This is a genomic window from Mucilaginibacter pocheonensis (genome assembly GCF_031456535.1).
Lineage (GTDB): Bacteria > Bacteroidota > Bacteroidia > Sphingobacteriales > Sphingobacteriaceae > Mucilaginibacter > Mucilaginibacter pocheonensis.
The window spans coordinates 403699-451618 of sequence record NZ_JAVDUU010000005.1 but is presented as its reverse complement, the minus strand read 5'-3'; the positions used below and the strand labels follow the sequence as shown (position 1 = coordinate 451618).

Below are 47920 nucleotides of genomic sequence, written 5' to 3'. Positions count from 1 at the left end.
GACATCAAAGCCGAGTAATACTAATTGCCCGAAGCTTTCTCATAGCAGGTAATATGGTGAGTGGTGAAAAGTGCGTGATGAGTAGCAATACTCGTGACCAACAGCTAACCACTCACTGAAACACTAATACTGTTGTTTTCTCGAAATCAATCACTTCTTTCAATAATATGTCAATTAGATGAGAGCTAACAGATAGGAGATATGAGACGAAGGCGTAAGCCTGTGTCCATACCCAAATCCAGACGTTCCATTCTAAAAAAATATTCAGGTGCCTATATCGGCGGTGTCTACCTCTTCCCATTCCGAACAGAGAAGTCAAGCCCGCCAGAGCCGATGGTACTGCGGTAAAACGTGGGAGAGTAGGTCGGTGCCAAACCTTATCATCCGAAAAGGATGTAAAAATGCAAAAGCCTTAGGTAACCCTAAGGCTTTTTTGCGTTCATGCCCTTCCAATATGTTCATGTTCACGCCCCGTGAACGCTCGTGAACACCCGTGAACTCCTGGTAATCAGTCGCTTAAAAACAATACCCTACTGACAAAACGCTGTCACCACTTCTTTCAGCTATACTCGTTATATTTGGATATAAGGTACAACCTTAAATCTTCGCTTTTACTTTCACCTTTATTCAAATGTCTCAAAATTATTCTGCCGAACGCCCTCAGCGTATCGAAAATATCCGTGCCGAAACCCGCGGATATACGTTGCGCCCTGCCGAAAGATTAAAAATACCGGCCACTCCTGACCCTGAAGCTTGCCGTTACCTGTTTACAGTTTTTACCGGTAACCGTTGGATGGAACTTGGTGAGCGCGAACCCGGGAAAAAAATGCTTTTTGGTGAGTTTTGGCACCAGGGAGAACTTTGTATCCTTTTCGCCGATACTAACGTTGGTAAATCTGTGTTGGCCGTGCAGATCGGGAACAGCATAGCTCATGGCAAACCAATTGCGAAGTTTGCCCTCGACGTTAAACCCTCCAAAGTACTATATATCGATTTTGAACTTAGTACCAAACAATTTTATCAGCGCTATACCCACCCGCAGGGCAATTACAACTTTACTGATCATTTTTTACGCGCTCAGTTTAATCCCGATAACGAAATTCCCGATCACTATAAAAACTATGATGAATACATTATTGCCGGCCTTGAATATAGGATAAAACAGATCAAGGCTACGGTACTTATTATTGATAACATTAGCTGTTTGCGCGGCGGTACCGAAAATGCTGCTGTAGCCCTTAGCCTCATGAAAAGCCTCAAAGCACTCCAAAACGATCATTTCCTGTCTATATTGGTACTGGCTCATACACCCAAACGCCGTAACCCCGGCTCAACACTCTCGGCCGATGACCTGCACGGCAGTAAGCTGCTGATCAACCTGGCCGACAGCGCCTTTGCCATTGGTACCAGCAGCGCCAACCAGCGCCTGTGTTACCTCAAGCAAATTAAACAACGCAGCACCGCGCAGGTATACGGCGAAGATAATATATGCCTTTGCCACATTACAAAGCCCCACAACTTTTTGCAGTTTGAGTTCGGCGGTAATAGCCACGAACGCCTGCACCTGCGCACCCGCAACATGCTGAACCAGGAATTATTATCCCAGAAAGTAGCCGAACTCTCTGCTCAAGGCCTTACCCAGCGCCAAATAAGCCGCGAACTTCATATCGCCTTAGGCTTGGTTAACAAGTTGATGCCCAAGTGATAAAATAGCTTCTACGAGATTTGGTGTGGGGCCAAAACTGGCAAATAACGAATAAAGTTGTCATTGCGAGGAGGAACGACGAAGCAATCCTCGATTGCAAGGTCGCCGTTATTATAAAGTTAGCGACACATTTGACGACAAAGACCAAATATTTATAGATTATGGTTTTTATTAAATAAATATCTGTATATTAGATATTTAAACCTAAATCGTGTCATGTACAAAGCGCAATTTACTGCATCTATCCATACTGAAAACTGGATTAAACTAACACTTTTTTCTAAAGAAGACGATCATAGTTTAACCCCACTATGCACTCCTATGAACTATGGAACTTTTGTGTTTGTAAAAATCCAGCTTAATAGTTTGATTTATGGAACTATGAAAGCGATAATGAAAATCATAATCTTTCTTTATTTTCTGAAAGCATAATTCTTAGGGAGTTTTCGACTGATGTTTTGATTCATCTGAATTCATATCATGAGAATGCAATTCCATATAATGCAAGACTGAGAAAGATTAAGTTAAAATATGAATTCTCAATAGGTAATTAATTAAAAAATATATTAACTAAAAAAATTAGTATTTTTGATTTGAAAAGCAATATTGTTAATCAATTTGGTGGCAACTGGACAGAAGCCAAAATGGAAATAGTAGTGAAGTATGCAAAGGCATATTTAACTATCATGAATAAACAGACTTGGGTAAAAACTTTGTACTTTGATGGCTTTGCAGGTTCAGGTCATATTGAGGCAGATGAGGAAAAGGATGCGATTAAGGGTACAGCTTTAAGAATCCTTGAAATTGATGACCCCAAACCCTTTGATATTTACTACTTTGTTGAAAAGAATAAAAAGAATAAAGAATCACTTGAAGCAGTAATTAAAGAAAATTATCCGAGCAAAAGAGCTCCAGTTATACAGGAAGATTGTAACATAAAGCTAATGCATATGGCTAAATTTCTAAAAGAAAATAAGCCTTTTAGAGCCCTCGCATTTATTGATCCTTATGGAATGTCTGTAAATTGGGAATCAATTGAGCATTTGAAAGGGTTGGGTATAGATTTATGGATATTAGTGCCTACCGGCGTAGGTGTAAATAGATTATTAAAAAATGATAAAAATATACCTGAAGCTTGGCTTAAAAAGTTGGAAATGTTTTTAGGACTTGAAAGAAATGAAATATTAAAGCATTTTTATTCAGATAAGACAATTAATACGTTGTTTGGAGATGAAACTTCTGTTAATAAAGATGTAGAAATTATTCAGAAAATAGGAAATTTATATAGCCAAAGATTAAAGACTATCTTTGAATTTGTTTCTGATTCATTTGTAATGAGGAATAGCACGAACTCTATTATGTATCATTTCATGATGGCCACTAATAATAAAACGGCCCTAGCCCTTGCTAATGATATCATTAAACCTAAATATAGAATATAATGGCACAGTCAAATATAGAATGGACAGAGCTAACCTGGAATCCAGTAACTGGCTGCAATAAGATAAGCCCTGGTTGTAAATTCTGTTATGCAGAAGTTATGTCTAGGCGATTAAAAGCTATGGGTATTGAAAAATATAAAGATGGCTTTAATATTCGGACTCATGCGGATGCATTGAATATTCCTTTTACATGGAAAAAATCAAAAATTGTATTTGTCAATTCAATGAGTGATCTTTTTCATCCTGAAGTACCAGTTGATTTTATAAAGGCCGTTTTTTCTGTAATGAATAATACACCACAACATATTTATCAGGTATTAACAAAACGTTCTGAAAGATTACTTGAACTTTCAGGCGAGTTGAATTGGACGGCTAATATTTGGATGGGAGTATCAGTTGAAAGTGAAGATTACACTTATAGAATAGACGAGCTTTCTAAAACTAAAGCCGTAACTAAGTTTTTGTCAATTGAACCATTAATAGCCCCAGTAAGCACTTTAAATCTCAAAAAGATTGATTGGGTAATTGTTGGTGGAGAATCCGGCCATAAAGCACGGCCTATTAAAAAGGAATGGATTGAGTTTGTAAAAACAGCCTGTGAAAAAAGAGGTGTAGCTTTCTTTTTTAAACAATGGGGTAAACCACAATTTAATAATAATCCGGATGACCCGACAATATTAACAGAACACCCACAACATGCAAAGGGCGGCTGTGAATTGAACGGGAAAATATATAGAGAAATGCCTAATAAAGCTGCATAATGGGCTCTTTTGATGCAACAACAAACCTCACTCCAAATTATCATAAGCCCATTACCTCTGCAAACGCCCAGCTTGTTATTTTTAAGCATTTATCTGCTCTGTAAAGTTCGTGGTTATTAATGTTGTGTTTATTTATCGATATTAATGAGATCCCTACGGTCGGTTGTCTTCGTTCCTCTCAACGACGCGTGGAGAATGATGCCGTTAGTAAAACTGTTACCCTCCTTTCTTTCTGTGTCAGCAGATCAGCTTCGGGTGAAAACAGGCAGAACATGGTGGCCTGGTGCGGCTGGAGGGGCATCAGCAATTTTGCCTGAAGCGCAGGGTAATGAGCGAACGCAGTAGGGGCAAAATTTAGCAGCCCGTGGTTCTGCCGGGTTTGCAGGGCAAAGGACATGTGCGGAAGAAGCATTTCTGCTGACTTGATGTTTGGTTACTTTGTATCAAGACAAAGTAACAGCCTTAGCGGCAATTGAGCGCTTGCGATAGACTTATTTGCACTGTATAGCATAGAGATTATTAATGTTGTATTTATCTTTCGCTATTAATGAGCTCCCTACGGTCGGTTGTCTTCGTACCTCGCAATGACGCGTTGGGAAGTTGCTGCTTTTGTGGCGACCAAAGTAAACAGAAAACCCACCGTTGCCGGCGGGTTTTCATGATATGATAGGGATAGGGTTTAGGCGTTGTTATTGTGTGGAAATAATGCGGTAAAGGATCCAGTTATCGGTTTCGTATACTCTTTTATAGTTTACGCCGCTGTTAACCGTCCTGATAACTGGTATATACTTGTTATTTAGCTGCGTATAACCTGTAAAAGGATTTTTGGCCGTGGCAATCAATATATAATCGTCATACCGGTAGGGTGTTTCTATCGCGCTTAAAAACAGGTCCTGGTAGGGCATGGTGAGCTTTTTGATGTCGTTTGTAAAGGCTGCAATAGGATATGATACCGCGTCGTCCATTAACACATGGGTATCTTTTGGCAGGTTATCAATAACCTGCGCAATCTCCATGCTTTCGCTTTGGTCAGCGTTAGGTTCGCGGGTAGTAAGTGTGGTTATAAATCTTTTTTCGTCAGTAATTAATGATTTGCTCAGAAAAGTATACCCGGTATATAGTTGGAACAAAACAGCCAGAACCAATGCCGGCTTAAGTACTTTTTGACTGACCGTTAGTGCCTTGAAAATGAGACACAACAATGATAAAATAAGGAAAATAAGGTAATACTCGTAGGTTAGAAACAGCTTGTCGTATTTGATGTGCAGGAACTCAACAAAGGCGAACGGAATTAAAATAGTTAAAGCCTGGTAAGTGCTTTCCCTGAACAGGTAAATGGCAATGAGTATAAGCGGACAAAAATAAATAACCCTTATTGATATCATTATTGATAGCTCAGGCAGCTGGTAGTTTGCACTGGTTGTATTTATATCATAGTTAAGTTTATCAACCAATACATTCCAGGTTGCGTAGGGGCTCTCCAGAAAATAGTTGAGATCATTGGAATGGGTGAGATTTAATAGTTTATAGGAAACAACAGATGCTACCGGTAAAATGAACAGGATAACATAAATAGCGAATGTTTTATTGATAAGCTTACGGCGGAGCGAAGGGCTGTTGAAACTTAAAAATAACCTGAAAATGGATTCCTTTTCGCCAAGGTTTAAGCTTTGCAGGGTAATAGCTAATACCAATGGTGCAAAGAACAGGCTGAGCCATATAAACTTATAATCGGAAAAAATGAGGATAACCAGGCATATACTGGCCAGCGAAACATGAAACGTAGTATTTGACCGGTAAAACTTAAGCAGGAAAAAAAAGAAAAGAAAGAAGAAGGTAAGCACCATATAAATTGCTTTTCCGGAGCAGGCAACATATAATATGCCCGGGTGAAGGAAAAACAATACCAATACGATGTACAGATAAAAATTGTCATTAATGCGCCTGATGAACAAGTTGGCAATAATGTAAAACAAAATGGCTGTGCCAATGGCAGATGCTATTACCGGCGCCAGGGTTGAACTTATAGCACTAAAAATAAAAGTGTTGTAAAATGGCAAAGGAGGCGAAGTGAGGCCCATTACCTTTATCCGGTTGCCTAACCCTTCAAAAACTATTTTGGCTTTTTCTATATAAAAGATACTTTCCTGATTGTAATAGCCCAAATGGTTTAAGTAAATGCCGGTAATAAGATAGTAAGCGCCAAGTATCAGCGTTAAGATAATGAGATATTGATTTTTTGAAATTTTCATCAGCATATCCTATTTAATAACGTTTACCGGGTTATTAACCTTACTTAATCCGTGAGTGGTTTTTTCCCAATAAAAGGGGTTCACTATAAGCTGATACAGGCCCATGTAAGCTGCTGCAGAATGCATAAGCCAGTAAACCGGGTTTGCGATAGCGAACAATATCAGTTCAAAAAAACGGCGTTTAAATACGGCCATCATATTGATATATATCATCAGAATATTGCCAACCATCAGGTTGAATATTGATATGAACAACACCCAATCAGGAAACAGGGTACGCATGGTTGAAAAATCAAATATGAGGTAGCTGATAAATATGCCCAGTAAAAGCGGGTAAACCAAAAATGTGGCTGATGTAGCACCGATAAAAAAGTTAAAGCCTAAAAACCCTCTCCATCCAATTTTTTTTAACAAGGCTATGGGGTTACGCATGTGTACCAGGTAAGTTTGCATATAACCCTTGATCCACCTGGAGCGCTGGCGTATCCAGTTAAGCGGTTCATTGTTGGCCTCCTCATAAGTGGTTGAATTAATGATGGCCACTTTATAACCCTTGGCATAAGCACGTACACCCAAATCGGCGTCTTCAGTTACATTAAAAGGATCCCAGGCGCCCAGTTCAATTAATGCATCCATTTTAAAATGGTTACTGGTTCCTCCTAACGGGATAGGGATATCAAGGGTATCAAGCCCGGGAAGCATATAGTCAAACCAGTAGGAGTACTCCAGCGTGAACATTCTGGTAAGGAAGTTCTCATTTCGGTTAAAATAATTGAGCGCGCTTTGTACACAAATATAATTTTCGGGCAGTTTTGAAAACAGCGACACTACTTTTTTAAGCTGATCAGTATCAGGGATATCTTCGGCATCGTAAATGGTCAAATATTTGCCCCTTGAAAAATGCAGACCGTAATTGCATGCCTTAGGTTTTGTTTTAGGCAGGTGATAAGGAACTATTATTACTTCAAAAACACCGGGGAAGTCAAGATTTTGAACCGCTTTTAATGTTTTGTCATCATCTTCTTCAATCAGCAGCTTAATGTCAAGCTGCTCGCGCGGATAGTCGATGCTTTGCAGGTTCCAAATCAGCTTTTTGATCAGCTTATCCTCTTTATAAACAGGTAATAATATAGTGTAGGCGGGCAGCGTATCGTCAATAATGTTTCTTACATCGGCTTTTGATACAGCCTGGTGCAGCTCAAAGCGCGAACCAACCAAAGCTAAGAACAGCTTAAAAATAATAGCTATCAGGAAAAATGTACTGATTATAACATTAATAATGATAGATGTATTTTTAAAGCTCAGAACCAACCCGATAGCAGTAATGCCAATGATAATAAAGATGCCGATAAGCTGGGCGCTTGTAAAGGTAGTAGAAGCCGAGCTTTTAGGATCGCGTTTTAAGAGCTCAAAAACAGACGACTTAACATACTTTTCGCCAAGTAGCTTATGGCTTAACCAGGTAATATCAAGGTCTTGTGCAATAATTATCTCAGGCTCTTTATGATAGGTGGACCTTATAAATTCAATAAATAATTGATTGCTTGGATCGCTCATTAAGGTCACTACCTTATTGTTTTCAATGCGCAGCGGTAAAGCTATATGATCATTAGCAAATTTTAGTTCAATCTTTTTTAGTACTTCGGTGTCAAAGGCCTGCTCCCTTACCGGCTCAAATATAAAACCGGCATTTGTTAATGAGCGTTCATAGTTTTTGCGTGATATATAACCGAAGTTAAGGGCTATTTTAAGGTATGACAGTCCTGATCTTTCCGAAAAATTTTTGATTTTTTCCTGATCGCCGGTTGATATAAATCCATCGTTAATCAAAAGCTCAGGGATAGAAATACTCATTATATTTAAATAAAGGTGTTTTTAGTATCAAGTAGTGAGTATCAGGTAATAATTGAAGCAAGCACAATCAAAAAATCCTGATACTTGATACTCACTACCTCATACTTACTTAAAACAGATTAATCATTAAATAACTCCTGTGATTTTTGAACTTTTGAACGAACGTACAGGAACGAAAGCAATATCAGTATCAAAATGCCTAATAGTATGTACAGGTTGTAATTGTCCCAGAAGCGGGTTAAATCACTTTTGGTATCGATATACTTTAAGTTGTCGCTTGATTGGTTAATGTTGAACAAATATTTGTTGGAGTTAACGTCAGATATACATACGTTGCTTGATAGCGTTGAAAGCTGTTCGGTAATTGATTTTGAAGCAGCTAAAAACGCTTCGGCCAGATGGCTGCCCGTAGCGGTAATTACAAGGGTTGCATTGTTGCTGCGCCCGTAAAATATTTGGGCCAAACCGTTTGACACCGTGTCAGACAGGGAGTAAACCGGTGTATTATTATCTGTATTGTACAAGCGGAAGTCCCGGTTAAATTTAATGGGGGCATCAGCAAACTCATTTAACAAGTTATCATTTTTAGAAAGCAGTGCAATGATGTTATATTTTTTGAGCTCATCGGGCTTAATGTCGTCCGAGTAAACAAACTCAGGGAAATTATTGGCATTGATGTTATTGTTCAGCTCATAAATGATTTCGCCCAATGCGCCGGCGGCATATTTTGCATATTTACGGTTTACTAATATGCGGGTAGTGCCTGTGTTAAAGGCTTCCGGATATTGATAAAAACTCAAGGTGCTTGTAATAAAAGGGTTTTTTGATTCCAGGTATGATTTATCAACGTCAACCTCGGCAAAAAAATTGGTGAAGCTGTCTTTGCAATGACCATTTGTAGGGAAAAACCTAAACTCGGCCTCCAGCGTATTATATTTATGGTGTTGGTAACGGTTAATAGTTATTGAGCTATTTAGTTTGCCGGATGCATCCAGTTTTTCACTGCTGATGAGCAGTCCGTTCAGGTAAATGTTAAAGAAACCGCGGTCGCCCGGACTTAAGCCACTATAATTGGCAATAAATCTTATTTCAACCTCTTTTGGTGTAAAGCTAAAATCGCTGTTTTTAAAAGTATAAGCGTTTTTTAATGATCCAATACCCGACAAGAAATCGCTTACGCCGCCTATTTGTTTCAGCGATAACTTTGAGCGGTTCTCATCTATATTTTTAAAGAAAGCATTTTGCGCTTTTTCAATAAGCACGTAATCGCCATAGGTGGAGTTAAGAATATTCATGTTACCCAGGGCAGTAACTGCTTTCTCGTAGCCGTTATCATCGCCGCCGGTGATAAATAATATCTCTTTTGACAGGTTTTCTTTAGTTATGGTTTTAACCGGTACTAAACTACCTTTTGGCCCTGCAACCAAATGGGTAATGGTATCATTAACTAAACTAACCGATTTGTGCAGGTAAAATAAACCCTGATCATTTTGAGGGGTAACTTTTACCAACGAGCGGGCTGCTGCCGGTAAGCTTGATATATTACCAACCCTGATGTAGTTGCGTACGCTATCAGGTAATTTGCTGTCCTCATATAACTGTATGTTTCTGGCCTGTGTCTTTTTTAACCTTGCATATGCCCAGGCCACCGCTTTAAGATCATGAAGGGTTGGGTTTGAAGGATAAACGATAGCTTTTTTTGAATCAAAGCAATTACTGATATTTACGTTATCCAGGAAACTTTTATTGCTTTTAATTAATGACAGGTATGAATAATTTTTAACTTTTAACCACAGGGCAGGATTATCCAGGTCCTTACATTCATCGTCGGTTATGGTGAGCAGTGTTTTGATCTGAATCTTCAAAAATTTATCAGCCGACAGATCTGCCCGGCTTAAGTTAAGCGCAAGCCTTTGTATAGAATCTTTTGTTAAGTGGCCGCTATATGCGGGCTTGTTGTTAATAAGAACGTTTATATACGAGCGTTCTTTTCTCAGGGCTTGTGAAGGCTCAAAGTATAATACCAGCTTACTACCATCCATTTCATTAAGCGGGGTAATTTTCACATAAAATGAGTTGGCGCCGCTCATCCCGTATATCACATCGTCCTCATGCCCAAGCGATTTAAAAGTTACAATACTTTGTGCCCGAGTTGCGGTACTAAATAAAAACACAAAGGCTAATAGGGATAAAAATTTATTCATCTGGATGTAAATATTAATTTATAACGTAAAATTCTACTCTGAAATAATTGCCATTATCGTCACTGCGATAGCTTAGGTCGCCACCCATTTCCTGGGTCATTAACTTGGCGATGGAAAGCCCCAGGCCAAGACGGCTTTCACTTGCACCTGCTGTATCATTAAGCGTTTTTAATTTGTTGAACATCATATCAAGCTCTTGCTGGCCAATAGCAATGCCCTCGTCAATTATCTCAAAAACAAATTTTTGGCGTTGCAGGCTGGTAACCACGCTGATGTTGTTATTGGTTTGTGAAAACTTTATAGCATTTGATAACAGGTTTTGAAATACCTGCCCGGCAAACACCCGGTCAAGCTTAACATTAAGCGGTAATTTCAATATGTTATTAATAAGATGAATATTTTTCATCTGCGCAGTTTCATAAAGGCCCCTGTAAACATTGGTTACCTCTACGTTGGCATCAAATATTTCAAGGTTGAACTGTATTTCTGATGATTCAATCTCTTTAACATCCATCAGCCTGTTCAGCAGGTATTGCATTTTATCTGCCGATTCAGATATATACCCCACAAACTCCTTTTGGTCGTCGCTTAGGCGGTGACTCTCCTCCTTGATCATGTTGTTACTCATCATTACAGATCCTATGAGGTTTTTAAGATCATGCCCGGCTATATTGATGAAGCTGTTTTTCTGTATGTCAAGTTTGCGTAACTGTTCGTATTGAGCATCAATAAGTTTGTTTTTAGCGTTGATATCTGTGTTCTGTTGCTTTAGCTGCTCGTTTGATTTTTCGATCAGTATCTGCGACCGTACATCTCTTTTCATCACCTTATAACGGGTGCCCGGAATAATACATGAAATAACAGCGGTTATAAAAAAGAACTCTCCGCCGTTACTGATCACAATATCCAGGTTATATTCACTTAATAAGTTAAAGAATATAGCCAGCAGCAATAAAGCGATAAGTACCTGTATGAGCGAGTTAAAGGGTTCCCAAAATACCTGGAGGTTAAAAAATAACACGATGGTTGCAAAAACTAGGTAATAAATATTAAGATCCTGGATCTTAATGATGTTGCACAAAATAGCCGATGTAAGGGAAAGGATAAAGAAACTAATATGCAGTAACAGGCGGTAATCGTATTTTTTGGCAACGAAAACGCCATGTAATGTAAATATTAAAATGCTGGTTATCAGTCGTATTATGAAAAGTTGAACCCAAATTTCGGAAGCATATATATAGTCAACAATGCTAAAAATGGGATAAAGTAAAATGATGGACCAGATAATATTATTTGTTTGGAACCACGCTTTTTTTGAGGTCTCTTTTATTAATTCGTCTTTTGCAATTTGAACAAACATTATCTGTTATCTTGAATTTATTTAGGATCAGCTCTTTTTGATTTATTATATAAGGTTTAAAATATTGAGCAGTAATTGCATTTCTTTTACGAAAATTGTGAACGCTTTGTTAATATTAATATTAATAAACCGCGGGCGCTATTGCAAAAAGCAGTCCAAAAGCGCACCATGCTATTTACAGGCTTTTAACGGGCGCAGAGTTTAAACAACGGATAAAATATTTCATGGCTTGAACATTGAGTGATCAAGCAGTTCTTAAGCGGCGAGGGCTTGAAGAAAACGGATCTGTAGTTGTTGAAAAAGCGCTGTATTAAAAGGCATCGGGTTGCCTGGGCTGTTGTCCCGTTTAAAATTAAACTTGTTGAAAATGAGCGGATATGGATAAGTATTAATGAGATTATAAAACAAAACGTGCCTGTGGCTTAAGCTGATGATAGATCGTCATTAATAGGAAATTAAGTTGCAAGAGATATTTAACCGGAACACCTAAATTATTGATCTGTATTAAAACTGACCAAAAGAAACAACCGCAGAAGCTCAACCGGAGTTTTTTTGGTTAAATATCATAAACCGCCCCATATAAACCCCAAAGTGTGGAAAGTTACTGCACATAACGTGGTAACCTATGTGCCAAATTGATGAGCAACCCATGCTGATAGTGGAAGTATCAAACCTCAATAGCATATGAGCCGGGCAGGTTGACCTACGACACAGGAGATTTCATTTATACTTTTCACTTAATAAAGCTTTCCTTTTTGCTTAGCGCCATGCATAACGAGTACCTATTTAAACACCGCATCTTGCCCGGAATGAGCTATAATGCTGTAAAATGAATAATATAAATATTCTTTAATTGATTACCTTTGCATGATAAAGAGTTATTATGGAATTTTTTGAAGAAAAGCGTCGGGAAGTAATGGTGCATATTGAAAAATTTATGCTCGAAAAGATGCATGAATATTTGAAGCCTATAGATACCATATGGCAGCCGTCTGATTTTTTACCGGATTCTTCACGCGACTCTTTCTTTAGCGAAATAAAAGAACTGCAGGAAAGTGCCCAGGGCTTAAGCTATGATCTTATCGCGGTTTTAATTGGCGATACCATTACCGAGGAGGCTTTGCCAACATACGAGTCATGGCTTACCATGGTAGCCGGTGTTTCAAAAGATGAAGAAGGTGGTTGGATGAAATGGACGCGCCACTGGACAGGCGAAGAGAACCGTCATGGTGATCTGCTTAACAAATACCTTTACCTATCTGGCCGGGTTAACATGCGTATGATGGAAATATCAACCCAGTATTTGATAGCCGATGGATTTGATATAGGCACCGGCAATGATCCGTACCGCAACTTTATATACACCTCGTTCCAGGAACTGGCTACCAATGTATCGCACAGGCGTGTGGCATCACAGGCCAAAAAAGACGGGGATACCCTGTTATCAAAAATGTGCGGGGTTATTGCAAGCGATGAGGCACGCCATGCCAAAGCCTACAAATATTTTATAGAGAAAATTTTTGAAGTTGATCCAAGCGAAGCCATGATAGCCTTTGAGGATATGATGCGTAAAAAAATTGTTATGCCAGCTCATTTTTTGCGTGAAGTAGGTTTGAAAATAGGCCAAACTTTTGGCCATTTTACCGATGCCGCCCAACGTTTGGGTATTTATACAGCTATTGATTATGTAGATATACTAAAAGAATTGATAGAAGACTGGCACATTGAAAGTACAACCGACCTGAACGAAGCCGGTGAAAAGGCACGTGATTACATCATGAACCTGCCTTCGCGTTTATTGCGTGTAGCCGAGCGGATGAAAAATCCGATGCTCGAATACAAGTTTAGCTGGATAAACGGATAGTTTATATCATCGATAAAATATTAATAAAAGACGCATCACCTGCGTCTTTTTTGTTTGATAAGGAATAATAATACTTGTCATCTCGAACGAAGAGAGATTCTATACTGCGCTGTCTGAAGTCTCTGACTTCAGACGATTATGTTCGTAGTCTTCAGACTACAGTGATGCGATAGACGGTTGTAACCCGCGCTGTCTGAAGTCTCTGACTTCAGACGATTATGCCTGTAGTCTTCAGACTACAGTGATGGATAGATGGTTGCAACCGTGCTTTCTGAAGTCAGAGATGCCTGGGCAGCAGCCGATTGCAAATGGCAAAAGATTTTAATGAACGCTATTGCTCCCCTTCAATCTTAAATCCAGGCTTTTTGTAATCTTCCGGCACATAATTTTCCGGTATCTGTATATGATTGCCATCCCTCAACGATGTATAATGCGGCGACATGATCTCCACCCCGGCCTCATTAAACTTGTCCTGTATGTTTTGGTGAAGCCTGGAATAAACCCCTGCCATTTGGTTTGATAAGGCGGTATAGGCATTTACCTGGTAGCTCACATTAAAATCATTAAGCGCTGTTTGCAGTACAAAAGGCTTAGGTTCTGCTGATACACCATCAGTAGCTTCGGCTGCGCTAATGAGCAGGTCATGTACCGTTTGCCAGGGAACATCATACCCAATGGTAACCGTTGTATTTAATATAAGGCCCATGGTTTTTGCAACGGTGGTATAATTAATGGTATGTCCGCTTAGTATAGTAGCATTGGGTATGGTAATATCTTCATTTTTAATGGTGCGCAAACGGGTTACCAGCAGGTTTTTTTCCACCACATCGCCCATGGCTTCACCAACCTTTATACGATCGCCAATTTTATAGGGCCGCATATAAGTAAGTACAATACCCGATACCATATTTGCAATGGCCGATGAAGACCCTAACGAAAACAAGATCCCCAGAAAAACCGTTACTCCCTGAAATATTTTTGAGTCTGAGCCAGGCAAATAGGGAAATATCACCACAAACATAAAGGCGTACAACAACACGCGGATGATATTATAAGTAGGCATTGCCCATTCCGGGTAAAAGCTGTTAATGGTGATGGCTCCCTGCGAAATCTCGTTGGCAATAAATTTTATCAGCTTTACTATATACCGGGTTACTATATAAATAACAACAATGGTAAGCAGGTTGGGTATATAATGCAGTAAAGCCAGTAGTATTTTTTTAAATGGGTTTACCACATAACTCAACAACTGCACCGCGATAGGTTTTGACGCCGGAAAAATGAAAAACAAAACCGGCAACGCCAGGTAGATCAGTATAATAATGAGTATAACCCTTATTGCTCGTAACAAACCGGTAATGAGCGGTAACAGGCGTTTGGCATACATAACCGGTGCCCCTTGTGCTGCCAGTTTATCCATCCGGCGTTCCCAGCTTTTTAATATTTTTAATTTTGCCCATCTTGTGCCCCTGTTCAGCGCCCATATTAAGGCAATAAGCAGCGCTATAACGGCAATAGCTTCGAGTATATTAATAATAACCTGTTTGCTGTTGTTACTGGTAAAATAATTACCCAGCCGTTTTTTCAGGATATCAAGGTAACTGGCAGCCAGTTGTGGCCGGTTAAGTTCAGAAAACGTTGCGTCCTTGTTATTTACCGCGAGTATGATCTGCGAGTTATAAGAAATTATAGAAACCGACGTGTCGTTTTTTAATGTTAAGGAATCCGGGTTAAAATCAATGCGGCTAACTATGCCCTCAATGCGTTTAGTTACCATGCCTGCCCGCTCCGCTGCGTCAAACAGTCCTTGTCCGGCATAAAATTTAAAAAGAGTATCCCGGTTAATAATTACAGGGTAGCCTTTGGCATCAATGGTTTTTTGGGCCTGTGCTGTAAAGGCAGCAAATACAAGCAGGATAAGCAGGCGACAATTTTTAGGCATAACAGGCAGATTTATGCTAAAGCTAAAAATTATATTTCAATTCTTTTACCCTTCCTGTACCAAATCGGTACCCTCGTTGCCTGATAGATCTTTAAACAGATCGTTAAGGATAGATTCAACGGTTAGGGAATTCACATCGTCTACATAATGCTCTGACCGGATTATTTGCAATTGAGTGCCACTTACCGTTATACTGAACAAAAATCCCTCATAAATTTCAGGCTGACTTATTTCAATAGTGTCATCATTGTGCTCAATGATAAAATTAATATCGCTTTGCCTGCGTTCATGAAAGAGCTGGTTGAGCTTTTGCTGTAACAGGTTGTATAACTCATTTATGGAGATAGCACTATGCAGGGTAATAATTTTCATGGTAATACATTTGCAATGTTTAATATTACAAAGCAATAGTTAATATTGTTTGTTAAATATCCGTGTCATTGCGGGGAAGTCCCTTTAAAAGATTTAAAGCCTCTTCTTAAAGAGAGTTGGGCGAGGCACTAAGGCGGCAACGACAGGTTAAAAATCGATCATCAAATACACTACTTATATGAATTATAAATTATTGGGCCGTTCTGGCCTTAAAGTTTCAGAGTTATGTTTGGGCACTATGGGTTTTGGTACCGAGGCTGGATGGGGCGCTGATAAAGATACCAGTTTTGCCATCATGGACGCTTATGCAAATGCCGGCGGTAATTTTTTAGATACTGCCAATGTTTATAAACTGGGCACCAGCGAAAAAATAATCGGCGAGTATATGGGCAATCATGACCGCGACTATTTTGTATTAGCCACCAAATACACCTTAAAGGATAACACAACCAACCCCAATGCATCGGGCAATAACCGTAAAAACATGATGCGCAGTGTTGAGGAAAGTCTTAAGCGTTTAAAAACTGATTTTATTGATGTGTTGTATCTGCACATTTGGGATAGCATTACCCCGGTTGATGAGGTACTGCGTGCCATGGATGATTTGATTAAACAAGGGAAGGTAAATTATGCCGCCATCAGTGATACGCCGGCTTGGGTAGTGGCAAAAGGTAATACTCTGGCCGAACTAATAGGCTGGAGCCAGTTCATTGCCCTACAGGTTGAGTACAGCTTGCTGGCCCGCACCGCTGAACGTGAATTGATACCTATGGCCAAACATTTTGGAATGACTGTAACGCCATGGGCGCCCCTGGCCGGCGGCGCGTTAACTGGTAAATACCTGCGTGGCGATCATGGACGCATTAAACCAGAAAGCAAACGCCTGAATGAACGCAGCAGAAATATCACCCAAACTGTAGTTGACATCGCTGCCGAACTGGGTGTATCAGAAGGCCATGTCGCGCTGAACTGGATGCGCCGGCAAGAGTTTTCCTGTATCCCGATAGTGGGCGCTACCAAAGTAGACCAGTTACTGGATAACCTGAAAACTGTTGACGTGACCCTAAGCCAGGATCAGTTAAAAAGACTAAACGATGTTAGCGCGATAGAGCTCGGTTTCCCCGGAGACTTTTTTAACGAAGAAGGTGTGAGAACCAATTCCTTCGGCGGGTTTTATGATAGGGTAGAGAAGAGGGTATAGAGATACGGAGACGTCGCCCTCTCCGCGCATCATTGCGGAATGAAGCAGGAAGCCTTTCAAAGCTCACCTAAAGAGGGGCTTAGAGAGGCTTCCTACAGCCAATATATATTTACTCAAACCGCTTCAGATAATCCTTACTTATCAGCTCTCCATACAAAATATCGGCATGTTTATCCAAACTGAACCATGGGTCGCCATTATACTGAAGCACCTGTATGTTTTGAGCGGGCATAAAGCTTTGTGCCAGCAGGAATTTTTTATGATGCTGCGCGTTTTCAACAACATTCATCACAATAAAGCAATGCCCCGGTGCTCCACCTTTAATAAACACGTCGCCGGTTTTTAATCCTGCCGGGTTATTTACTCTTTTTAATTCTTTTTGCAGCGATAATGTACCCGCATAGCTGAACACCAGGTTCATATAACGCATAAAGCTGGCATAGCTGTAATCCTTTTTTGCTTTTAAAATCCAGTTGCCATTGTTGTAACGGTAGCCACTAGCGTAATGCATAAAATCGCAACGGAAACCGCTGGTGAAATTGAAGGATATAGCTTTATAGTTTTTTTGCTGGTATAGGTATTCACCGCGCAGGCGCATTACAGCATCGGCACATTGCTGCAGGTCCTGATTGCCAACGCTCATATTAACAATAGCGGCTGTATACACTTCAGTGTGCGCAATGTCGCCTTTGTAGGTTCTGGCCGGGGTACCTGCCGGTCTAAGCGGTAAAGTCTGCAGCCATGAACCAAAACCGTCTGACGCCGATGAACTATGCTTATAACCCGCAGGAATTTTAAACCGGGTTAATACATTATCTGTTTTTACAGCATTGATCCAGAACAGCATTGCCATCAGCAGGAAAAAACTTTTCATAACGGTTTGGCTTTTTTTAATTGTGAATAAGGGTTATAAGGCACAGGCAGATCATCTACCAATTTGAACGCAGAGAAATGCAAATGTGTTGGCGATCGCTTTTTAAAAGCATTATATCCGCTACGGCCCACTTCAGCAATTTTTTGACCTGCTTTTACTTCATCGCCGGGATTAACAAATATAACCTGATTGTGAGCATAGTAAATAATGTTTCCATGATCGTCATATATCCAAATGTATTTCCCTCCGCGTAAATTACTATTGGTTTCCCAGGTATTACTACAAGCTATCACTATGCCATAATCAACAGCTAAAACATCAACAGCTTTATGGGTATAATCGTCAATGCAATCTTGATTTTTATCGTTGATAAAAATGTCATGGGCAGGATGTGCTGTATGCTTGTTCCCATCCAGGTAATTATACCCTTTGTCAGAATAACCACTGCCGCCGCCTCCAATAGCATGATAGTTATATCCACGGAGGGGAAATACCCATTCGTCCGATACTTTAAGTACATGTCTGCTCTGCTTTAACTGGTTGATTAGTGTCTTAAATTGTTTAGCAGCATCCGCCCGTTTGATCGATCCCTTAAGAACGGCGGTATTGAGGTCATTTATTTTATGGCAAAGTGTTTTATAATCCTGTGCAGATATGTTAAGCATAAAAAGCATTAAGCCAATAAGCAATACTAATTTTCGCATAAGGTTTATTGTGAAGAATAAATATAACTCAATAATAGCCACATTATTATTTACTCTATCCTGATATCATATTTGCTCAGCAAACCAGGTAAACCGTGTACCGAAAACTGCGCTTTTTTGATCTGGTTATCATCAGGGTCAATGGTGAAGTTATAAGAACTCCGCAGATCGGCGCCTTTTAATATGGTACGACTAAAAAATGCCCGGTTCAGGTTGCAGTTGATGAATTTAGCGTCGGTCAGGTCACTTTCGGCCAGGTCTGTTTCAATCATGGAGCAATCACTAAACGTTGCTTTTTTATTCTTCTTTTTATAAAAAACGGCATTGTCCAGGATGCAGTTCTCAAAATGAACCTCGAACAAAAAATCATGCGCCTTGCTAAAATTTACCCCGCTTAATTTGCAATGTTTAAACCTGATATTCTGGAAACCGGCGCTGCTTACATCAGCTAAGGACAGGTTGCATTCCTCAAACAAGCAATCAATAAAAATGATGCTGTAAAGGTTAGCATAAGAAAGGTCGCAACTGATGAACCTGCAGTTTTCATAGGTGAGGTTACGGCCGGTTAATTGATCGGCTGGTATTTTGGTAAAAGTCTGGTCTTCCTGGTGGCTGGGTTGCATCAGACAAATTTATATTTCTTACACAAAGTTTAGATGAAGGATCAATTTAATTTATCCGATCTTATCTTTCAACTAACACTAATTTCCCAATGCGTTGCACAATTACATGTTCCTTCGGTACTGTCCGCCAACTTCATACAGTGCATGGCTGATTTGTCCTAAAGAACAATATTTGCAAGCTTCCATCAGGCTTTCAAAAATATTGTCACCGGCAATAGCGCTGTGCTGCAGGGTTTTTAGCAGTTGTGGGACGCGCTCCTCATTACGTTGCTGAAAAGCGTGAAGCGCTTCAATCTGGTATTGCTTTTCGTCTTCCGTAGCGCGAATTACTTCGGATGGTATAATAGTAGGCGAGCCTTTTTTATTGAGGAAAGTATTAACACCAATGATGGGATATTCGCCGGTATGTTTCAGGGTTTCGTAGTATAATGATTCTTCCTGGATCTTACCGCGCTGATACATGGTTTCCATAGCTCCCAACACGCCTCCACGATCATTTATCGCCTTAAATTCGGTAAGTACGGCTTGCTCTACCAGGTCGGTCAGTTCTTCAATAATAAAAGCGCCCTGTATGGGGTTTTCGTTTTTAGCTAAACCAAGTTCCCGGTTAATGATAAGCTGTATGGCCATGGCCCGGCGAACCGATTCTTCGGTTGGGGTTGTAATAGCCTCGTCATAAGCATTGGTATGTAGTGAATTGCAATTGTCGTAAATGGCATAAAGGGCTTGCAGGGTGGTTCGTATATCGTTAAAATCAATTTCCTGCGCATGCAGCGAACGCCCGCTGGTTTGAATATGATATTTGAGTTTTTGCGAACGGTCGTTCCCTTTATACTTATTTTTGATAGCCTTGGCCCAGATACGCCTGGCCACCCGGCCGATCACGGAATACTCGGGATCAATACCATTGCTAAAAAAGAACGACAGGTTAGGCGCAAAATCATCAATGTGCATACCCCTGCTCAGGTAATATTCCACATAAGTAAAACCGTTGGATAGCGTAAAAGCCAGTTGAGTGATAGGGTTGGCGCCCGCCTCGGCAATGTGATAGCCGGATATGGACACCGAATAAAAATTACGTACCTTTTCGCGGATAAAATACTGCTGTATATCACCCATCATGCGCAAAGCAAACTCGGTTGAAAATATACAGGTGTTTTGGGCCTGGTCTTCTTTTAAAATATCTGCCTGCACAGTACCCCGAACGGTGGAAATTGCATAAGCCTTTATCTTTTCATAAACGTCGGCAGGTAGTACCTGGTCGCCGGTTAAGCCCAGGAGCATGAGGCCAAGACCATTATTGCCGTTGGGTAAAGAAGCCTCACCTAAATCCTCTCCTTTGGAGAGGATTTTCCTTTCTGGTTGATTAATTAATGCTTGCTGTATTGTTTTAATTACTTGTTGTGTATTTCTTATTACCTCGTCATTTGAAAAACGGATAACTTCAAAGCCTTCACCATTTAAAACTTTAGTTCTTATGTTATCTTGCTCCTGGGTTATTTCATGATAACCACCGTCAACTTCAATAACAAGGCCTTTCGGCAAACAAACAAAATCAACAATATAGCCATCTATGGCATGTTGCCTTCTTATTTTATGCCCTATTTGATTGTTTCTTAATTGCTGCCATAAAATATTTTCGGCTTCCGTCGGATTTTTTCTATTTGACTGTGAGTTAGCCTTCAGCTCTTCCCATAAAGAAAGATCAGCAGTTTCATAACCATGTTTCTTAACTCCCTCTCCTTTGGAGAGGGCCGGGGTGAGGCTTTTATACCGTGGCCGCTCCAACCCCTTATCATCATACAACTCTTTAAACTTAGCTTCCACCAGGTGCTGCAGTTTATGCTCGGTGATGTATTTTTCGCATTGCTGATCAATAGCGGTATTCATGAAAAATGCAAGCAGCATAGGGGCCGGGCCATTAATGGTCATTGATACCGAGGTTGATGCCGCACACAGATCAAAACCCGAGTACAGTTTTTTGGCATCGTCAAGCGTAGCGATGCTTACACCGGAGTTGCCTATTTTACCGTAAATATCCGGCCGGATGTGCGGGTCTTCGCCATACAGGGTAACCGAATCAAACGCGGTTGATAACCTATGAGCCGGCTGACCGAGCGATACATAGTGAAACCGTTTGTTGGTACGTTCGGGCCCACCCTCGCCGGCAAACATGCGGGTAGGATCCTCGCCCTCACGCTTTAACGGAAATACCCCTGCCGCGTACGGAAACTCTCCCGGTACGTTTTCTGTAAGCAGCCAGCGCAGCACATCACCCCAGGCCTCGTACCGGGGCAAGGCAATTTTGGGTATTTGCAATTGCGATAGCGAAGTGTAATATAACGGCTGTTTGATCTCCTTATCCCGAACCTTATAAATAAAATTTTCGGCCTTGTATTTTTTAACCGTTTCGGGCCATTCGTTAAGCAGGCGTCTGCATTCGGGGTGAAGCTGAGCCTCGAGGGCCTCACTTAAATCTTCTCCAAAAGAGAGAACTTTGCCTTGCAAGTTTTCTTCACCTGTTCCTTTGGCCGGGGCCGGGTTGAGGCTTATGAGTTCCATCGCTCCTTTTATCTGGAACATCTGCTGGGCAATTTTACATTGCTCGTTCACCCATTCATCATAGGCCTTACTGCTTTCGGTAATTTCGGCCAGGTAACGGTTACGGTCGGGCGGTATTATGTAGATCTTTTCAGATTCCTCACCCGGTTCTGTTCCTATAACCCCATCCTCACCCCCCGAACTACGTTCCAGTAAATCGACGTTAGTTTTGGTTTTAATGGTTTTCATGATGGCTGTAAACAGCGTATTCATACCCGGATCATTAAACTGTGAGGCCATAGTGCCATACACGGGCAGATCATCATCCTTTGCGTTAAAAAGCTGGTGGTTGCGTTTATATTGTTTGCGCACATCGCGAATAGCGTCAAGTGCGCCGCGTTTGTCATATTTGTTAAGGGCTACCAGGTCGGCAAAGTCAAGCATGTCGATCTTTTCAAGCTGGGTGGCTGCACCAAACTCGGGGGTCATTACATAGAGCGAAACATCGCAGTAATCGGTGATCATGGTGTCGGACTGGCCAATGCCCGAGGTTTCCACAATAATGAGGTCATAGCCGGCGGCCTTGCAAATATCAATGCTTTCCTGCACATGTTTAGAGAGCGCGAGGTTGGCCTGCCGCGTAGCCAGTGATCGCATGTACACCCGCGGATTGTTAATAGCGTTCATACGGATCCTGTCGCCCAGCAGGGCGCCGCCGGTTTTGCGTTTAGAAGGGTCTACCGAGATAATGGCCAGCGTTTTATCCGTAGCCCGCAGAAAGCGGCGCACGATCTCATCAACCAGCGACGACTTGCCCGAGCCCCCGGTACCGGTAACGCCCAAAACAACCGCAGCGCCTTTTTCTTTGATAGGGGCCGCGATGAGGTTATTCTCTGCCATGCTGATGAGCCGGGCAATAGCGCCAGGGTCCTTTTGTGGCAGATGAGTAAGCTCGCCGTTAAGCTGGGTAACCGTGGGATAGTCGCATTGCTGTAGCATATCGTTGATCATGCCCTGCAGGCCCAGTGTGCGGCCGTCGTCGGGTGAGTAGATGCGGCTGATACCGTAAGCGTGCAATTCCTCAATTTCTTTTGGCAGGAACACGCCGCCACCGCCGCCAAATATTTTGATGTGGCCAGCGCCCCGCTTGGCCAGCAGGTCATGCATGTATTTAAAGTATTCCAGATGGCCGCCCTGGTAGCTGGTGAGGGCAATACCCTGTACATCCTCCTGAATGGCGCAGTTCACCACCTCATCTACGGAGCGGTTGTGGCCCAGGTGTATCACTTCAGCACCGCTGCTTTGCAGTATGCGGCGCATAATGTTGATGGTAGCATCGTGCCCGTCAAACAGCGAAGCGGCTGTTACAAAACGGATCTTGTACCGGGACTGATATGGGGCAATGCTTTCCATGAAGGGCTATAAATTTGGTTCAGCACAAATTTAACAATTGTTTTGAAGAGGATGTTATGCATGCATAATAAAGGCGATAAACATCGCTTCGCCTGGTCTCCTCTGTGCGATGCAAAGAGGGGCAAATGGAGGTAGCAAAATATAGAAGGGCGTTATAAAAACTTATTCTCCCACATGTCAATTGCGAAGTATGAAGGCAACGACCGGAGGGAGCTCATTAACATATACAACTTTATTTAAAACACGCGTCATTGCGAAGAACGAAGACAACGACCGTAGGGAGCTCATTAATACCGAAAAACAAATACAACATTAATAATCTCTATGCTGTACAGAGCGAATAAGCCCGTCAGAAGCAATCAGTTCGTAACGAACCAAATACAAATAACAAATCGAGCGGGCCAGCGTACTAATAAAATCACAGCTAATTTCTCAGTATTAATTTTCTCACACTGGCATAACCATCGGTAAAGTATAGCGTACTTTCATCTTTTGACAGGGCTAATTTAAAGGCATAGACATCAGCATCAACTCCAATGCCGTCCTTCCCGTGCAGGTTTTTATGCGGTCCAACAAGGTATGTGACCTTACCGTTAAAAATGCTGCTGATAATTCCGCTTTGAGCAACATATAAGGTACGGCTGTCTTTTGTTGCAATTATGCTGCTGACATCGCTAAATGGCTTGTCAAAATTAAGCGGGGCAAACTTGCCATCGGCAGTATATTTATAATTGACCCTCCAGGCCATGACCACATATTTTACGGCATTGTATCCGCAAAAAAAGCTGGTAATAACTGGCAGCTGTCCCCCCGTAATTTGGGTAGGAGCGAAAATTATATCGGTGCCAATTGTACCTTGGCCGTCAATTAAAAATTTTTCTAACTCGCCAGTTGCATAACCAACATTATTTATATAAGTATACCTCACGCCGCCTATCCATAAAAAGTTGGTATACGGATCTTTTTCAAGGTCAAGATATTCATAGCTATATTTTTTGTCGGCATCGCTGTGTTTTGGAGGGGTAAGCACTTTACCATCGGGTTTAATTATCCAAACGGGGTGTTTCAAATTACGGTATGCCACACATAATATGTTCATGGTCCCATCTTTTGTGATCCTGATGATACTTGGGTCCACGAGTGACTGTCCGTCGTCACTTTTAGGAATATTTACCGTAGATACCGTATTATCGGGCATTATTTTCCTGATTTTTTTATTATAGGTATCGGCAATGTAAATTGTGCCGTCGTCCATGAGCTCAATCCCCCCAGGCCCCGTAAACCTGGCCTGCGCACCTGCGCCATCAACATAACCCTGTACTCCCACCTTACCGGCAATGGTAATTACCCTTAAAGCCCGCTGACCGCTGTCGGCTGCCAAGGCGTGTAGCGTGCTGGTTTCCGAAATTTTATTTACAGATGATTGCTCCTCTTTTTTGCAAGCATAAAATGAGAGCATTGCGCAAAAAAGCAATAGTTTGTACTGATTAACTTTCATGACAGTAAGGTTAAAGTATTAGCTTAATAATTGGATTGTATTGCTTATAACAATATAAACTTACAACTAAATGAATATGTGTTTATACACAATATTAACACAATAATATGCGCAATATTTAACATAAATGGGCATTGTTATATAGAACGCGAGCTATGCAGACCGAGAGGGTTGAGCGGAGTTAATTGGCCCCAACTCCAATGATGCATGGAAGAGGTGACCAATGGCCACCATCCTCGCTAATATTCCGTAATAAAAACAATATCAATCCCTCTCGAAAATAAAGTGAAAACCTCCTGACATAGGGCTGTCATCAGCCTGTTTTAACTTTGAGTATTCAATCAAATAAAAACAAATAAAATGACTGCAGAACATACATTTACCGGCCTTGTCACCAACAGCTTTTATGCTGATGACATGACTGCGGCAAAATGCTATGCTGAATTGCTGGGTATCGACGCTTATTTTACCGCGTCAACCACTGAAAATGCAGCATTTATAGAGTTTTGCATCGGCTATGATGAACAGGACTTTTTGCCTGTTGAAACATCGGTACAGATGTAAAAAAAGCCGCGCGCTTTAAACGTGCAGCTTTCTACTATGTAATATTCTACTTAAAATCTTATTCGGAAACAGCTACCTGATCGGGTTCCGGTTCGTGCTCAGGTACTTCAGCAGTTGTTTTTTCGGCCACTTTTTGTGTTTGCGCCTGTTTAACAAAGCTAAGGGCAAGCGCCACTAAAAGCAGGGGAACGGTCATCCATATTACCTGGTGAATGCCGTAGTGCGCAATAACAAAACCGCCCAGCAGGGTGCCCAGGGTAATGCCTGCGTTAAAAAAAGATGGCAGCAGGCTGTTCACAAAATCAAGCGCTGTACCGTGTATGCCGTTAATAACATGCAGGTTGGCTACCAAAAAACCGCCGGTGTGCACAAAGCCCCAAACCGAAAGTATACCTACCATTGGGATAAACAGTCCGCCAAATTTGTATGCCAGTACATGCATAACCACCAGTGCCAGTAAAAACAGGCGGCTGGTTACGGGTATGTTTTTGCTTAGTGCTATGCCGGTTGCCCAGTTGCCTATAATACCTGTACCGCCAAAAACCAGCAGCATAATACTGATCTGTACGCCGCTCATGTGCGAAACTTTTTCAAGGTATTCGGCCAGGTAACCGTAGGTGGCAAACATACCTGCCAGCATAATAGTTGATGTTAACAGTTTTACCCACAGGTGCAGGTTACCTAATATTTTTACCTGGCTTTTTGGGCTGGCGTCGGCTTCGTTTACCGGCATAGATGGTGCCAGCAGGGCCAGCGCGCCAAAGGCCAGCAGGTTTATAACGGCCGACAAGACAAACGACGCCCTCCAGCTAAACAGATCGGCCATATAAGTGGTTAGGGGCACACCCAGTACGGTAGCTACGCTAAGGCCGGCCATAACAATGGCAATGGCTTTTGGCGCATCTTTTGGTCCGGCTTGTTTTGATGCAGCCGTCATGGATACAGCCCAGAACACAGGGTGCAAAAACGCGGGCAGTATACGCGCTATCATCAGCACCGTAAAGTTAGGCGCCACAGCCGATAACAGGTTGGAGATCACAAATATGCCCAGCACCAGGCACATAACGGTTTTGCGGTTCATCCTGGCGGTAAGCATATTGGTAAAAGGCCCGGCCAGCGCTACTGTTAAGGCAAACCCGCTGAGCAGCCAGCCCGCGGTATCAACAGAAACGTTAAATTCCTTTACCAGCGCGGGCAGTATACCAATAACCCCAAACTCGGTGGTGATGATGCCGAAGGCCCCCAGGGCCATTATATAGATAGATTTTTTCATAGATTTTAGTATTTAAATATTTGAATATTTCTATAAATAAAAACAAAGCAAACCTTTGCTTTTTTAGCGGATGCTAATCTTTCAGTTCGTTCAGGCTGGCAATATAGTCGTCAAGAACTTGCTGGTTCAGTATGTATTTCAGGTTACGGCCCTCTTTTTGGGGCAGCAGCAAATCGGCATCAACCAGTTGTTTCAGGTGATGCGAAACCGAAGGCTGGGTAAGATCGAGCAGATCATTCACCTCGGCGCAATAAAGGCAGTCCTTCTTTTTTTTAAACTGCTGTAAAATAGCTATCCGGTTGGTATCGCTTAAGGCCCTGGATATTCTCTCTATTTTTTTGATGTCCATTGTTTCCGGTGATCATCTCTTTTAGCTGATGATCTTTGTACTGGACAAAAGTATAGATTTATTCATAGAAACATAGACATGTTTCTATGAATAAATTATTTTTAGACATTGTGCTGACTGTTAACCATTCTCTAAATAGTTAAAAGCGATGAAAAGGCAGGATCAATATCAACGCGAATGTGAAGTCACCCCGACATCGCCGGGCTCGTTACCCCTCTCTACGCTTCGTGTAAAGAGGGGGTAGGCAAAACGATAGCAAAGCTTATTTATCAGTTTTAACAAAAGGGATGAGGTTGCGGAGCTCTTTATTGGTAAGGTATGCTCCAAGCCAAACTAAAATACCAAAAACCACCGAAAAATAAAGTGGCTGCCCTACGCGTACCATAGTGGCTGTAGCGCCGCCAAGATAGGCAGTAAGTAAAATTGCCCCCAATATTTTTGTACGCGGAATGATGTAAAGCACGGTGGAGATAAGCAAAGTGAAACCTAAAGGCTGTACAGAGCTATCGGGCCAGCCTAACTGGGCGGTGCCGCTAACGGAGCGGCTTTCGCGGATTATTTTCATAATGGCGTCAAACAGCAGGAATAATATGCACAATACACTGATAACGGTGCCTGCGATAATTGATGATCTGCCTGTAGTGTTTTCTGTTGCTGAAGATTGTATTGTTTCCATGAGTTATGTTTTTTTAGTAAAGGTATGCAGCAATCAGGCTGACCGGTGATGCCTGCAAATGACATTTACAGGGGTAAATTGCGACAAATTAGGTCGCGGGAGGGTGTTTGCAATTATGTGTTGTTCGGAGACAAAGCCCAATTTATCATCAGTAATGAAGGTAAAACCGGTAGCAGAAGTCTTTTTAGATGTGCCGGTGGTTTTACATATTATGTATAAAATGTGTGCAAAATATGTGTAAAAGTGTGTAATTGTTATACAATTTATGTAGCATATTACAACTATGATTAAATTAAAATTAAATTGCATTAGCTTCTGATTGTAATTAATTTAATTATTAATTTATTAAGCCATGCCTGATTCACGAAAAGAAATCCTTGAAGAAAATAACCATTGGGACAAGTTATTTAAACTATGCGCCTACGTAATTGGCGCGGTTATTATTTACTGCTTTTTAATAACCTTTGTGCCTATCCCTGATAGTAATGTAGAAACGGCAAGACAGGTGCTGATATTTTTTATTGGTACATTGGTAGGCTATTGTTTTAATTTGCTGAGCCCTGGAATTACCTCAAAAAGATCCGTCCCAGCGCAGCTTAACGTTAAAGGCGATAATACCAGTATTGGAGGGACCAGCACCAGCACTACCGAGATCGATTTATCGGCAAAGGATGCCGATGAACCTAATAAATAGGCACATAGTGCTGGCATAAATTACAGTGAAGCGTCAAGCATAAGCCTGATGAACTCTCTGCGCCGCCGCAGCGCGTAAAAAAATCACTATCTTTGCGGCAAATGCAATTAACGGAATCAGTAACACCAACCTGGGAAAAGGGCTATAATAATTACGGCCCCTGGCTGCGCGACAAGTATAAAGGTAAGCGGGTATTCAAGGTTATTGTTGACGGGGGCTTTACCTGTCCCAACCGCGATGGCTCCAAAGGCTATGGCGGCTGTACCTATTGCAATGTTGATTCGTTCACCCCATCAGTAAGCCGCAACGCGCCTACTGTGCGCCAGCAGGTAATGGAAGGTATGGAACGTGCGCGCAAAGGCAACCGGGCCGATAAATTTATCATATATTTTCAGCCCAATACCAATACCTATGCCCCTGCACATTACCTTAAAATGATGTACGATGAGGCATTAAGCTATGGCACCGAAGATATTGTGGGCCTGAGCGTAGGCACACGCCCTGATTGTATTGATATGGAAAAGGTGGCGCTGTTGGAGAGCTATACCGACCGGTTTGATGTTGACCTGGAAATGGGCATGGAATCTATCTACAACGATACTCTGAACCAGATTAACCGGGGCTGCAGCCATGAAGAACTGGTGAAAGCCCTTAACCTGGTGCAAAACAGCAAGCTTGATATTTGCGTGCATACCATATTTGGTTTCCCCTGGGAAACACATGATATGATGCTGCGCTATGCCGATGAGATCAACCGTTTTCCGCAAATTAAATTTGTGAAGTTCCATCACCTGCACATTGTTGAAGGATCAGTAATGGGCGTAAAATACAAACGCGAACCCTTTAAGGTTTTTAGTATTGATGAGTACGCCGATTTCTTGTGTGAGCTGTTACCCCGCGTTCGCCCTGATATTGTGATACAGCGCCTCTTCGGGCTGAGCGACAGGGAACTACTGATTGCACCTAACTGGGGCCTTAAAAAGTCAGAGATACAATATTATATAGACCAAAGGATCCTGAGCCGCGGCGTAGTGCAGGGCTCAAATCTTACCTAAATCCTATCAAAAGCGATCGACCTTAATACACCTGTTTTTTTAAACTTATCGCGATAGTCTTCCCAACGAAGAAAGGTTAATATGCGTTTGGTATCAGTTTTGTAAACCTTTGGTTGAAAAATATTGGTCTGATAGTTAAATTTACAGCTACTTTGTCACAACGAGCTCAATCGAATTATATTCCCGCGTTAACCGGTGTACGTGCAATGGCTGCTTACCTGGTTTTCATATCGCATTTTGCCTATATTTTTGATGAAAGTTTTCCTCACATTGTGCAACGTTTCCTGGGCGAGTTCCACATTGGCGTAAGTATTTTCTTTGTGCTTTCGGGTTTTTTGATAGCTTTCAGGTATTACAATAATTTTCCTGGTTTAAACCGTGAGTGGTTTATGCAGTACCTCAAGAACCGGGTGGCCCGTATATACCCCATGTATTTTTTACTTACAGTGGCGGCCTTTGTTTATTACTTTATTACTAAAGACGAAACCATTACCAAGGGTTATGAACACCCCGTAGCGTTAATGCTGATGAACATTACGTTTATACGCGGTTTCTTTTACCAGTTTTGGGATACCGGCATAGCCCAGGGCTGGTCATTAACGGTTGAAGAATGTTTTTACTTTTCGGCACCCATTATATTTTTAATTGTGAGGCGCTATGGTAAATTTTATATACAGCCTGTTGTAATTACCTTAACCGGTATTTTGCTGTACTTTATATTTAGCCACGTAAGCTGGAATGGCTTTTTGGGCAATTTTACTTTTGTAATGCTGTTTACATTTTTTGGGCGTTGCTTTGAGTTTTTTGTGGGGATTCAACTCGCCCGGTATGTACTTAAAAAAGGCTTTACCCGTACCAATAAGGTAAACTACACCTATACAGGCTTCCTGCTGATATTTGTATGTGTATTTATCATGGCGCTGCAACCTGTGCCTAAAGGCTGGATAGCCGGTGTTGAAAGCCCCGTAGGTATCATTGTTAACAACTATTTTTTATGTATAGCGGTAGCCCTTTTCTTTTACGGCATACTCACCGAAACCACTTTATTTAAAAAATTCCTGGCGTTGCCTTTTATTGAGTTGCTGGGTAAAAGCTCTTATATATTTTACCTGGTACACCTGGGCTGGATATATAACCTGCTGCACAACGGCTTTAATTCCTTAAATGATCATGTTTTTGAGCTGTATGATAAATGGGGAGTTGACTGGCATTCGCCATTTGAGTATGATACCTTAAACCTGTTGTATGCTTTTATCGTACTAAATATCATATCTGTCACATTGTTTAAACTGGTTGAAGAGCCGCTTAATCATTATATCCGCAAATCGGGCTTTTTGGTGAAATATAAGCCAAGCAGCAAAAAATCAATTGTTTAAAAAATTAATATAGATAGAAGCTACCTACACCAACTAATGAAGAAAATTATACTGATTTGTTTTTGCTGTTTATTATTAATCCCGCATAAATCATTCGCCGGCTGGCCAATTGGTAAATATCGCGATCTTTTTGTACCCGCGTTTAATTACTTTAAAGCAACAGACTCATGGGATGCCAATGGAAAAAAGATCAAAGGAGCGCCCGGCACCGGTTTTGAATCATTTGCGCTTAATTTGTTTGAAGGATATGGTATATCCCGCCGGCTTGATTTTATCGCGTCGTTACCAATTGTGTATCAAACCAGTAAGTTTGATGGCGGTTCTACCAAGGGGTACGGACCTACTGATCTTACAACGGGGTTAAGTTATACGTTATTAAATTCAAATTACGAACGTTTTTTATCCGTGCAGGGATCTCTCATCACCCCCTTATATAATAAGAACAATCCTAATTCCGCTATCGGTTTTGGCTCTTTTGGGTCCGAGCTTAAACTTTCATACAGCGGTAATATTCCAAAACGCATACTCAAAGGCTGTTACTTCAACACCGAGGTTTACTACCGCCGGTATTTTGCAGGTGATGGCCCTAATCAATACGGTGCATTCGTTTTTCTGGGCTTTATATTATCAAAAAGCAACCAGATCACCATTGATGCTACCGCTATCAAATCGGTATCAACGAACCGGGCTTTCAATAACAATATTTCGTCGATAAAAGATTTTTCATTAATAAAGCCATCGGTAAATTTCGGCCATAGGTTTACCCGGCGTTTTTCAATGTTTGTTGGTGGTTATTATACAGTTACCGGTCGTAATACCGCTATAGGTTATGGTACTAACGTATCGGGCATTTTTCATTTATAATTAATAATAATACTGTGAAGGCATATCGTATTTTTTTAACTTTTATTATCATTTTTAAACTCGGCGCAGGCATCAATGTATATGCCCAGGACCATGAAGATCAGGATAAGAAAGAAGTGGAGGGTGATGTAGTTATTAAGGTTAAACCGGCTGTTAAAAATGCCATTTTTAAGGGTAGCCAGGATATTGGCTATAAGCTTGATGTTAATAATCTTTATGACGAAGAGCAGGAAGGTAAGTTTTCATACCTTATCAAAACTGATTTGGGCGAGAAGGTACTGGAAAAATCGGAAGATTTTAAAATAGGCAGAAAAACAAAGAAAAGTATTACCGTTAAAATACCACCGCAAAAAGCAGGCTTTTATAACCTGAGTTTTAGGTTTAACCTTACTCAATACGACGATACACTGCATAAGGTATTTGGTGTTGATGCCGAAACGCTAAAATCACCGCTGCATAAACCTGCCGATTTTGACGAGTTTTGGGACAAAACGCGCCGTGAACTTGCGCAAATACCGCCCCAGTATAAAATAACATTGCAGCATGAACTTTCTGACGCCGACCGCAAGGTTTACCTGGTTGAGATGAAATCATACAATTATCTGCTTATACGCGGCTGGCTGGTTGTTCCTAAGCAAAGCTATAAGCAGCCGGTACATTACCGTTTGCCGGGTTATGTTGTGGGGCTTAATCCTAATTATGATACTAATCATTTTATTACATTCAATTTAAATGTAAGGGGCAACGGAAACAGCCAGGATGTGGTTAACGTAGGTACAGAAGATTATTGTTATAACCGCATACAAAGCAAGGAAAGCTATATATATAGGGGCGTGTACATGGATTGTTTGCGCGGCCTTGATTTTTTATACAGCCACCCCGAGTTGGGTATCGATACATCAAAAATATATGTTGAGGGAAGCAGCCAGGGTGGTACGCTGGCTGTAATAACCGCGGCAATGGATAAGCGTGCCAAGTTGCTGGCTATACAGGTGCCGTTATATTCAGATTTCAGGCTGGCTAAGGAAGTGGGTTTAAAGTATGACAAACCTGAGTTTCCAATCAAGTTTTTTACCCGCTATATCAATAATAATACTGATACTTCCTGGGATAAGATATTTAGTGTAATGGATTATTACGATCCGCAGAATTTTGCGCCAATGGTAACCTGCCCGGTTATCATGGGAATAGGCCTGCTTGATAAATTTTGCCCGCCTCGGTGCAGTTTTTCATTGTTCAATCACTTTGCGAGTAAGAAAAAGGAATGGTTCTCCTCGCCCGATCTTACACATGAGGTGGCATTTGATTACTATATGCTACAGAATATTTGGCTGGGCGAAAATTTTAGATTGGTTTATTAATATTCAGTTAAATGAAAAGATATTTATTGGCTATAGCCGTATTGTGTATGGCGTTTATTGCATCTGATAAACCGGAGAAAAAGTATTTCAGATATAGTAAAACAGTAGAAAATTATTTTGTGGATGGCGACGGCAATTTAAATGGAAAATTTGAACGCACCTATGATGAACGGGTTGTGGAAACCGGTACTTATTTAAATGGTAAAAAAAACGGTACCTGGACCAGTACCAGCACACAAGGCAAGATAATTAAACAACTGGCATATAAAAATGACGTGCCCGATGGTAAGGTAAACCTGTTCTTTGCCGATGGTAAGCCGCGGGTTACCGGCGTCTATATTAATGGACTGAAAGAAGGCAGCTGGAACTACTACAACAGCAAGGATAAAGTGGTAAAAACAGGTGTTTACAGTAAGGGAGTGCCAAAAGGCGTATGGTTTTTTTATGATGAAGACGGGAAAAGCATTATTGAAAAATATGATTTTGACCAGCAGAAACAATTGGTTGATAACAGGAGCACTTTACATTTCAGCGATGATGAGATCAAATTTAAAAGTGACTACATGGTGAAAAATTACAGGTACCGCGAGGTTATTGACGTACCGGCTCCCGGGGCGCGGCCATTGGGCGGCTATCGTAAAACCAAAGAGCTATTTGCAAAAAACTTTGAGATACCTCAGGATATATGGTTTACTTATGTTTCGCAAACCTATTTTGTTACTTATAAAATCTCACCGACTGGGTCATTTGAAGATATAACCGTGTCCCGGATAAAAAGATCAAACCTGAGATACAAAACCGGGATGGATTTTTACTTCTTTACTGAATACGATAATCATTTGCAGCGTGTGAATATTGACGAGCGGACCTTATTTCACTTTGCCGATAAAATAAAGGAAGACTTTGACCTGTTTTACGGACCATGGATAGTGGATAGTCACGAAAACGTGAACGGCTTTATTCAAATGAATTTTGTGGTGAACCAGCAATAGGTTTGTTTCCCGGGTTTAAAGCCCGTTACCTGCCGCCTTATAGGTACCAAACAGCTTTTCAATGGCCTTTTCCCGGTAAGCGAATATTTGTTTAACCTTGTTGCCTACTAAAACGCGGTTGCTCAGCCGGCCTATAACGCCGTAAGGTATGGCATAGTGCAAAATATCTGTCATGAGCACACCGCCCTTAATCTCCCTAAAATGATGTTGGTGATGCCAAAGCGCATAGGGGCCAAAGCGTTGCTCATCTACAAAATATTGTTTTTCGGCAACATGGGTTATCTCGGTCATCCAGTTCATTTTTAGGCCTAAAAACGGCGATATTTTGTAGGTAATGATCATTCCGGCATACATACGGGTAGTTGGGGTATAGTCGGATGTTACCACAAACCTCATATCGGCTGGGGTTATTTTAGCCAGGTTTAACGGCGAGGAAAAAAAATCCCAGGCCGTATCCAGATCAATGGGTATGGCCTGTTCTGTTTTTAGTAGATATGATTTCATCAAGATGATGACAAACTATCCCCGGTATTGTTTAAAATAACTCTGAGCCTATCGTTTAGTAGTACCAACAGGCAAATCCCTGCGCGACCACTCGCTCCAGGAACCTACGTAAAGCTTTGGTCCGCTGATGCCGGCATATTCCATGCCCAACAGGGTGTGGCAGGCGGTAACGCCCGATCCGCAATGTACAATAACATTTTGGTGGGCCACATCGGCAATAGCATCATCGTAAATTTTACGCAAAGTTTCGGCAGGGCGATATTTGCCATCGACATCCAGGTTATAAATGTATGGCAAATTGAACGCGCCGGGAATATGACCGGCAACAAGGTCAATCGGTTCTGTTTGGCCCAGGTACCGCGGAGTTTCCCTAACATCAATCACTATACGGTTATTGTCATGCGCTGCCGCGCCGGTTTCTTCAATATCAACGGTGCCCTTAAAATCATTGGCTACAGGGTAGGGGCTTACTGCAACTGGTTTATACTCATCGGTACTTAGCTCAATACCGGCAGTTACCGCGGCATTTAAACCGCCATTTAGTACCTGAATATTATCATGACCTATGGCTTTGAGCATCCACCAAAAACGGGCGGCACCAAACGCACCAGCTTTGTCATCATAAACAATTACGTGGCTTTGCGGGGTAATGCCTAATTTACCCAGCAGGTTTGCAAAATCATGAATATCGGGCAGGGGATGCCTTCCGCCTATGGAAGCATCGGTAACTTTGGAGGCCAGATCTTTATCAAGATCAACAAAAGCCGCGTTTTTTAAATGACCTGCCAGATAACGCTGGTGAGCATCCTGCCCGGCACGGGCGTCGATAAGAATGGTGTTCGCGCCGGCCATAGCCGGATCGTTGATTTCAATTAGTGGCGACATAGGTACATTCGATTTGTAGAAAAATCAAATATAACTACACCGCAGGTTTTTTACGCCTTTTACTGCACTATTTTATTGGCACAGTATGAGCTTGCAAAAGCCTCGGGTTTGGCCTTAAATACAAAGCCCATGCTCAAAATATAACCCATGGCCTCATGCAGTGCCTGGTTTGATTTAAACATGGGGTTGGTGTTAATATCGGCATGCACTTCCAGGTCAACATCATACAGGTCAAGCAAATCACAAAGCTTGTAAGCAATGTCAATTGATTTTTGAACTTCGCTGAGCATACGTTCTTTAATGCTCATTTTTTGCGATGTCTTTTCCTGATGGATAAACATAAACCCGCCGCGCTGCTCGCGTAAAAAAACAATAACCGTAGCAAAATCGGTTACAGTGCCTTTCACTTGCGAATCGGTGCCGATACATACTTTAAGTTTGTTACCGAGGTTGGCTTCACGTTCAATCGCTCTTTCAACCTCTTCTAAAATTGACGATTGGATAACCTCGCCGCTGAATTTTCTCCAGGTCATAAAATTTGTTTTAGGTAAATTTTTGCCGACCTTTTTTATGGGTCTATAAAAATAAGCGATAAGGTTTCATATTAACGTAAACAAGGTATGATTTATTTGTTAACATTTAACTGATTATTAACAAGTTGGGGCGTTTTTGTGATGTAAGCATTCTCATTTACCCTCGCTTTTTTTATCATCACACAAATGCTATGATCAGTGATCTTTAAGATACCGAAAATAATTCGAATTAACTATGTATTTGATCCGCAAATTAAGGCACATGTTGATGCAGCTGTTACGGTTTTAAATAATTGTATTATAATGTTTTATTTATGTATCGGCATACTTCAATATGAGAATACATATCTTTAAGTTGTGAAATTATCGCTAAATGAATCTTAATTACTTAATCGATTAAGTTTAAATCTTTCTAAGATGTTTTTGTAACAAATGGTTTACCTTTAACCACCTAATTATACATCTGCACTTGCGATTAATTGTTTTTAACAATAAATAGTTTGGAAATACATTTAATGTACCTATGTTTGTACATATATTATATCTAACCAATTTTTTTCGGCGCGTTTTTACCTATTGAAAATACGCTCAAGCTTATTACATCTTAACTACCCTGCATGAAGATACGTTTACTTGCTGTTTTTGTGTTCTTATGTTTAGCTTGCCCGGTTATAAAAGCGCAGGCAACAGATAAATCTGCTTTAGCCGGTTCTATAGCCGCGGATAATAAGTTAGATACCGTACAAACACGTGCTTTAAAACTACTTTCGGGGTTTTCGGCCGGTACGTCATACAACGAAGTATGGATACGTGATTTCAACACCTTTATTAACGGTTCGTTAAAGGTACATCCTAAAGAAAAGGTAAAGGAAATGCTCCTGATGTTTTTTAAAATACAGGGCAGTGATGGCAATATAGTGGATGGGGTGGTTGATAGCGCCAAAGCGGCCGTTGGTTACCAATACCGTTACTCACGCTTATTGCCGGGTTGGGCGGCGCACAAAAACACCGTTGAAACCGACCAGGAGTCGTCATTGGTTCAGGCTGTGAAGAAATATGTTGACATTACCGGCGACAGCTCCATCCTTTTTGAGGTGATAGATGCTAAAACGGTTCTGCAACGCATAGAGGATGCTTTGGCTTATATCCAAAAACACAGATGGTCTGCACAGTACGGCCTGGTTACCGGCGCCACCACTATTGACTGGGGCGATGTACAGCCCGAAACCGGCTGGGGAGTAGCTATTAATAACAAAACCAAATGGGCCATTGATATTTATGATAATGCCATGTATGTAATGGCTATTCATGATTTCCTTTCAATAAAGCCTAAAGATTATAAGCCCAGGGAGAACTGGGCCGCGATAGCGACCACCATAAAAAAGAACGCGCGCAGGCACTTGTGGGTGCCGGCAGCCCAAAAATACCTGCCCCATGTTTACTTGAACGGCAGTCCGTTTTCAAAGGATTTTAACGAAAACCAAATTTTATATACAGGCGGATCCATATGTGCCATACTGGCCGGGTTTAATACTGCAGCCGAGATCAAAGAAATAAACCGGCAAATGCTGGCCGCTGCAGCAAAAGAAAAACATGCCACTATCGCCATAACGGTTTATCCGCCTTATCCAAAAGAGCAGTATCCAAACATGCCTCCTTACAGCTACCAGAACGGCGGCGACTGGACATGGTTTGGCGGGCGCATGATTGCTGCCCTGGTTGCCAATGATCTGATAAAAGAAGCGTACGATGAATTAACGCCAATGATTGACCGCGCAATAGCCAATAAAGGCTTTTATGAGTGGTATAATATACAAACAGGCGCTCCAAAGGGTTCAGGAGATTTCAGGGGTGAAGCAGGAGTGCTGTTTGATGCAATTACAGTTTTAAAACAATGGGCTATTAAAAATAAATAGGTTGTTTATTAATGTAATAACTTAAAAACCAAGTGCTAAACAATGTTTCATGAAAAAAATAATATCCCCCAGGTAGCCTCGATGGCTTTGCGCTTTTTTAAGCGGCATTTAAGCCTTTGCCATTGCTACCGGCCTCCTTAATAACGTAAGGATGGTTCCAATATCACAAGTGATATATACTCAACAAATCAATTCCCACTTTTTAAATTAATGTTATGAAGAAAAAACTTATCTACACGATCCTGTTATCGCTGTTATCATTCCAGGTAATGGCGCAGCTTAAAATTAGCGGAAAGGTTACCAGTTCGCAAGACAACCTGCCTTTACCCGCTGTAAGCATCAAAGTAAAAGGCACGGCGGCTGGTACGCTTACTGATGCCAATGGTAGCTATACCATACAATTATCAAATGCCAACAGTGTTTTGGTGTTTTCGTACACCGGCTTTGCTACACAGGAAGTAAGTGCCGCAGGTAAAAGCACAATAAATGTGCAGTTAAAAGAAGTATCAAGCTCTCTTAACGAGGTAGTTGTAATTGGTTATGGTACAGCAAAAAAGTCTGACCTTACTGGTTCTGTAACTACTGTTAAGGCCGAGCAACTGCTTGACAAGCCCGTGCCTAACTTATCACAGGCGTTACAGGGTAAGGTTGCAGGTGTTGATGTAAGCGTTAACAGTAATGCGCCAGGTGCTGCGGCTAAAGTACGCATCAGGGGTATTGGTTCCATCAACTCCAATGTTGACCCTATTTATGTGGTTGACGGCGTTGTAGGAGTTGACCCTAACTCCATTAACCCCAATGATATCGCATCTATTGAGGTTTTAAAAGACGCGTCATCAACAGCAATTTATGGTGTGCGTGGTGCCAATGGTGTAATTATGGTAACTACCAAGCGCGGCCGTAAGGGCGCAACTACGGTTAGCTATGAAGCCAATGTAAACAGAAGCGAACTTTACAGGCATGTGCCCACACTTAATTCAAAAGAATTTGTAAAAATTTACAATGAATCATTTGCCAATGGCGCAAAATTTGACCCAACCGGTGCTGTTCAAACTCCTGCCAAAGAGCTGAACCACACTAACTTCCCTTTGTTGTTTGATGCCAATAACAATCCTATTTATGATACCAACTGGGAAAAGGAAACGTATCAGCCGGCATATTCTCAAAGCCACCAGTTAAATATTCAGGGTGGTAGTGATAAATCGATTTACAGTATGTCGTTAGGCTACCTTAATCAAAATGGTTTAACGCCTACCTCAAACTTTAAACGCTATTCGGTTAAAATGACCATGGATAACGACATTAAAGACTGGTTGAAAATAGGCGGTAGCCTTAACGGCATCTTCGGCCGCCAGCGTTTGGTAACTGATGGTAACGGAGGTTTGAACGTACCGCGTGCCGTTAGCGAAGAAGTACCAATTGTACCGATCAAATATCCCGACGGAACATGGGCCGGTAACTATGATATAGAAGGTTTAGAAGGTGCACCAAACCCTATACAAACAGCCAATGAGCGTTATACCATCAATAACACCTTGCAGGCACTGGGTAATATTTATATACAGGCCAAAATATCATCAGAGCTTGATTTTAAAACTGATTTTGGTTTTAACCTGAATACACAAAAAAATAACTTTTACTCATCCGCGGCATTAAAGCACTTATCTGCCGACCAGGGTGGTGTGGCCAGTGTAAATACAAATACAACATATTTCTGGCAAACTGAAAACTACCTTACCTGGAACAAAAAGATCAATGATCACCAAAGGTTCACGGCTTTGGCGGGTATATCTTTTAGCCGTTCAGTATACGAACGGGCCAATGTTGAAACGCAAAACTTTATTTCTGATTTCTTCCAGTTCAATAACCTGGGCGCAGGATCATTAAGAAGTGCTGCAGGATCTGATGAAAACCCAAGTACGCCGGGCGCGCTTTATCCGGGATCATTAAACTCCTATTATGGCCGTATCAGTTATAATATTGATGAAAAGTATTTATTTACCGCTACAGGCCGTTATGATGGTTCGTCAAGACCGGCAGATGGGCATAAATTTGCTTTCTTCCCATCGGTAGGTGCGGCATGGCGCGTATCTCAGGAAGATTTCCTGAAAAACAGCCAAACCATATCAAACTTGAAGGTAAGGGCCAGCTTTGGTTACACTGGTAACCAGGAAATAGGTAACTACCGTTCACTTCCACAGTTTTCAACCAATCAAACCGCTCAAAACGGTGCTGCCGTTATAACATTGCTGCCAGGTTACCTGGGTAACCCCAATTTGAAATGGGAAAAAACACGGCAGATAGATGGTGGTATAGAACTGGGATTGTTTGGGGGCAGGGTAAACCTTGATGCCGATTACTATCAGCGTACCACCTCCGACATTTTGTTGCAAACCCCAATTCCGTTTACTGCTGGTTTTACCAACGCCAACGTTTACAAAAACATAGGCTCAATGAAAAACTCAGGTGTGGAGTTGAGCTTAAATACGGTGAACATACAAAGTACTGACTTTACCTGGTCAACAGGTTTCATATTTGCCGCCAATCAGAATAAAGTAACCAAGCTGAATGATGGCAATGCCGATATATTCCCTGGTCCAAACTTTTTAGGACAAAACTATGTAATACGTGTTGGCGCGCCAATAGGATCATTTTATGGTATGACTCGCTTAGGTACTTATGGTGATAATCCGGCCGATGTTGCCGCAGCTGCATTGCATGGTTTAAAACCAGGCGACCGTAAATACATCTACAATCCGGATGGAAGTAATTATTACAGCATTATTGGTCGTTCAAATCCAAAATGGACAGGAAACTTTAACAGTACTATCAAATATAAAAGCTGGGACTTTTCATTTGATATCCGTTTTGTACAGGGCGTAAATACGGCTGCCAACTTTAAACACTCTGTTGAAGACAGGCAAACCATTTCAAACAGTTTGGCTACCGTGTTAAACGGATGGACCCCAACCAATCAAAACACCATGATATCGCAGGTGCGTAACTATAAATACGCGCAGGATTCGCATTTTGATACCTGGTGGGTTGAAGACGGCTCATTTATACGCGGCCAAAACTTTGTGTTAGGTTATAGCCTTCCGGCACCTACGCTTCAAAAATTGCATGTAAGCCGTTTCAGGATTTATGCCAGTGTTCAAAACTTGTTTGTTATTACTGATTATACAGGCTATGATCCTGAGGTTGATACCTTTAATAACTCTTATGGCTCAAACCCTGCATTTACTCAAAACATAGATTTCTTTGCCAATCCTCGTCCGCGTATATGGAACCTTGGGGTACAGGTAGGATTTTAAAACTTGTGGTATGATTAAGATATATAGAAATACAGAAGAGAAGGATTTAATAGTAACCACCTAAAATCATTATGAAAATGAAAACATTAAAAAATATATTAGTAGTAACGTGCTTATTGCTTACCTGCTCATGCAAAAAGTTTTTGGAAGAAAAACCCAAATCTGTTTTAACACCCGGGTCTAATCTTTCAAGCGTAAAGGTGGCACGGGCATTGGCAAACGGGGCTTATCAAAACCTGCAGGGATTACTTACCGGACAGTCGGGCTCATACGGCGGCAATACCTGGAACCTGATGGAGTTTATGACCGGTAAAGCCAACAGCGACCTGGGACAAACCGGGTTTGTAAATTTTCAAACGCTTATTTACAGCAATACCTCCTTTTACTTTGATACCTGGTGGCAGCAAATGTACCTGGGGGTGGGCGCGTCTAACCTGGCTATTGAAACAATACCAACCATTAATGCCGCCGGCTTAACCGATGAGGCAAAAAATAACATGGTTGCAGAAGCACGTACCCTGCGTGCCTTGTATTATTTTTACCTGGTACGTATGTACGGAGCAGTGCCTAAAGTAACATCGGTGCCAAAAGACCTCAACCTGCAGGTTCCGCGTGTAGCGGCTAAGCAAATTTATGATGAGGTAATTATACCGGATTTGCTTGCAGCCGAAAAATCAACACTGCCCTGGAAAGACGCTACCGGTAAAGTATCAATGGGAGCTATAAAAGCGTTGCTGGCCGATGTGTATTTGACTTATGCCGGCGCCGCTATAAACGGTGGTCCCGCGGCCTACGCCGAATCAGCAAAACGTTCGCTTGATGTGATCCAGAACGGGGGATATACGTTATTCCCTAATTATACTGATATGATAAACCCAACCAATAAAAACAACGGTGAGTTTATTTTTCAGGTGCAATTCGCGGCTTCTGTGCCAATTACCAACCCGCTTACCGCACTTACCATTCCCAATTATTCAGGGATATCTGCTTACTCTGACGAGTACGGGTCAGTTTGGCCAACCGATCAGTTCATCGCTTCGTTTCCGGCTGGCGATAAACGTGTAGCAGAAAAACAATTCTTTTACACTAATTATCCGAGTTTAAAAACCGGCCAGACAGTTACCTTCAAAAATCATTATATCTATAAATGGTTTGATGTTAACGCGATAAAAAGCACCACAAAGTCTGATTTGAATTACACCATTTATCGTTTAGCCGATGTGTATTTAATGTATGCCGAGGCATCAAACCGCGCCGAGGGTTCGCCAAATGCCAATGCTATCACTTATGTTAATGCGATCAGAGCACGGGCCACTCTTGCTCCTATTGGCGCATTAAGTCAGGATGCTTTTGAAAAAGAAGTATGGCTGGAGCGTTATTTTGAGCTTTGCTTTGAAAACAAAATGTGGTTTGATATGCTGCGCACCCGTAAGGTACATAATGATGTTACCGGTAACTGGGACAATTTTGTAGGTCATAAAACAGTATTTAATGCTACGTTTACTGAAAAACAATTGCTGTTCCCATTACCAAAAACGGAAACAGATATTAACCCTAAATTATTGCCCAATAACCCTGGCTTTTAATTAGCAAGGTTATTAAAAATGAAAAGGACCGGCTTTTATTAAAGCCGGTCCTTTTTTTTATGGCTTACCATGGTTAGTATCAGCTTCTCTCGGCGGCTTTAATTTTTTCTTTTATTTTGTTAAAAATGTGTTCGCCCCTGTCAATGGGGTTTTGATTCTCATCATAAAACCACCAGTTAAACAGCTGCTGTATTTTACGGCCGGTAACAGGATGTTGCTTTAACAGATCATCCAGCTCAAGTAGCTCCTGTTCAGAAATTTCATTTGCTATCTTTTTAGTCGCCAGGTTCCAGATGTGATTTTTAATGGTCATATCGGTTTACTTGTTTTTCGTATAGGTATATTTTTATATACTAAATACGTTCCATTTTTTAAATAGTTGATCAATAGCTATTTGAGTTGGTATTGATTATTAATTACCGTTCGAATCCGGACAGGAACGTTCGGTTTTGGCATACGCTTTTTTCTTATGGAGATAGCCAAGTTATGAAAAAAATAAAAAACATAGTACTATGTATTGTATAGTACCATGTTTTGTATTAGTTTTGTAAAACCATTAACAGAAAAAGCATCATGAACACTAAAACCTTATTGTACACAGGCACCATTATCCCGGTAATCTTCTGGCTTTCAACTATTATATGCGGTTTTGTTCACGGCGGGTATAATCATCTGAGCAGAACTATAAGTGAGCTGGGCGCTATGGGTACACGGTCTGAACCACTAATGGCCACATTAACCATGTTTGGGGCGTTGTTAAGTATATTTTTTATCATTGGCGTGTATAGGGCGTGTAAGCAATTGAATATTAGTGTTGTCCCGGTGTTCACGCTGCCCGCGTTTACAGTAATGATGGGGTGGGCGGCTATGTTTCATTCAGGTAATAAATGGCATGCTACAGCAGGGCCGGTTTTCCTGTTATTATACGTAGGGGCATTTTTAGTAGTGGTTTTGTGGCGCGGCAGAAAGGAGCTTATGTTGATCAGGCTGCTTTCGCTGGTAAGCCTTGCCCTTATGCTGCTCATATTCCTGCGTTTTATGCCAGGTATAGAAAATAATTATCCGGGTCTTATTCAAAGGTTTGTACACCTGGGCTGGTCAGTTTGGTTTACGGCGTTAAGTATCGGATTGATCAGGCTCGTTTCATTACAAGAACAAAAACAATTATTTATCAGATAATCATTAAAATTTATGAAAAAACTACAATTAATCGTGGCCATTGGTATCATTATCATGGCCACAGCCTGCCGGTTTGGCAAAAGGCACACCACCATTACAGAAAATGGTAATGGCTCAACCGTAAAAATAGAATACGTTGGGCAAACGTATTTTAATGCCGAGGGTACTGCTATCAAAAGTATTTCGCCAAACGGTTATGTAAAATATACCCGCGACGGACAGACCATAACGGCCGAAAGCGACTACCGCGGCCGGATCACCTATGAATTGAATGACGATGGTAAACGGAGTTTACTCGATGAAAGCGGCAGGGAGTTTTTGGCCAGGGCGGTTAAAGACATGATAAAACACGGGCACTATGCCGATGGCCGGTAAGTTCATTATGAAAAAAAAGCAGGTATAATAATATCTGCTTTTTTTTGTTAAAAATTGCAATATTTGGGGCTTAAAAGTGTTAAAAACGTATGAATATGAAATGTTACAGTCGCATATTAGGCTTATTTTTAGCATCAATGTTAAACTATAGTTTAGTTAACGCACAATCTGTACCAATGACAACAACCAAAGGCGCCGACCAAACCCTGCAAATAAACCGGAAGAAAATTGACTCTTTGGACAAAGCGCTGATAGCCCTGCTTGGCGAACGCGAACGGGTGGTAAAGGATATTGGTATTTATAAAGCGCAAAATAACATACCAGCCCTGCAGGCCGACCGTTTTAAACAAGTAGTTGAAAAAAGCGTTGCAGCCGGTAAAAAAGAGGACTTGTCTGAAACTTTTATAACCGAGCTGATGAATGCCATTCATAAGGAAAGCCTAAGGATAGAAGAGGAGATCAAAGCTAAAAAGTAGCCTGACAACCTGCTGAAATGAACCTAAACGTGCTGATTATGAGATTTTAAAGGACTGCTTGCTATTATCATTAACTTTAATAAATTTGAATAACCGGAAATGCTAAAGTTTTAGCTGTAATAATTCCCTCCGGCATTCCTATTGCATTAAATTACATGAAGAAAGAATTTTTAATTGCCTGTTTTATTGCAGGCGGCTTAGCGGGCAGCAACCTGGTAAATGCTCAGGGTACAGCACCTTTTTCTATTGATAATAAGTCGGTTAAAGTAATTGTGTCTGAAAAAGAAGCAGGATACAAGTTTACGCCTACCGAAACACTTCAGTTCACTGATAAAGCCCAGCCAGCCGAAACAGAGGTTTCGGTTTTCGTTGATCCATCCAAAACATTTCAAACCATGCTGGGCATTGGCGGCGCTTTAACCGATGCCTCTGCCGAAACGTTTTATAAACTACCTAAAGACAAGCAAAAGGAGTTTTTAACCGCTTATTATGATAGCGATAAAGGGATAGGCTATAGCATGGCACGTACCAATATCCAAAGCTGCGATTTTTCGAGCGGGACTTACAGCTATGTTAAAGAGGGCGATGCCAGCCTTAAAACGTTTGATATCAGCCATGATAAAACTTACCGTATACCTTTTATAAAAGCAGCTATGGCAGCGGCAGGCGGTAAATTAAACCTGTTTGTTTCGCCCTGGAGCCCGCCTGCTTTTATGAAGGATAATAATGATGTATTACACGGCGGTAAGCTTAAGCCGGAGTTTGACCAAAGCTGGGCCAATTTTTTTGTAAAGTTTATAAAAGCATATGAAAAAGAGGGGATCCCGGTGTGGGGGCTTTCGGTACAGAACGAGCCAATGGCAACGCAAAAATGGGAGTCATGCTTGTATACTGCTGAGGAAGAACGCGACTTTGTGAAGAATTTTTTGGGCCCAACATTGCACAAGCAGGGCCTGGCTGATAAAAAACTGATAGTTTGGGATCATAACCGCGATTTGCTTTATCAGCGCGCCAGCACTTTACTCGAAGATCCTGAGGCTGCAAAATACGTATGGGGTGTTGGCTTCCATTGGTATGAGACCTGGACCGGGGCCGGGCAGCAGTTTGAAAGTACCAGGCGTGTGCATGAATCGTTCCCTGATAAGAACCTGATATTTACCGAAGGTTGTATTGAAAAGTTTGATCTCGCTAACATTAACGACTGGTCGCTTGGTGAGCGGTACGGACTGTCAATGATCAATGATTTTAACGCCGGAACCGTTGCCTGGACCGACTGGAACGTGTTGCTTGATGAACAGGGCGGCCCCAACCACGTAGGCAATTTTTGCTTCGCACCCATACATGCAGATACTAAAACAGGCAACCTGATGTATACCAGCTCTTATTACTATCTGGGGCATTTTTCAAAGTTTATTCGCCCCGGTGCTAAACGGGTAAGTGCGGTGGCAAGCCGGGATAAGCTATTAACCACAGCTTATATAAATCCCGATGGCAAACTGGCTGTTGTTGTAATGAACAAAACCGACGAAAAAATAGAATACTTTTTGTGGATAAAGGGCAAAGCTGCAAAAACAACCAGCCTGCCGCACTCTATCGCTACTTTAATAATACAATAAAGCCTTTATACCAATCAACTATATCTCTGCGAAGTGGTGGGTCATTTATGGTCCACCACTATCATTACCGGGAAATGGTCAGATGGCAGCTTAGCTTCATACTCTTTACCACCCGCAGCTTTGGCCCTGTAGCTATCGGTTAGTATCCCGTATCTTTTTACCGTAAAATCTTTAGTTAAAAATATGTGATCTATTCTTTCGCTGGTTTTTCTGTTGGCGTCAAAATCGTTAAAAGTGCCATTCTCGGCATATTTTATGGGCGATAACTCATAAGCATCCTTTAAAGTTCCCGAAGTGTTGATAACCGCATAGCTGTCAGATGTTTGGTCCACATTAAAATCCCCCGAGAATATAACAGGCGATTTGCCTGCTATAGCCTTAATTTTGGTTAACACCAGTTTTGCACTTTCGCGGCGGGCAGTAACGCCAATATGATCCATATGCAGGTTAAAGTAGTAAAATTTATAACCCGTTTTTATTTCCTGGAAGGCGCCCCATGAGCAAATGCGCGGGAGGGCGGCGTCCCAGCCTTTGTTGGGTTTATCGGTAATTGGAGCAAGCCAGAAATCGCCGTGGGCAAGCAGTTTAAACTTGCTTGTTTTATAAAAGATAGCTGAAAACTCACCGGCTGTTTTACCGTCATCGCGCCCTATACCTGTATATGAATAGCCGGGCATGTTGCTTTTTAAATTTTTTAGCTGATGAAAAAGGCATTCCTGTGTGCCAAATATATCAAAGTCATGAAACTGAATAAGCTTTACAATAACAGGTAAACGCTGTTTCCAGCCGTTGCCGCGTAAAGAATCGTCATTGCTTGGGTTATCGTTACGCATGTTATAGGTAGCCACCGTAAATTGCTGGCCAAAACAGGTATTGCAGAAAATGATAGCAAAGCTTAGAAGAACAAAAAGTTTTTTCATATTGGTGCTAACAGATGTTTATAAACAGATAAAAGTAAGACTTGATTATTAATTGAATGTAATGACCCGATAATTTGTTTTGGCTATAGCTGATCCTTCCTCTCCTGCTATGATCAGCCAAAAACCACGGTTTTATTTTTGTAAACAAAAACACGGTCCTCAAATAGCAGTTTTAGTGCGTTTGCAAGTACAGCTGTTTCAATTTCCTGCCCGGCTTTTACCATAGTTGCAGCCGTAAAGGAGTGGTTTACCGGGATGATCTGCTGGGCAATAATAGGACCTTCGTCAAGTTCGTTGGATACAAAATGAGCGGTTGCCCCAATCAGTTTTACGCCCCGTTCAAAAGCTTGCTTGTATGGGTTGGCCCCTATAAATGCCGGCAAAAAGGAGTGGTGTATATTAATGATGCGCATAGGGAACTTTGCCACAAAAGCAGGTGATAAAATGCGCATAAACTTGGCCAGCACAATATAATCGGGGGCGTATTGGTCAATCACATCACTTATTTGTTGTTCAAGTTCCGCCTTACTGATCTGTTCATGCGAGAGATGGTAAAAAGGCATGTCAAAGCGTTCGCAAATGTTTTGTAATGTTGTATGATTGCCAATTACACATTGTACGGTAGCGCCCAGCGTATTAAAATAATTGCGTATCAATATATCGGCCAGGCAATGGTATTCTTTTGTAACCAGCACCACCACTTTTTTATGGGGAATGGGATTTACAGATATTATGGCCCCGGCGGGCAGTACTTCCGCTAATGTTTTTTCAAGTTCGCTGCCATCTCCATCCTCAACCTCCA

At 41.5% G+C, this 47920-nt stretch carries 39 protein-coding genes and 1 rRNA gene (1 of these 40 cut by a window edge); 20 read left to right on the top strand and 20 right to left on the bottom strand.

Features of this window, described 5'->3' with window-relative positions; all coding sequences use genetic code 11:
* The first annotated feature begins 264 nt into the window (after positions 1–264).
* The 4 genes from rrf (at position 265) to J2W55_RS25040 (ending at position 3908) form a co-directional block, all read left to right on the top strand.
* Positions 265–376 (top strand): 5S ribosomal RNA (gene rrf / locus J2W55_RS25055).
* A gap of 255 nt (positions 377–631) precedes the next feature.
* Entirely contained in the window at positions 632–1705 is a 1074-nt protein-coding gene (locus tag J2W55_RS25050) for an AAA family ATPase (protein WP_310103024.1), read from the top strand.
* A 593-nt stretch (positions 1706–2298) separates the two neighbouring features.
* Positions 2299–3147, top strand: a complete 849-nt coding sequence (gene tcmP, locus J2W55_RS25045; protein WP_310103021.1) for a three-Cys-motif partner protein TcmP — start codon at positions 2299–2301, stop codon at positions 3145–3147.
* Positions 3147–3908, top strand: coding sequence for a DUF5131 family protein (locus J2W55_RS25040; protein ID WP_310103018.1), 762 nt, complete (start codon positions 3147–3149; stop codon positions 3906–3908). The genes tcmP and J2W55_RS25040 overlap by 1 nt, the downstream gene beginning before the upstream one ends.
* Positions 3909–4597: 689 nt before the next feature.
* On the opposite strand, the gene J2W55_RS25035 is transcribed toward J2W55_RS25040, so the two are convergent.
* The 4 genes from J2W55_RS25035 to J2W55_RS25020 all read right to left on the bottom strand — a co-directional run bounded on the left by J2W55_RS25035 (position 4598) and on the right by J2W55_RS25020 (position 11578).
* Positions 4598–6160 carry a hypothetical protein gene (locus J2W55_RS25035; RefSeq protein WP_310103015.1) on the bottom strand — a complete coding sequence of 521 codons (1563 nt, stop codon included), beginning with the start codon at positions 6158–6160 and terminating at the stop codon, positions 4598–4600.
* A gap of 9 nt (positions 6161–6169) precedes the next feature.
* The gene (locus J2W55_RS25030; protein WP_310103012.1) at positions 6170–8014 is read right to left on the bottom strand and encodes a glycosyltransferase; all 1845 of its coding nucleotides are present in this window, start codon (positions 8012–8014) and stop codon (positions 6170–6172) included.
* A 119-nt stretch (positions 8015–8133) separates the two neighbouring features.
* Positions 8134–10218 carry a cellulose biosynthesis cyclic di-GMP-binding regulatory protein BcsB gene (locus J2W55_RS25025; RefSeq protein ID WP_310103009.1) on the bottom strand — a complete coding sequence of 695 codons (2085 nt, stop codon included), beginning with the start codon at positions 10216–10218 and terminating at the stop codon, positions 8134–8136.
* 13 nt (positions 10219–10231) lie between these two features.
* Positions 10232–11578, bottom strand: coding sequence for a sensor histidine kinase (locus tag J2W55_RS25020; RefSeq protein ID WP_310103006.1), 1347 nt, complete (start codon positions 11576–11578; stop codon positions 10232–10234).
* Between the two features lie 883 nt (positions 11579–12461).
* Here J2W55_RS25020 and J2W55_RS25015 point away from each other — a divergent pair.
* Complete coding sequence (locus J2W55_RS25015; RefSeq protein ID WP_310103003.1) at positions 12462–13442, top strand: acyl-ACP desaturase; 981 nt, start codon at positions 12462–12464, stop codon at positions 13440–13442.
* Positions 13443–13773: 331 nt separating this feature from the next.
* Here the strand turns inward: J2W55_RS25015 and J2W55_RS25010 are convergent, their stop codons facing one another.
* On the bottom strand, positions 13774–15384 hold the full coding sequence (locus tag J2W55_RS25010) for a mechanosensitive ion channel family protein (RefSeq protein ID WP_310103000.1): 1611 nt from the start codon (positions 15382–15384) through the stop codon (positions 13774–13776).
* Between the two features lie 45 nt (positions 15385–15429).
* On the bottom strand, positions 15430–15756 hold the full coding sequence (locus tag J2W55_RS25005; protein ID WP_310102995.1) for a hypothetical protein: 327 nt from the start codon (positions 15754–15756) through the stop codon (positions 15430–15432).
* A gap of 178 nt (positions 15757–15934) precedes the next feature.
* Between J2W55_RS25005 and J2W55_RS25000 the strand changes: the two genes are divergently transcribed.
* Positions 15935–16957, top strand: coding sequence for an aldo/keto reductase (locus J2W55_RS25000; protein WP_310102992.1), 1023 nt, complete (start codon positions 15935–15937; stop codon positions 16955–16957).
* 109 nt (positions 16958–17066) lie between these two features.
* Here the strand turns inward: J2W55_RS25000 and J2W55_RS24995 are convergent, their stop codons facing one another.
* The 5 genes from J2W55_RS24995 to J2W55_RS24975 all read right to left on the bottom strand — a co-directional run bounded on the left by J2W55_RS24995 (position 17067) and on the right by J2W55_RS24975 (position 24610).
* Positions 17067–17831, bottom strand: coding sequence for a DUF4846 domain-containing protein (locus J2W55_RS24995; RefSeq protein ID WP_310102989.1), 765 nt, complete (start codon positions 17829–17831; stop codon positions 17067–17069).
* Positions 17828–18535 carry a M23 family metallopeptidase gene (locus J2W55_RS24990; RefSeq protein ID WP_310102986.1) on the bottom strand — a complete coding sequence of 236 codons (708 nt, stop codon included), beginning with the start codon at positions 18533–18535 and terminating at the stop codon, positions 17828–17830. Before J2W55_RS24990 ends, J2W55_RS24995 begins: the two co-directional genes overlap by 4 nt.
* A gap of 50 nt (positions 18536–18585) precedes the next feature.
* The gene (locus J2W55_RS24985) at positions 18586–19158 is read right to left on the bottom strand and encodes a pentapeptide repeat-containing protein (RefSeq protein WP_310102983.1); all 573 of its coding nucleotides are present in this window, start codon (positions 19156–19158) and stop codon (positions 18586–18588) included.
* 102 nt (positions 19159–19260) lie between these two features.
* Positions 19261–23112 (bottom strand): methylmalonyl-CoA mutase family protein, encoded by a 3852-nt coding sequence (locus tag J2W55_RS24980; protein ID WP_310102979.1) that lies wholly within the window; start codon positions 23110–23112, stop codon positions 19261–19263.
* 424 nt (positions 23113–23536) lie between these two features.
* Positions 23537–24610, bottom strand: a complete 1074-nt coding sequence (locus J2W55_RS24975) for an NHL repeat-containing protein (protein WP_310102976.1) — start codon at positions 24608–24610, stop codon at positions 23537–23539.
* A 360-nt stretch (positions 24611–24970) separates the two neighbouring features.
* On the opposite strand from J2W55_RS24975, the gene J2W55_RS24970 reads away from it, so the two are divergent.
* Positions 24971–25174, top strand: a complete 204-nt coding sequence (locus tag J2W55_RS24970) for a hypothetical protein (protein ID WP_310102974.1) — start codon at positions 24971–24973, stop codon at positions 25172–25174.
* Positions 25175–25232: 58 nt separating this feature from the next.
* Here the strand turns inward: J2W55_RS24970 and J2W55_RS24965 are convergent, their stop codons facing one another.
* From J2W55_RS24965 to J2W55_RS24955, 3 genes are all read right to left on the bottom strand, one after another.
* A complete protein-coding gene (locus J2W55_RS24965) occupies positions 25233–26447 on the bottom strand; it encodes an MFS transporter (protein WP_310102971.1) in 1215 nt (404 codons plus the stop codon).
* A 73-nt stretch (positions 26448–26520) separates the two neighbouring features.
* Positions 26521–26796: an ArsR/SmtB family transcription factor gene (locus tag J2W55_RS24960; RefSeq protein WP_310102968.1), complete on the bottom strand. Its 276-nt coding sequence runs from the start codon at positions 26794–26796 to the stop codon at positions 26521–26523.
* A 262-nt stretch (positions 26797–27058) separates the two neighbouring features.
* Complete coding sequence (locus tag J2W55_RS24955; RefSeq protein ID WP_310102966.1) at positions 27059–27472, bottom strand: DoxX family protein; 414 nt, start codon at positions 27470–27472, stop codon at positions 27059–27061.
* 352 nt (positions 27473–27824) lie between these two features.
* On the opposite strand from J2W55_RS24955, the gene J2W55_RS24950 reads away from it, so the two are divergent.
* The 6 genes from J2W55_RS24950 to J2W55_RS24925 all read left to right on the top strand — a co-directional run bounded on the left by J2W55_RS24950 (position 27825) and on the right by J2W55_RS24925 (position 33814).
* A complete protein-coding gene (locus J2W55_RS24950; protein ID WP_310102963.1) occupies positions 27825–28166 on the top strand; it encodes a hypothetical protein in 342 nt (113 codons plus the stop codon).
* A gap of 101 nt (positions 28167–28267) precedes the next feature.
* A complete protein-coding gene (mnmL, locus tag J2W55_RS24945) occupies positions 28268–29221 on the top strand; it encodes a tRNA modification radical SAM protein MnmL/YtqA (RefSeq protein WP_310102960.1) in 954 nt (317 codons plus the stop codon).
* Positions 29222–29373: 152 nt separating this feature from the next.
* Positions 29374–30597, top strand: coding sequence for an acyltransferase family protein (locus J2W55_RS24940; protein ID WP_310102957.1), 1224 nt, complete (start codon positions 29374–29376; stop codon positions 30595–30597).
* A 36-nt stretch (positions 30598–30633) separates the two neighbouring features.
* A complete protein-coding gene (locus J2W55_RS24935) occupies positions 30634–31461 on the top strand; it encodes a hypothetical protein (protein ID WP_310102954.1) in 828 nt (275 codons plus the stop codon).
* Between the two features lie 14 nt (positions 31462–31475).
* Positions 31476–32822, top strand: a complete 1347-nt coding sequence (locus J2W55_RS24930) for an acetylxylan esterase (protein WP_310102951.1) — start codon at positions 31476–31478, stop codon at positions 32820–32822.
* 11 nt (positions 32823–32833) lie between these two features.
* Positions 32834–33814, top strand: coding sequence for a toxin-antitoxin system YwqK family antitoxin (locus J2W55_RS24925; RefSeq protein WP_310102948.1), 981 nt, complete (start codon positions 32834–32836; stop codon positions 33812–33814).
* Positions 33815–33829: 15 nt separating this feature from the next.
* Here J2W55_RS24925 and J2W55_RS24920 read toward each other — a convergent pair whose 3' ends face one another.
* The 3 genes from J2W55_RS24920 to J2W55_RS24910 are packed head-to-tail and all read right to left on the bottom strand — an operon-like array spanning position 33830 to position 35736.
* A complete protein-coding gene (locus J2W55_RS24920; RefSeq protein WP_310102944.1) occupies positions 33830–34318 on the bottom strand; it encodes an SRPBCC family protein in 489 nt (162 codons plus the stop codon).
* A 48-nt stretch (positions 34319–34366) separates the two neighbouring features.
* Positions 34367–35203: a sulfurtransferase gene (locus tag J2W55_RS24915; RefSeq protein ID WP_310102942.1), complete on the bottom strand. Its 837-nt coding sequence runs from the start codon at positions 35201–35203 to the stop codon at positions 34367–34369.
* Between the two features lie 59 nt (positions 35204–35262).
* A complete protein-coding gene (locus J2W55_RS24910) occupies positions 35263–35736 on the bottom strand; it encodes a ribonuclease H-like YkuK family protein (RefSeq protein ID WP_310102940.1) in 474 nt (157 codons plus the stop codon).
* 617 nt (positions 35737–36353) lie between these two features.
* Between J2W55_RS24910 and J2W55_RS24905 the strand changes: the two genes are divergently transcribed.
* The 3 genes from J2W55_RS24905 to J2W55_RS24895 all read left to right on the top strand — a co-directional run bounded on the left by J2W55_RS24905 (position 36354) and on the right by J2W55_RS24895 (position 42552).
* Positions 36354–37652, top strand: a complete 1299-nt coding sequence (locus J2W55_RS24905) for a glucosidase family protein (protein ID WP_310102938.1) — start codon at positions 36354–36356, stop codon at positions 37650–37652.
* A gap of 215 nt (positions 37653–37867) precedes the next feature.
* A complete protein-coding gene (locus tag J2W55_RS24900; RefSeq protein WP_310102937.1) occupies positions 37868–40966 on the top strand; it encodes a SusC/RagA family TonB-linked outer membrane protein in 3099 nt (1032 codons plus the stop codon).
* 77 nt (positions 40967–41043) lie between these two features.
* Positions 41044–42552: a RagB/SusD family nutrient uptake outer membrane protein gene (locus tag J2W55_RS24895; RefSeq protein ID WP_310102935.1), complete on the top strand. Its 1509-nt coding sequence runs from the start codon at positions 41044–41046 to the stop codon at positions 42550–42552.
* 79 nt (positions 42553–42631) lie between these two features.
* On the opposite strand, the gene J2W55_RS24890 is transcribed toward J2W55_RS24895, so the two are convergent.
* Positions 42632–42865, bottom strand: coding sequence for a hypothetical protein (locus J2W55_RS24890; protein ID WP_310102932.1), 234 nt, complete (start codon positions 42863–42865; stop codon positions 42632–42634).
* 260 nt (positions 42866–43125) lie between these two features.
* Here J2W55_RS24890 and J2W55_RS24885 point away from each other — a divergent pair, with 260 nt between their 5' ends.
* The 4 genes from J2W55_RS24885 (at position 43126) to J2W55_RS24870 (ending at position 46198) form a co-directional block, all read left to right on the top strand.
* Positions 43126–43731, top strand: a complete 606-nt coding sequence (locus J2W55_RS24885) for a DUF998 domain-containing protein (RefSeq protein ID WP_310102929.1) — start codon at positions 43126–43128, stop codon at positions 43729–43731.
* A gap of 12 nt (positions 43732–43743) precedes the next feature.
* Entirely contained in the window at positions 43744–44106 is a 363-nt protein-coding gene (locus J2W55_RS24880; RefSeq protein ID WP_310102926.1) for a hypothetical protein, read from the top strand.
* A gap of 176 nt (positions 44107–44282) precedes the next feature.
* On the top strand, positions 44283–44582 hold the full coding sequence (locus J2W55_RS24875; protein ID WP_310102923.1) for a chorismate mutase: 300 nt from the start codon (positions 44283–44285) through the stop codon (positions 44580–44582).
* A gap of 155 nt (positions 44583–44737) precedes the next feature.
* Entirely contained in the window at positions 44738–46198 is a 1461-nt protein-coding gene (locus J2W55_RS24870) for a glycoside hydrolase family 30 protein (RefSeq protein WP_310102920.1), read from the top strand.
* 41 nt (positions 46199–46239) lie between these two features.
* Here J2W55_RS24870 and J2W55_RS24865 read toward each other — a convergent pair whose 3' ends face one another.
* Both J2W55_RS24865 and purU read right to left on the bottom strand, forming a co-directional pair.
* Positions 46240–47118 carry an endonuclease/exonuclease/phosphatase family protein gene (locus J2W55_RS24865; RefSeq protein ID WP_310102917.1) on the bottom strand — a complete coding sequence of 293 codons (879 nt, stop codon included), beginning with the start codon at positions 47116–47118 and terminating at the stop codon, positions 46240–46242.
* Positions 47119–47231: 113 nt separating this feature from the next.
* On the bottom strand, positions 47232–47920 hold the 3' portion of the coding sequence (gene purU / locus J2W55_RS24860; protein WP_310102914.1) for a formyltetrahydrofolate deformylase. 136 nt of this gene lie beyond the right edge of the window; 689 of the gene's 825 nt are visible here — the last part of the coding sequence; its start codon lies beyond the right edge, outside the window; its stop codon occupies positions 47232–47234.

What these genes read in the sequence shown, in the direction of transcription:
- J2W55_RS25050 (WP_310103024.1), top strand. Translation starts at nt 632, where the DNA reads ATGTCTCAAAATTATTCTGCCGAACGCCCTCAGCGTATCGAAAATATC.
- J2W55_RS25040 (WP_310103018.1), top strand. Translation starts at nt 3,147, where the DNA reads ATGGCACAGTCAAATATAGAATGGACAGAGCTAACCTGGAATCCAGTA.
- J2W55_RS25035 (WP_310103015.1), bottom strand. Translation starts at nt 6,160, where the DNA reads ATGAAAATTTCAAAAAATCAATATCTCATTATCTTAACGCTGATACTT.
- J2W55_RS25030 (WP_310103012.1), bottom strand. Translation starts at nt 8,014, where the DNA reads ATGAGTATTTCTATCCCTGAGCTTTTGATTAACGATGGATTTATATCA.
- J2W55_RS25025 (WP_310103009.1), bottom strand. Translation starts at nt 10,218, where the DNA reads ATGAATAAATTTTTATCCCTATTAGCCTTTGTGTTTTTATTTAGTACC.
- J2W55_RS25020 (WP_310103006.1), bottom strand. Translation starts at nt 11,578, where the DNA reads ATGTTTGTTCAAATTGCAAAAGACGAATTAATAAAAGAGACCTCAAAA.
- J2W55_RS25015 (WP_310103003.1), top strand. Translation starts at nt 12,462, where the DNA reads ATGGAATTTTTTGAAGAAAAGCGTCGGGAAGTAATGGTGCATATTGAA.
- J2W55_RS25010 (WP_310103000.1), bottom strand. Translation starts at nt 15,384, where the DNA reads ATGCCTAAAAATTGTCGCCTGCTTATCCTGCTTGTATTTGCTGCCTTT.
- J2W55_RS25005 (WP_310102995.1), bottom strand. Translation starts at nt 15,756, where the DNA reads ATGAAAATTATTACCCTGCATAGTGCTATCTCCATAAATGAGTTATAC.
- J2W55_RS25000 (WP_310102992.1), top strand. Translation starts at nt 15,935, where the DNA reads ATGAATTATAAATTATTGGGCCGTTCTGGCCTTAAAGTTTCAGAGTTA.
- J2W55_RS24995 (WP_310102989.1), bottom strand. Translation starts at nt 17,831, where the DNA reads ATGAAAAGTTTTTTCCTGCTGATGGCAATGCTGTTCTGGATCAATGCT.
- J2W55_RS24990 (WP_310102986.1), bottom strand. Translation starts at nt 18,535, where the DNA reads ATGCGAAAATTAGTATTGCTTATTGGCTTAATGCTTTTTATGCTTAAC.
- J2W55_RS24985 (WP_310102983.1), bottom strand. Translation starts at nt 19,158, where the DNA reads ATGCAACCCAGCCACCAGGAAGACCAGACTTTTACCAAAATACCAGCC.
- J2W55_RS24980 (WP_310102979.1), bottom strand. Translation starts at nt 23,112, where the DNA reads ATGGAAAGCATTGCCCCATATCAGTCCCGGTACAAGATCCGTTTTGTA.
- J2W55_RS24975 (WP_310102976.1), bottom strand. Translation starts at nt 24,610, where the DNA reads ATGAAAGTTAATCAGTACAAACTATTGCTTTTTTGCGCAATGCTCTCA.
- J2W55_RS24970 (WP_310102974.1), top strand. Translation starts at nt 24,971, where the DNA reads ATGACTGCAGAACATACATTTACCGGCCTTGTCACCAACAGCTTTTAT.
- J2W55_RS24965 (WP_310102971.1), bottom strand. Translation starts at nt 26,447, where the DNA reads ATGAAAAAATCTATCTATATAATGGCCCTGGGGGCCTTCGGCATCATC.
- J2W55_RS24960 (WP_310102968.1), bottom strand. Translation starts at nt 26,796, where the DNA reads ATGGACATCAAAAAAATAGAGAGAATATCCAGGGCCTTAAGCGATACC.
- J2W55_RS24955 (WP_310102966.1), bottom strand. Translation starts at nt 27,472, where the DNA reads ATGGAAACAATACAATCTTCAGCAACAGAAAACACTACAGGCAGATCA.
- J2W55_RS24950 (WP_310102963.1), top strand. Translation starts at nt 27,825, where the DNA reads ATGCCTGATTCACGAAAAGAAATCCTTGAAGAAAATAACCATTGGGAC.
- mnmL (WP_310102960.1), top strand. Translation starts at nt 28,268, where the DNA reads ATGCAATTAACGGAATCAGTAACACCAACCTGGGAAAAGGGCTATAAT.
- J2W55_RS24935 (WP_310102954.1), top strand. Translation starts at nt 30,634, where the DNA reads ATGAAGAAAATTATACTGATTTGTTTTTGCTGTTTATTATTAATCCCG.
- J2W55_RS24925 (WP_310102948.1), top strand. Translation starts at nt 32,834, where the DNA reads ATGAAAAGATATTTATTGGCTATAGCCGTATTGTGTATGGCGTTTATT.
- J2W55_RS24920 (WP_310102944.1), bottom strand. Translation starts at nt 34,318, where the DNA reads ATGAAATCATATCTACTAAAAACAGAACAGGCCATACCCATTGATCTG.
- J2W55_RS24915 (WP_310102942.1), bottom strand. Translation starts at nt 35,203, where the DNA reads ATGTCGCCACTAATTGAAATCAACGATCCGGCTATGGCCGGCGCGAAC.
- J2W55_RS24910 (WP_310102940.1), bottom strand. Translation starts at nt 35,736, where the DNA reads ATGACCTGGAGAAAATTCAGCGGCGAGGTTATCCAATCGTCAATTTTA.
- J2W55_RS24905 (WP_310102938.1), top strand. Translation starts at nt 36,354, where the DNA reads ATGAAGATACGTTTACTTGCTGTTTTTGTGTTCTTATGTTTAGCTTGC.
- J2W55_RS24900 (WP_310102937.1), top strand. Translation starts at nt 37,868, where the DNA reads ATGAAGAAAAAACTTATCTACACGATCCTGTTATCGCTGTTATCATTC.
- J2W55_RS24895 (WP_310102935.1), top strand. Translation starts at nt 41,044, where the DNA reads ATGAAAACATTAAAAAATATATTAGTAGTAACGTGCTTATTGCTTACC.
- J2W55_RS24890 (WP_310102932.1), bottom strand. Translation starts at nt 42,865, where the DNA reads ATGACCATTAAAAATCACATCTGGAACCTGGCGACTAAAAAGATAGCA.
- J2W55_RS24885 (WP_310102929.1), top strand. Translation starts at nt 43,126, where the DNA reads ATGAACACTAAAACCTTATTGTACACAGGCACCATTATCCCGGTAATC.
- J2W55_RS24880 (WP_310102926.1), top strand. Translation starts at nt 43,744, where the DNA reads ATGAAAAAACTACAATTAATCGTGGCCATTGGTATCATTATCATGGCC.
- J2W55_RS24875 (WP_310102923.1), top strand. Translation starts at nt 44,283, where the DNA reads ATGACAACAACCAAAGGCGCCGACCAAACCCTGCAAATAAACCGGAAG.
- J2W55_RS24870 (WP_310102920.1), top strand. Translation starts at nt 44,738, where the DNA reads ATGAAGAAAGAATTTTTAATTGCCTGTTTTATTGCAGGCGGCTTAGCG.
- J2W55_RS24865 (WP_310102917.1), bottom strand. Translation starts at nt 47,118, where the DNA reads ATGAAAAAACTTTTTGTTCTTCTAAGCTTTGCTATCATTTTCTGCAAT.